General features: G+C 71.1%; 52 protein-coding genes (1 of these 52 cut by a window edge). 24 read left to right on the top strand and 28 right to left on the bottom strand.

Going from position 1 to position 57,181, the window contains the following annotated elements; genetic code table 11:
- Positions 1–49 precede the first annotated feature (49 nt).
- Positions 50–562 carry a DUF2252 family protein gene (locus QYS60_RS21845; protein ID WP_371384261.1) on the top strand — a complete coding sequence of 171 codons (513 nt, stop codon included), beginning with the start codon at positions 50–52 and terminating at the stop codon, positions 560–562.
- A gap of 1 nt (position 563) precedes the next feature.
- Here QYS60_RS21845 and QYS60_RS21850 read toward each other — a convergent pair whose 3' ends face one another.
- Together QYS60_RS21850 and QYS60_RS21855 are read right to left on the bottom strand one after the other, a co-directional pair.
- Complete coding sequence (locus tag QYS60_RS21850; RefSeq protein ID WP_371384262.1) at positions 564–1,739, bottom strand: amino acid deaminase/aldolase; 1,176 nt, start codon at positions 1,737–1,739, stop codon at positions 564–566.
- A 70-nt stretch (positions 1,740–1,809) separates the two neighbouring features.
- A complete protein-coding gene (locus QYS60_RS21855) occupies positions 1,810–2,454 on the bottom strand; it encodes a TetR/AcrR family transcriptional regulator (protein WP_371384263.1) in 645 nt (214 codons plus the stop codon).
- 77 nt (positions 2,455–2,531) lie between these two features.
- On the opposite strand from QYS60_RS21855, the gene QYS60_RS21860 reads away from it, so the two are divergent.
- Entirely contained in the window at positions 2,532–3,857 is a 1,326-nt protein-coding gene (locus tag QYS60_RS21860; protein ID WP_371384264.1) for a D-arabinono-1,4-lactone oxidase, read from the top strand.
- 21 nt (positions 3,858–3,878) lie between these two features.
- On the opposite strand, the gene QYS60_RS21865 is transcribed toward QYS60_RS21860, so the two are convergent.
- From QYS60_RS21865 to QYS60_RS21885, 5 genes are all read right to left on the bottom strand, one after another.
- The gene (locus QYS60_RS21865; RefSeq protein ID WP_289381189.1) at positions 3,879–4,802 is read right to left on the bottom strand and encodes an adenosine deaminase; all 924 of its coding nucleotides are present in this window, start codon (positions 4,800–4,802) and stop codon (positions 3,879–3,881) included.
- A 29-nt stretch (positions 4,803–4,831) separates the two neighbouring features.
- Positions 4,832–5,593 (bottom strand): crotonase/enoyl-CoA hydratase family protein, encoded by a 762-nt coding sequence (locus tag QYS60_RS21870; RefSeq protein WP_248957492.1) that lies wholly within the window; start codon positions 5,591–5,593, stop codon positions 4,832–4,834.
- A 97-nt stretch (positions 5,594–5,690) separates the two neighbouring features.
- Entirely contained in the window at positions 5,691–6,746 is a 1,056-nt protein-coding gene (locus QYS60_RS21875) for a class I adenylate-forming enzyme family protein (RefSeq protein WP_040782040.1), read from the bottom strand.
- Between the two features lie 66 nt (positions 6,747–6,812).
- Positions 6,813–7,610, bottom strand: coding sequence for an enoyl-CoA hydratase/isomerase family protein (locus QYS60_RS21880; protein WP_289381183.1), 798 nt, complete (start codon positions 7,608–7,610; stop codon positions 6,813–6,815).
- Positions 7,611–7,620: 10 nt separating this feature from the next.
- Complete coding sequence (locus QYS60_RS21885; RefSeq protein WP_371384303.1) at positions 7,621–9,042, bottom strand: DHA2 family efflux MFS transporter permease subunit; 1,422 nt, start codon at positions 9,040–9,042, stop codon at positions 7,621–7,623.
- A 95-nt stretch (positions 9,043–9,137) separates the two neighbouring features.
- On the opposite strand from QYS60_RS21885, the gene QYS60_RS21890 reads away from it, so the two are divergent.
- Both QYS60_RS21890 and QYS60_RS21895 read left to right on the top strand, forming a co-directional pair.
- A complete protein-coding gene (locus tag QYS60_RS21890; protein WP_371384265.1) occupies positions 9,138–9,863 on the top strand; it encodes a GNAT family N-acetyltransferase in 726 nt (241 codons plus the stop codon).
- Between the two features lie 17 nt (positions 9,864–9,880).
- Positions 9,881–10,903: a glutathione S-transferase family protein gene (locus QYS60_RS21895; RefSeq protein WP_371384266.1), complete on the top strand. Its 1,023-nt coding sequence runs from the start codon at positions 9,881–9,883 to the stop codon at positions 10,901–10,903.
- A gap of 1 nt (position 10,904) precedes the next feature.
- Here the strand turns inward: QYS60_RS21895 and QYS60_RS21900 are convergent, their stop codons facing one another.
- Together QYS60_RS21900 and QYS60_RS21905 are read right to left on the bottom strand one after the other, a co-directional pair.
- A complete protein-coding gene (locus QYS60_RS21900; protein WP_054372255.1) occupies positions 10,905–11,306 on the bottom strand; it encodes a VOC family protein in 402 nt (133 codons plus the stop codon).
- Positions 11,303–12,160: a helix-turn-helix domain-containing protein gene (locus QYS60_RS21905; protein ID WP_371384267.1), complete on the bottom strand. Its 858-nt coding sequence runs from the start codon at positions 12,158–12,160 to the stop codon at positions 11,303–11,305. Before QYS60_RS21905 ends, QYS60_RS21900 begins: the two co-directional genes overlap by 4 nt.
- Before the next feature lie 139 nt (positions 12,161–12,299).
- On the opposite strand from QYS60_RS21905, the gene QYS60_RS21910 reads away from it, so the two are divergent.
- From QYS60_RS21910 to QYS60_RS21935, 6 genes are all read left to right on the top strand, one after another.
- Complete coding sequence (locus QYS60_RS21910; RefSeq protein WP_371384268.1) at positions 12,300–13,049, top strand: hypothetical protein; 750 nt, start codon at positions 12,300–12,302, stop codon at positions 13,047–13,049.
- A 1-nt stretch (position 13,050) separates the two neighbouring features.
- The gene (locus QYS60_RS21915) at positions 13,051–13,890 is read left to right on the top strand and encodes an alpha/beta fold hydrolase (protein ID WP_371384269.1); all 840 of its coding nucleotides are present in this window, start codon (positions 13,051–13,053) and stop codon (positions 13,888–13,890) included.
- A gap of 40 nt (positions 13,891–13,930) precedes the next feature.
- Positions 13,931–14,998, top strand: coding sequence for an ABC transporter ATP-binding protein (locus QYS60_RS21920; RefSeq protein WP_371384270.1), 1,068 nt, complete (start codon positions 13,931–13,933; stop codon positions 14,996–14,998).
- Positions 14,995–15,780, top strand: coding sequence for an ABC transporter permease (locus QYS60_RS21925; protein WP_054372259.1), 786 nt, complete (start codon positions 14,995–14,997; stop codon positions 15,778–15,780). The genes QYS60_RS21920 and QYS60_RS21925 overlap by 4 nt, the downstream gene beginning before the upstream one ends.
- 161 nt (positions 15,781–15,941) lie before the next feature.
- Positions 15,942–19,754, top strand: a complete 3,813-nt coding sequence (locus QYS60_RS21930; RefSeq protein ID WP_371384271.1) for an ABC transporter ATP-binding protein — start codon at positions 15,942–15,944, stop codon at positions 19,752–19,754.
- Positions 19,755–19,861: 107 nt separating this feature from the next.
- Positions 19,862–23,659 (top strand): multifunctional oxoglutarate decarboxylase/oxoglutarate dehydrogenase thiamine pyrophosphate-binding subunit/dihydrolipoyllysine-residue succinyltransferase subunit, encoded by a 3,798-nt coding sequence (locus tag QYS60_RS21935; RefSeq protein WP_371384272.1) that lies wholly within the window; start codon positions 19,862–19,864, stop codon positions 23,657–23,659.
- Positions 23,660–23,740: 81 nt separating this feature from the next.
- Here QYS60_RS21935 and QYS60_RS21940 read toward each other — a convergent pair whose 3' ends face one another.
- Positions 23,741–24,409 (bottom strand): TetR/AcrR family transcriptional regulator, encoded by a 669-nt coding sequence (locus QYS60_RS21940; RefSeq protein ID WP_371384273.1) that lies wholly within the window; start codon positions 24,407–24,409, stop codon positions 23,741–23,743.
- Positions 24,410–24,479: 70 nt separating this feature from the next.
- Between QYS60_RS21940 and QYS60_RS21945 the strand changes: the two genes are divergently transcribed.
- From QYS60_RS21945 to QYS60_RS21955, 3 genes are read left to right on the top strand one after another with little or no spacing between them, the layout of a single operon-like run.
- Positions 24,480–26,063 (top strand): flavin-containing monooxygenase, encoded by a 1,584-nt coding sequence (locus QYS60_RS21945; RefSeq protein WP_371384274.1) that lies wholly within the window; start codon positions 24,480–24,482, stop codon positions 26,061–26,063.
- Positions 26,060–26,887, top strand: coding sequence for an SDR family oxidoreductase (locus QYS60_RS21950; protein WP_289379971.1), 828 nt, complete (start codon positions 26,060–26,062; stop codon positions 26,885–26,887). The genes QYS60_RS21945 and QYS60_RS21950 overlap by 4 nt, the downstream gene beginning before the upstream one ends.
- 10 nt (positions 26,888–26,897) lie before the next feature.
- Positions 26,898–27,815, top strand: coding sequence for an alpha/beta hydrolase (locus QYS60_RS21955; protein ID WP_371384275.1), 918 nt, complete (start codon positions 26,898–26,900; stop codon positions 27,813–27,815).
- Here QYS60_RS21955 and QYS60_RS21960 read toward each other — a convergent pair.
- From QYS60_RS21960 to QYS60_RS21975, 4 genes are all read right to left on the bottom strand, one after another.
- On the bottom strand, positions 27,774–28,733 hold the full coding sequence (locus tag QYS60_RS21960; RefSeq protein ID WP_371384276.1) for a glycine betaine ABC transporter substrate-binding protein: 960 nt from the start codon (positions 28,731–28,733) through the stop codon (positions 27,774–27,776). The two genes, QYS60_RS21955 and QYS60_RS21960, sit on opposite strands and share 42 nt — an antisense overlap.
- Positions 28,734–28,812: 79 nt before the next feature.
- On the bottom strand, positions 28,813–30,006 hold the full coding sequence (locus QYS60_RS21965; RefSeq protein WP_289379965.1) for an NADP-dependent malic enzyme: 1,194 nt from the start codon (positions 30,004–30,006) through the stop codon (positions 28,813–28,815).
- 444 nt (positions 30,007–30,450) lie between these two features.
- Positions 30,451–30,873: a hypothetical protein gene (locus QYS60_RS21970; RefSeq protein WP_003936114.1), complete on the bottom strand. Its 423-nt coding sequence runs from the start codon at positions 30,871–30,873 to the stop codon at positions 30,451–30,453.
- The gene (locus QYS60_RS21975) at positions 30,870–31,724 is read right to left on the bottom strand and encodes a PHP domain-containing protein (protein WP_371384277.1); all 855 of its coding nucleotides are present in this window, start codon (positions 31,722–31,724) and stop codon (positions 30,870–30,872) included. Before QYS60_RS21975 ends, QYS60_RS21970 begins: the two co-directional genes overlap by 4 nt.
- A 112-nt stretch (positions 31,725–31,836) precedes the next feature.
- Here QYS60_RS21975 and QYS60_RS21980 point away from each other — a divergent pair, with 112 nt between their 5' ends.
- Positions 31,837–32,904 (top strand): magnesium and cobalt transport protein CorA, encoded by a 1,068-nt coding sequence (locus QYS60_RS21980; protein WP_371384278.1) that lies wholly within the window; start codon positions 31,837–31,839, stop codon positions 32,902–32,904.
- Positions 32,895–34,706, top strand: a complete 1,812-nt coding sequence (locus QYS60_RS21985) for a hypothetical protein (protein WP_371384279.1) — start codon at positions 32,895–32,897, stop codon at positions 34,704–34,706. The genes QYS60_RS21980 and QYS60_RS21985 overlap by 10 nt, the downstream gene beginning before the upstream one ends.
- Positions 34,707–34,715: 9 nt before the next feature.
- On the opposite strand, the gene QYS60_RS21990 is transcribed toward QYS60_RS21985, so the two are convergent.
- On the bottom strand, positions 34,716–35,303 hold the full coding sequence (locus QYS60_RS21990) for a suppressor of fused domain protein (RefSeq protein ID WP_289379954.1): 588 nt from the start codon (positions 35,301–35,303) through the stop codon (positions 34,716–34,718).
- Positions 35,304–35,397: 94 nt separating this feature from the next.
- Here QYS60_RS21990 and QYS60_RS21995 point away from each other — a divergent pair, with 94 nt between their 5' ends.
- Together QYS60_RS21995 and QYS60_RS22000 are read left to right on the top strand one after the other, a co-directional pair.
- A complete protein-coding gene (locus tag QYS60_RS21995; RefSeq protein WP_003936109.1) occupies positions 35,398–36,243 on the top strand; it encodes a ParB N-terminal domain-containing protein in 846 nt (281 codons plus the stop codon).
- A 177-nt stretch (positions 36,244–36,420) separates the two neighbouring features.
- Positions 36,421–38,124, top strand: a complete 1,704-nt coding sequence (locus QYS60_RS22000; RefSeq protein WP_371384280.1) for an ATP-dependent DNA helicase RecQ — start codon at positions 36,421–36,423, stop codon at positions 38,122–38,124.
- A 120-nt stretch (positions 38,125–38,244) separates the two neighbouring features.
- Here the strand turns inward: QYS60_RS22000 and QYS60_RS22005 are convergent, their stop codons facing one another.
- Both QYS60_RS22005 and QYS60_RS22010 read right to left on the bottom strand, forming a co-directional pair.
- The gene (locus tag QYS60_RS22005; RefSeq protein WP_371384281.1) at positions 38,245–38,781 is read right to left on the bottom strand and encodes a DUF1360 domain-containing protein; all 537 of its coding nucleotides are present in this window, start codon (positions 38,779–38,781) and stop codon (positions 38,245–38,247) included.
- Positions 38,782–38,865: 84 nt separating this feature from the next.
- Positions 38,866–39,972 (bottom strand): winged helix DNA-binding domain-containing protein, encoded by a 1,107-nt coding sequence (locus QYS60_RS22010; RefSeq protein ID WP_371384282.1) that lies wholly within the window; start codon positions 39,970–39,972, stop codon positions 38,866–38,868.
- Positions 39,973–40,095: 123 nt separating this feature from the next.
- On the opposite strand from QYS60_RS22010, the gene QYS60_RS22015 reads away from it, so the two are divergent.
- The gene (locus tag QYS60_RS22015) at positions 40,096–41,604 is read left to right on the top strand and encodes an MFS transporter (protein WP_371384283.1); all 1,509 of its coding nucleotides are present in this window, start codon (positions 40,096–40,098) and stop codon (positions 41,602–41,604) included.
- A 58-nt stretch (positions 41,605–41,662) separates the two neighbouring features.
- On the opposite strand, the gene QYS60_RS22020 is transcribed toward QYS60_RS22015, so the two are convergent.
- From QYS60_RS22020 to QYS60_RS22050, 7 genes are all read right to left on the bottom strand, one after another.
- The gene (locus tag QYS60_RS22020) at positions 41,663–42,484 is read right to left on the bottom strand and encodes a hypothetical protein (protein ID WP_371384284.1); all 822 of its coding nucleotides are present in this window, start codon (positions 42,482–42,484) and stop codon (positions 41,663–41,665) included.
- A gap of 22 nt (positions 42,485–42,506) precedes the next feature.
- Positions 42,507–43,676: an ABC transporter ATP-binding protein gene (locus tag QYS60_RS22025; RefSeq protein ID WP_003936103.1), complete on the bottom strand. Its 1,170-nt coding sequence runs from the start codon at positions 43,674–43,676 to the stop codon at positions 42,507–42,509.
- 5 nt (positions 43,677–43,681) lie between these two features.
- Positions 43,682–44,518, bottom strand: a complete 837-nt coding sequence (locus tag QYS60_RS22030; protein ID WP_003936102.1) for a carbohydrate ABC transporter permease — start codon at positions 44,516–44,518, stop codon at positions 43,682–43,684.
- Positions 44,518–45,402: a carbohydrate ABC transporter permease gene (locus QYS60_RS22035; RefSeq protein ID WP_193788739.1), complete on the bottom strand. Its 885-nt coding sequence runs from the start codon at positions 45,400–45,402 to the stop codon at positions 44,518–44,520. Before QYS60_RS22035 ends, QYS60_RS22030 begins: the two co-directional genes overlap by 1 nt.
- A 77-nt stretch (positions 45,403–45,479) precedes the next feature.
- Positions 45,480–46,814 carry an ABC transporter substrate-binding protein gene (locus QYS60_RS22040; protein ID WP_328517616.1) on the bottom strand — a complete coding sequence of 445 codons (1,335 nt, stop codon included), beginning with the start codon at positions 46,812–46,814 and terminating at the stop codon, positions 45,480–45,482.
- 136 nt (positions 46,815–46,950) lie between these two features.
- Positions 46,951–47,439: a general stress protein gene (locus QYS60_RS22045; protein WP_003936099.1), complete on the bottom strand. Its 489-nt coding sequence runs from the start codon at positions 47,437–47,439 to the stop codon at positions 46,951–46,953.
- Positions 47,440–47,562: 123 nt separating this feature from the next.
- Entirely contained in the window at positions 47,563–48,519 is a 957-nt protein-coding gene (locus QYS60_RS22050) for a CoA ester lyase (RefSeq protein ID WP_289379939.1), read from the bottom strand.
- A gap of 58 nt (positions 48,520–48,577) precedes the next feature.
- Between QYS60_RS22050 and QYS60_RS22055 the strand changes: the two genes are divergently transcribed.
- From QYS60_RS22055 to QYS60_RS22075, 5 genes are all read left to right on the top strand, one after another.
- Positions 48,578–49,852: a magnesium transporter MgtE N-terminal domain-containing protein gene (locus QYS60_RS22055; protein ID WP_040781955.1), complete on the top strand. Its 1,275-nt coding sequence runs from the start codon at positions 48,578–48,580 to the stop codon at positions 49,850–49,852.
- The gene (locus QYS60_RS22060; RefSeq protein ID WP_003936096.1) at positions 49,845–50,372 is read left to right on the top strand and encodes a DUF1003 domain-containing protein; all 528 of its coding nucleotides are present in this window, start codon (positions 49,845–49,847) and stop codon (positions 50,370–50,372) included. Before QYS60_RS22055 ends, QYS60_RS22060 begins: the two co-directional genes overlap by 8 nt.
- 88 nt (positions 50,373–50,460) lie before the next feature.
- Complete coding sequence (locus tag QYS60_RS22065) at positions 50,461–51,459, top strand: hypothetical protein (RefSeq protein WP_371384285.1); 999 nt, start codon at positions 50,461–50,463, stop codon at positions 51,457–51,459.
- A gap of 158 nt (positions 51,460–51,617) precedes the next feature.
- The gene (locus QYS60_RS22070) at positions 51,618–52,496 is read left to right on the top strand and encodes a lytic transglycosylase domain-containing protein (protein ID WP_371384286.1); all 879 of its coding nucleotides are present in this window, start codon (positions 51,618–51,620) and stop codon (positions 52,494–52,496) included.
- A gap of 25 nt (positions 52,497–52,521) precedes the next feature.
- On the top strand, positions 52,522–53,655 hold the full coding sequence (locus tag QYS60_RS22075; protein WP_003936093.1) for an Mrp/NBP35 family ATP-binding protein: 1,134 nt from the start codon (positions 52,522–52,524) through the stop codon (positions 53,653–53,655).
- A gap of 76 nt (positions 53,656–53,731) precedes the next feature.
- Here QYS60_RS22075 and tatB read toward each other — a convergent pair whose 3' ends face one another.
- The 4 genes from tatB to sigE form a co-directional block, all read right to left on the bottom strand.
- A complete protein-coding gene (gene tatB / locus QYS60_RS22080) occupies positions 53,732–54,112 on the bottom strand; it encodes a Sec-independent protein translocase protein TatB (protein ID WP_003936092.1) in 381 nt (126 codons plus the stop codon).
- 84 nt (positions 54,113–54,196) lie between these two features.
- A complete protein-coding gene (locus tag QYS60_RS22085; protein WP_371384287.1) occupies positions 54,197–55,720 on the bottom strand; it encodes a trypsin-like peptidase domain-containing protein in 1,524 nt (507 codons plus the stop codon).
- A 163-nt stretch (positions 55,721–55,883) separates the two neighbouring features.
- Positions 55,884–56,237 carry a zf-HC2 domain-containing protein gene (locus QYS60_RS22090; RefSeq protein WP_054372280.1) on the bottom strand — a complete coding sequence of 118 codons (354 nt, stop codon included), beginning with the start codon at positions 56,235–56,237 and terminating at the stop codon, positions 55,884–55,886.
- A 16-nt stretch (positions 56,238–56,253) separates the two neighbouring features.
- Positions 56,254–56,880: an RNA polymerase sigma factor SigE gene (sigE, locus tag QYS60_RS22095; RefSeq protein ID WP_003936089.1), complete on the bottom strand. Its 627-nt coding sequence runs from the start codon at positions 56,878–56,880 to the stop codon at positions 56,254–56,256.
- 245 nt (positions 56,881–57,125) lie between these two features.
- On the opposite strand from sigE, the gene QYS60_RS22100 reads away from it, so the two are divergent.
- Positions 57,126–57,181, top strand: the 5' portion of a protein-coding gene (locus QYS60_RS22100) for an O-methyltransferase (protein ID WP_003936088.1). The gene runs 574 nt beyond the window's last position; the window shows 56 of its 630 coding nt (coding positions 1–56); its start codon is at positions 57,126–57,128; its stop codon lies beyond the right edge, outside the window.

Genomic DNA, 57,181 nt, shown 5'->3' on the forward strand with positions numbered 1-57,181 from the left:
GCGACCGTGGCCCCGCGGTGCGGGACTACGAAGAAGGTAACGGGGCAGTGTGGGCACCCGGTGCTTCGTCGTCCTGCTGCTCGGACCGGCCGACGAGCCGTTGTTCCTGCAGGTGAAGGAGGCCGGGCAGTCGGTGCTGGAGACGCACGGCGGGATCCGGGAGACCCCCCACCCGGTCGCGGCGGAACTCATCGCGCACGGCCAGGGCGCCCGGGTCGTGGGTGCGCAGCGAATCCTGCAGGCCCACTCGGATCCGCTCCTCGGCTGGATCACCGGCGTACCCGGTGCCGACGGCGTGCGACGGGACTTCTACGTCCGCCAGTTTCGCGACATGAAGGGGTCGGTGCAGTGGGAAGGGTTGAGTTCCGCACAGTCGGAGCAGTACGGCCGGTTGTGCGGAGCGCTGCTCGCCCGTGCCCACAGCCAGAGCCCGGGCGGCGCGTTCGTCGCCGGGTACCTCGGCCGCGGGACAGTGTTCGACGAGGCGATCGCGCGGTGGTCGGTCGCCTACGCCGATCGCACGGAGCAGGACTGGCAGACACTGTGCGACAGCACGCCGTAGGTCACCAGCAGTGACCCTCGCCGCGGTAGGTGGGGACGGTGGTGCGCGTGCCGTCGGCATCGACGAGGTGCAGTTGCGCGAACCGCTCGCACAGCTCCCCTGCCTTGGCGTGCCGCAGCCATACGCGCCCGCCGACGGGCAAGTCCGCCGCGGCACGGCCGGTGACGGGGGTCTGCACCTCACCGGCTCCCTCGGCGCGCAGCAGCCGCAGTCCGGCGGGGCGGACCGGACGCGGCACCCGGGAGGGACCCGCCGGCCCGGAGGCGATGTAGCCGCCCCCGAAGAGGGTGGCGACGGTGGGGCCGGGCCTGCGCACCGCGGGCAGCGCGAAATACAGCGCAGGACGCGGGGTGAAGGCGCGGTATCGATCGAACAGCGTGGGCACGTACAGGCCGGAGCCGGCAGTGACCTCGGTGACGACCGGGTCGGCGGAGCTGATCTCGAGCGAGCCCGTGCCCCCGCTGTTGACGATCTCGAGGTCGCCGACGACGGCACGGACCGCCCCGGCGACGGCGCCGCGACGGGTGGACAGCTCGGCCGCCGAACGGCGCTTGAGCAGGCGGACCGCCGGCGAGGTGTCGGGCAGACCGGCGATCTGCGCCTCGTAGAACATCACACCGACGACGGTGAAGCCGGCGGTCGTCGCGCAGCGCGCAAGCTGCGCCACCTCGTCGGGGGTGCGCAGCGGCGAGCGCCGCACACCGAGATGCACCGGGCCGAGCCGCAGTGACGCGTCGACGTCGAGGCACACCCGGGGGCGCACGCGGGCGGTGCCGAGGGCGTCGCGGGCGATACCGAGCTGAGCGGCGCAGTCGACCATGAGGGTGACGGCGTCGAGCGCCTGCGGCCGGTCGGCCAGTTCGGCGAGCGCGGCTCGGTCGACGGTCGGATAGCCGAGGAGCACGTCGCGGGCACCGCGCTCGACCAGCCACAGCGCTTCGCGCAGCGAGTACGCCATGATGCCGCGGAAGCCGGCCCTGGCGGTGAGGCCGGGGCCGAGCGCCTCTTCGAGGACCGCGCGGCACCGGACGGACTTGCTCGCCACCCGCACGGGGGTCCCTCCGGCCCGACGGACGAGGTCGGCGGCGTTGCTCCGGAGCGTGGGGAGATCGGCGGCCGCGAGCGGAGGGTCCAGGTCGGCCGTCGCGTCGTGGAGCCGGTCGAGGGGGTGGGTCACGGCGGGGTCCAATCCACGGCAGGTCGAGGGTCGCGGCCAGTCAAGCACCGAGTTGGACCTGTGTCCAGGTTCAGGTCGTTTCCACGGCCCGCCCGGCGACGATCGCGGCGATGTCGTCGAGTTCGGTGACGATGGAGTCGCTGTCCCGATCGACCAGCCAGCGCAGGACCAGGCCGTCGAGCATGGCCAGCGCGAGCCGGGCGACGGTCGAGACGGGCTCGATCCACTCGGTGCCGGTGCGGGCGGCGCACTCCTCGAGGAACGTCCGCGCCTCGACATCCATGATGCGGTACTGATCGGTGGCGATGTTGCCGCCGAGGGGTTCGCCGGCGGCGCGGTGACGCAGCGAATACGCCGTGATCTCGTAGGTGAGCAGCTGCCGGTCGGGCGTCTTCTCGATCGTCGGCCACATCGCGTTGATCCCCACGTAGAGCAGCTGCCGCAAACCGCGCAGGCCCTGCGGGTCGGGTCCGTCCTGCGGAAGGGTGAAGGCGGTGCGCAGCGCCTGGCTGAGCTGGAGCACCAGCGTCTCCCCCATCGCAGCGACGAGGGCCTCCTTGCTCTCGAAGCAGTAGTGCACGACCCCGAGCGAGACGCCGGCGTGCTCGGCGACGGCCCGCACGGTGACGGCCCCGAGACCCCCGCCCTCTGCCAGCGCGAGAGCGGATTCGACGAGTTGGGCTCGACGTTGGTCCGCCGGCAACCGGTTCAGCATGCCTCCGATCGTAGAACCCGGTCCGGATCCGTCGGCGCCTATTGACCTGGACGGTCGTCCAAGTCGATGATTGGCCCATGTCCACCGACCGTCCCGTCGCCACCTGGCGCAACTGGGCCCGCACCGAATCCGCGACGCCGCACGCGTACGAGACCCCGGAAACCCTAGAGGGGCTCGTCGCCGTCGTCGCACGGGCATCCGGACGCGGGCTGCGCGTCAAGGCGGTCGGGGCGGGTCACTCCTTCACCGGGGTCGCCGTCACCGACGGCGTGCTCGTCTCCCTCGACCGGTTCACCGGCATCGAGCAGATCCGTCCCACCCCGGCGGGTGCGCTCGTCACGGTGCGGGCCGGCACCCGGCTGCGGGACCTCAACCGGCTCCTGTGGGACCACGGCCTGGCGGTGCCGAACCTCGGGGACATCGACGTGCAGTCGCTCGCCGGCGCGATGTCCACCGGCACCCACGGCACCGGCGCGCGGTTCGGGGGCCTGGCCACCGTCGCCCGCGCGGCCACCCTCGTCCTCGCGGACGGCTCCGTCGTGCGCTGCTCCCCCGACGACGAACCGGAACTCTTCGAGGCCGCCCGGCTCGGCCTCGGCGCCGTCGGCATCCTCGCCACGATCACCCTCGAGTGTGTCCCTGCGTTCGCATTGCATGCGGCGGAAGCGCCCGGCACCCTGGACGACACCCTGGCCGTGCTCGAGCGCGACCGGCTCGGAGTCGACCACTTCGAGTTCTACTGGTTCCCGCACACCGACCGGGTGCTCACCAAGCGCAACACCCGGCTGCCCGCCGACGCACCCGGCGCCCCGGTGGGACGGCTGCGCGGTTTCCTCGACGACGAGGTACTCGCCAACGGCATGTTCGAGGTCGTCCAGCGCCTGGCAACCCGCGCGCCGGCCCTCGTCCCCAGGCTCAACGGGTTCGCCGCCCGGACCCTGTCCCCCCGGGAGTTCGTCGATCGCAGCTACCGCGTCTTCGCCTCCCCGCGCCGGGTCCGGTTCCGGGAGATGGAGTACGCCGTCCCCGTCGAATCCGCGACCGAGGTGCTCACCGAAATCGATGCGTGGCTCTCCCGCAACGACTTCCACGTCGCTTTTCCGGTGGAGGTACGGTTCGCCGCCGCCGACGACGTGTGGCTGTCGACGGCCCACGGCCGCGACAGCGCCTATGTCGCCGTGCACCAGTACCACCGTCGCGAACACCGGCCGTACTTCGATGCGGTCGAGGCGATCGCTCGCGCCGTGGACGGCCGACCGCACTGGGGCAAGATGCACGGCCGCACCGCGGACGACCTGCGCACGACGTATCCGCGATTCGACGACTTCCTCGCCGTCCGCGACCGTGTCGACCCGCAGCGCACGTTCGCCAATCCGTATCTGGACCGCGTGCTCGGCCCGTGACACGCGCCCCGACCGCCTGCCCTAATCGAACGATGCTGCGATCGAATTGCGCGCCAACGTTTCCCGCTGCTCGTCGGTGAGCCCGAGCCGGTCTCGCAGCGCCGCGAAGGTGTCGTCGACGTACCCGCCGAAGTACGCCGGATCGTCGGAGTTCACGGTCACCAGCAGGCCCGCCTCGAGCATGCGCGGCAGCGGATGTCGCTCGAGCGAATCCACCACGCGCAGGCGGACGTTCGACAACGGGCAGACGGTGAGCGGAATCTGCTCGTCGACGAGACGTGCGACGAGGAGCGGGTCCTCGAGGGAGCGGATTCCGTGGTCGATGCGTTCGACTCCGAGCAGATCCAGTGCCTGCCAGACGTATTCGGGCGGCCCCTCCTCCCCCGCATGAGCGACCGCGTGCAGGCCCTCGGCACGGGCGCGGGCGAACACGTCCTCGAACAGCGACGGCGGATAACCGACCTCCGCGGAGTCCAGGCCCAGCCCGATGATCGGGGCCGACAGGCGCAGCAGTTCCCCGAACACCTCCTCGGCCTCGTGCACGGGCCGGTCCCGCACGACGGAGGCGATCATCGCCGCGTCGACGCCGAACTCTCGCCGGCCGGCCGCGACGGCCTCGGCGAGGCCCTCGACCACCTCGGCCAGCGGCACGCCGCGGCTCGTGTGCGCCTGCGGGTCGAAGAAGAACTCGGCCCGCGTCACCCCGGCCTGCGCCGCCCGGCGCAGGTACGCCTTCGCGAGATCGGCGAAGTCCTCGGCGGTCCTCAGCACCTGCATGTTCGCGTAGTAGAGGTCGAGGAACGACTGCAGGTCGGTGAACTCGTACCGGCTGCGCAGCTCGTCGAGGTCGGCATACGACAACGAGACGCGGTTGCGCTCGGCGAGAGCGAAGATCAGTTCCGGCTCGAGGGTGCCCTCGATGTGGACGTGCAGTTCGGCGAGCACGAGCGATCCTCCTTCGTCGGCGCGGGTCGTCAGCGGCCCTTCCAGACCGGGGGACGCTTCTGCGCGAACGCCGTCGCACCCTCGCGGGCGTCCTCGGACACGAACACCGGGCCGACGATCTCGCGCTGCCGGTCGAAGGCCTCGTCCGCCGGCCAGTCGGCGGCCTTGGCGATGACCTCCTTGGTGGCCGCGACGGCAAGCGGGCCGTTGGCCGTGATCCGTTCGGCGAGAGCCAGGGCGCCCGCCAGCGCACCGCCCGGCTCGGTGAGAACGTTGACGAAGCCGTAACCGTGGGCCTCCTCGGCGGTGAACGCGTCGCCGGTGAGCGCCAGTTCCATCGCCTTCTGGTACGGAATCCGGGTGGGCAGGCGCAGCAGGCCACCGCCCGCGGCGACGAGTCCGCGCTTGACCTCCGGGATGCCGAACTTCGCGTCCGTGGCGGCGACCACGAGGTCGGTGGCGAGGACGAGTTCGGTGCCGCCGGCCAGCGCGAAGCCCTCAACGGCGGCGATGATCGGTTTGCGCGGCGGCGCCTCGGTGAAGCCGAGACCCTTGCCTGGCACCGCGACCTTCTCCCCGGCGACGAAGGCCTTGAGGTCCATACCGGCGCAGAAGGTGCCGCCGGCACCGGTGAGCACACCCACGGACAGGTCGGGATCGGCGTCGAGTTCGTCGACGGCGGCCGCGAGGCCGTGACTGACGGCCGCATTCACGGCGTTGCGGGCCTCGGGACGGTTGATGGTGATCACCAGAATTCGACCGCGACGCTCGAGCAGGACCTCGTCGGACATGCGCGCACACCTTTCACCGGGGTTCGGTTGCCGACCGCGCGTACCGCGGTCCGTTCGCTTATACCGCAACCGAACCCGACGACAGCGGACCGCCGTGTCACGACACGCGGACGGCGACGGGCGTGACGAAACCGTCCGCGTCGATGTGCACCTGGTCGCCGGTGTGGAACCAGCCGTCGTCGAAGGTCTCGGCGGTCGCCTCCGGGTCGTTCCAGTAGCGGCGAGCGACACTGGGGCCGCGGCACAGCAGTTCGCCCTCGCCTCGATCGGCCGCCGGGCCGAGGAGGGCGACCTCCATCCCGCCGAACGGAACCCCCACGCTGCGCGGGTGCGCGGCCCGCTGATCGGTGGGCAGCAGCAACCCGATGCCGCCGGTCTCGGCCACCCCCCAGCCGCGCACGCATCTCGCCGCGGGGAACGACGCACGCAGGTGCCGCCACGGCACGCGCACCCCCCGCGCCCCGGCGGCGACGACGGTGCCGCCGGCCGCCAGGGTCGGCAGCAGTTGCACGGCGCTGCCCGCCGCCGTGGACAGCGGTGCGGTGAGCACCGTGCGCGCCCCCTCCGCGGTCAGGTCCATCGCGTGCACCACGGCCTCGATCGTGGAGAGGATGTTCTCGTTGGTGAGTTCCACCCCGTGCAGTCCCCCGCCGCGTTTGCGCACGTAGTACAACACCGCGAGCTCGTCCGGCGCGGCGCCCTCGTCGAGGAACGCCACCCCGTCGGGCAGCTGTCCGTCGAGGGTGAGGACGGCGCCGCTGTCCTCGGCGATCCACTCGAGCTCCGGGTCGCTGCAGGTCGGATCCGGCAGCACCGGCACGCCACCGGCGAGGACCACCCCGAGGAACGCGTACAGCCAGCGGAATCCGTTCGGACAGTGGACGACGACGCGGTCGGCCGGGCCTACGCCCTGATCGAGCAGGCCGCCGGCCACCCGGGCCGCCGCCGACCACATCTGCCCGTAGGTGAGGGCGTTTCCGGCCCGGTCCACGGCGGCGACGCGGGCGGAATGCCGCAGAGCGCTGCGGTCGAGCAGCTCGGCCAGGCACGGCTCGAGGTCCTCGTACCGCAGGACACCGTCCAAGCGGCGGCTGACGCGTTCGTCACGGAACCACCCGGCTGCACACGAAACCCGGACCAGCGCCACCGACATCGTCACCTCCGCCTCGTCGTGTGCCTGCACTATATGGCGCGGGTCACAGTTGGGGGCTGGATCGGCTCACCTTCCGGTGTACGACGCCTTCCCCGGCCCGTCGACGAGGAAGCTGCGCACCGCGCCTTGCAGGTCGTCGGTGCCGAACAGCGCACCGGAGACCTCCGGGGTCTCCGAATCGGCGTGGGCGACGCCGCCGGACCGCCACGCGCCGATGATGCGCTTGGTGGCGTCGTGGGCGCGGGTGGGACCGTCGGCGAGCCGGTCCGTCAGGGCGCGTGCCGCGGCGTCGACGTCGTCGTGGACCGCGTTGACCACCCCCCACGACCGCAGCGTCTCGGCGTCGTAGAGGTCGCCGGTCATCACCAGCTCCCGCGCACGGCCGGAGCCGGCCCGCTCCGCCAGCCGCTGCGGCCCGCCCATCGACGGCGTCAGGCCGACGACGGTCTCCACCAGCCCGAACTTCGCGCCCGGTGCCGCGAGGACGATGTCGCAGGCGAGCGAGATCTCGAACGCCGCGGTGAGGGTGAGCCCGTGCGCGGCGAACACCACGGGGCACGGCAGGGCCTCGAGCGGATGGATGATCTGCGCGAACAGGTCCTGCCAGAGCTGCGCACCCTGGCCGGCGTCGAGCCCGTCGAACAGGTGGACGTCCACACCGCCGGAGACGACCTTGCCCTCCGCGCGGATCAATACCGCGCGTGGCGGCGCCGCCGCGAGCGCGGCGACGTCGGCGATCACGGCGTCGAACAGGGCCCGGTCGAACAGGTTCAGCTTGCCGTGCGCGACGGTCAGCACGGCGACCTCGGCGCCGGCCGCGGTGGTGTGGCGCTCGAGGCGGGTGGGATGGGTGATCTGCGTCATGCGCGCCACACTAGGCGAGTGTGCTGCGTTCCTCGAGGGACGGGCGCGGCGCCGGCTCGACCCGGTCGGGCCGCGCGAAGAACAGCGCGGCGGCGAAGCCGACGAGCAGGACTGCGGCAGGCAGCAGCGTCGACTCGGCCATGGCGGCGGCGAACGGCTCGCGCACCGGCTCCGGCAGGACCGTCGCCCCGCCCCCGGCCGACTCGGCGGCCCCGCCCCCGGTCAACCCGTGCACGGCGAGGCGCGAGGTGATGAGCGCGCCCACCGCGGCGCTGCCCAGGACGGCACCGACCTGACGGGTGGTGTTGTAGACACCCGACCCGGCCCCCGCCTGGTGTGGCGGCAGGCCGTGTGTCGCGGTGGCGGCCAGCGGCGACCAGATGCCGGCCATCGCGGCACCCATGAGGGCGATCGGCAGCAGCAGCTGCCACACCGGCGAGTCGGGTGTCATCACTGCCGCCAGCCACGTCAGCGACACTGCGAGCAGCGCGAATCCGGTGCCGGCGATGTAGCGCGGATGGGTCCGGTCCACGAGCCGGCCGACCATCGGGGCGAGCACGCCGGTCAGGACCGCCATCGGGGCCATCAGCAGCGCCGACTCCGTGGGTGTCCAGCCGCGCACGCCCTGGGCGTAGAACATCAGCGGCAGGACCATCGCGGTGACCGAGAAACCCATCGCGGCGATGCCGAGGTTGGCCAGGGAGAAGTTGCGGTCACGGAACAAGCCGAGCGGGACGAGCGGCTCTCCGCGCCCACGGGACTGGTACCACACGAACACCACGAGCAGCGCCACCCCGGCGGCGACGAGCACCCACACGGGCGTGGACCAGTCGTAGGAGTTGCCCTCCTGGATACCGAACACGAGGCAGAACATGCCCGCGCCGCTGAGCAGCACGCCGAGGAGGTCGAACCGGTGCGGATGGGTGGGCAGCGCCGGGACCAGGCGCGCCGCCAGGACGAACCCGACGATCCCGACCGGCACGTTGACGAAGAAGATCCACTCCCAGCCGAGGTGCTCGACGAGGACACCGCCGGCCAGCGGACCCACGAGGGTGGCCACGCCGGCCACCGCGCCCCACAGGCCCATGGCGGTGCCCCGCCGGTCCGGCGGGAAGGTGCGGGTGATGATCGCCATGGTCTGGGGAGTCATCAGCGCCGCACCGAGGCCCTGGAAGACCCGGGCGACGACGAGAACGGCGACGGTGCCGGACAACCCGCACCACAACGACGCCGCGGTGAACACCACCAGCCCCGCCAGGTAGACGTGCTTCGGGCCGAACCGGTCCCCGAGGCGGCCGGTGACCAGCAGCGGCACCGCGTAGGCCAGCAGGTAGGCACTGGTGACCCACACGACGTTGTTGATGTCGGTGTCCAGCGCCCGCATGATCGCCGGGTTGGCGACCGCCACGATGGTGCTGTCCACCAGGATCATGAAGAACCCGAGGCACAGCGCCCACAGTGCCGGCCACGGACTTGTCTCGGTCTCCACCCGCACGTCCTCCGCTCGTAGGCGTCTACGGTAGCGCCGTGGACGGACATCTCCTGGACATCGTGCGGCTGGCCTGGTGCCGCGAACTCGGGCTCGACGACGCAGCGCTCGCCGCCCCGGGCCGGGTGACGCGGGTGGACGACGCATCCGCCCTGGTCCGGGTACTGCGGCTCGGTGAGGTCAGCGCGGTGGTGGGCCCGGGCTGGGTGGTGGACGCGGTCGCGGCGGTGCCCGATGCGGAGCTGGACGCGTCGGTGCTGCTCGACCTGACGCGCGGGCACGCGGTGCGCAGCCACGCGCTGAGCTACTGCGCCGACTGGGTCGACGCGACACGGGTCCGCGATCCGTTGATCTCCCACGAGCTCGACGACCTGGCGGAGCTGCTGCGGCGCTGCCCACCCGACGACGCGACCGAGGCGGGCCTCGAAAACGTGACCGAGGCGGGCCTCGAGACCGTGACCGAGGAGGCCTCGTCGTTCGTGCTGCTCGACGACGACCACCGGCCGCTGTCGGGTGCGGTGTACACGGAGGTGCAGTCGATCCTGGCGGACGTGACGGCGCTGACCGTGCCGGAGCACCGGCGGATCGGCCTGGCGGCGACCGTCGCGACCCTGGCGACGCACGACGCGCTCGACGCCGGGCTCGTCCCGCAGTGGCGGGCCCGGCGCGACAACACCGCCGGCCGTGGCCTGGCCGCGGTGTTGGGGTACACCGAACTGGGAACCCACGTCTCGGTGGCACTACCGGCCGCCGCAGGAACGTGACGAACGAAGGGAGACCGGTGAACGAGCACTCCGGAGGCGACGGGGACGGGTACGTCACGCCCGGCGCCGAGTACAACCGCGACACGCACTACATCACCACGCGCATCACGGCCGACGGGCGCGACGGGTACCCGGTGGAGGCCGGCCGGTACCGGCTGGTCGCCGCCCGCGCCTGCCCCTGGGCGAACCGCGCGCTCATCGTGCGCCGGCTGCTGGGGCTCGAGGACGCGCTGTCGCTGGGGTTGTGCGGGCCCACGCACGACGAGCGCAGCTGGACCTTCGATCTGGACCCGGACGGACTGGATCCGGTGCTGCAGATCCCGCGGTTGCAGGACGCGTACTTCGCCCGTGACCCGGAGTACTCCCGGGGGATCACGGTGCCCGCCGTCGTGGACGTGCCCACCGGCCGCGTGGTCACCAACGACTACCCGCAGATCACCCTGGACTTCGCCACGGAGTGGACGGCGCTGCACCGCGACGGCGCCCCCGACCTCTATCCGGAACCGCTGCGCGACGAGATCGACGAGGTCGCCGAGCTCGTCTACCAGGACGTCAACAACGGCGTGTACCGGTGCGGGTTCGCGGGGTCCCAGCGCGCGTACGACCGCGCCTTCGACCGGCTGTTCGCGCGGCTGGACTGGCTCGAGGAACGGCTGACCTCCCGTCGGTACCTGGTGGGCGAGACGATCACCGAGGCTGACGTGCGGCTGTTCACCACCCTGGCCCGCTTCGACGCCGTCTACCACGGGCACTTCAAGTGCAACCGGAATCTGCTGGCGTCGATGCCGGCGCTGTGGGGGTACGCCCGGGACCTGTTCCAGACTCCCGGTTTCGGCGACACCATCGACTTCGGGCAGATCAAGCAGCACTACTACATCGTGCACACCGACATCAATCCGACGCAGATCGTGCCGAAGGGCCCCGACCCGAGCGGGTGGCTGACCCCGCACGGCCGGGAAGAGCTGGGCGGCACGCCGTTCGGCGACGGCACGCCTCCGCCCCCGCCGCGGGCGCAGGAGGCGGTGCCGGCCTGGGCCTGACTCACGCGCCCGCGTACGTTCCGAAACTCCAGTACACCCCCTGCGGGTCCCGGCACGTGAAGTCGTGCGATCCGTAGTCGGTGTCGTGCAGACCGAGGACGACCGTGGCGCCGGCGGCCACGGCGCGGGCGTGCAGCGCGTCGACCGCGGCGGCGTCGGGGACGACGAGGTAGATGCAGCCGGTGCCGGCGGGTATCTCGATCGGGCCGCCCCGGCCGGCCGAGCCGAGCATGACGCCGCCGCCGTGCGGCCAGCGCAGCTCGGCGTGGTCGACGCGCTCGCCGTCGCCGTAGACGGCGTTCTCGGTGAAACCGAACGCGTCGACGAGGAAGCGGATCGCCGCCCGGGCATCGGTGTAGGAGAGGCAGGGCCATACGGGTGTGGTGAGTGCTGTCGTGGTCATGGTTGCCAGTGTTCGTCGGCGTCCGGGTCGCCGTCTTGGACGATTGGGAACTGCTCGTCGCGCAGCCAGCGCGACGGCGGAACTCCGGCGATCGCGCGCCATTCCCGGGCGAGGTGGGCCTGATCGTAGAACCCGGACCGGGCGGCCACGTCGGCGAGCACGTGCGGCCCGGGCCGGCGCAGCAGCCGGCAGGACCGGTCGAACCGGACCACCCGCGCCGCCTCCTTGGGCCCGACCCCGAACTCGGCGGTGAATCGAGCGTTCAGATGCCTACGGCTCCAACCGATCTCGTCGGCGAGGTCGGCGATCCGCACGCCGGGCGTGCGGGGGTCCTGCAGTCTGCTCCACACGTGCCGCAGGTGCGGATCGATCTCGCCGCGCTCGGCGGCGAGCCGCCGGGCGAGCACCTCGTCGAGGATCCGGAATCGGCTCTCCCACTCCGCAGTGGCGGCGATCCGCTCGGCGAGTTCGCGGGCGGCGGCACCGAGCACGTCCTCGAGATCGACGACCCACGCGCCGAGCGCACCGGCGGGCACCCCCAGCAGTACCCGGGCTCCCGCCGGGGTGAGCGCGAGCTGGATTCCGTGCTGGTTGCCGTCGTGGGCGATGGTGACGGCAGTGGTGGCCAGGCCGCTCGCGAGCGCACCGAACCGGCCCGGGCCCTGCCCCGGCGCCGCGGCCCGCGCGAGTTCGACAGGGGCGCCGATCGTGAGCACGACGGTCAGGTCCGGGGACGGCAGACCGAGGTGGGTACCGGGGGCGAAGCCCGTCAGCCGGTACCCGTCGTAACTGCGCACGTAGGGGCGCAGCGGCGGGGCGGGCCGCCGCCGGGCACCGTCCGAGATGCCGGTCACGGTCCCAGAGTAGACAGGGATAGACCCGTAGCTCACGGGGTACACAGGGTGGACGGCCGTGGGACGCACGGCCGCTGCACACAGGCCCGGCAGGGCCGGGAGGCACACAGGCCCGACGGGGCCGGGAGGATCGAGGACGATGAGCGACAGGGTGGGACGCGTGGAGAAGTATCTCGTCACGCTCCTGGACAACGGCAGCAGGCTGCAGGCGCCTGCGGTGGCACGCTACGTCGACCTGACGCGGCGCGCCCATCCCGACGAGACCCCCGAGCAGATCGTCAGGCGGTTGGAGAAGACCTTCCTCAACGGAGTCACCGGGAGCGGTACGGCGGCCGGCGCCGCGGCGACCGTGCCCGGTCTCGGCACGCTCGCGTCGATCGCCGCGGTCGGCGCCGAGACCGCGTTCTTCCTCGAGGCCGCCGCGCTGCTGACCCTGGCGGTGGCGTCGGTGCACGGGATCGAACCGCACCAGCACGAGCAGCGCCGCGCCCTCGTGCTCGCCGTGGCACTGGGCGAAGCCGGCATGGAGATCGTCGAGCGGGCCACCGGTACGACCGCGAAGACGTGGACGTCGGCGCTCACCGGCAAGATCCCCGGGGCCCAGCTGAAGTCCGTGAACAAGTCGCTCGTGCGGACCTTCGTCCGCAAGTACCTCGCCAAGCGCAGCGCCCTGGTGTTCGGCAAGCTCGTGCCGGCCGGCATCGGTGCCGCGATCGGTGGTGCGGGCAACCGCGCGCTGGGCAAGCGGGTCATCGCGAACGCGCGGGACGCGTTCGGGCCGCCGCCGGCGCAGTGGCCGTCGCAGCGTCCGCGGCTCACCGACGCGGCTTCCGGACCGGACGGGGATCCGAACTGGCAGGCGCTGTCCTCTCCCCTGACCGGCTGGTGACATGTCCGCCGGCAAGGTGTTCGTGCGCGAGAGTGGGTCCGGATCCCGCACCGTGGTCCTCCTGCACGGATACTCCGATCACGGGGGCACCTGGTGCAAGGTGGCCCCGGCTCTGGCCGAACGCCACCGGGTCCTGACCGTCGACCTGCCCGGATTCGGCCGCAGCGCCGGACACTGGCGGGCGCCGGTGCTGGACCACTACGTCGACACCGTCGCCGAGGTGATCGCCGACTGTGCGGATCCGGTGGCGCTGATCGGCAATTCGCTGGGGGCGGTGACCTCGCTGGCATTCGCATCGACGTATCCGGGCCGGGTGGACGGCGTCGTGCTCGCCGACATGCCGGGGATGGCCGGCATCCCGCGTAGCTGGTCCAGCGGCGCGCGATTGCCGCTGGACATGGTCTCGCGCGCGCTGTCCCGGCCCGTGCCGCCCGCCCTGGTGCAGTTCGCCGTCGCCACCCTCTACGCCCGCGCGGCCCTCCATCGTCCGGACCGGCTGGGCGTCGACACCCGCTCCGCGTTCGCGGCGAACTACGCGACCCGGCGCAGCATCGAGACCCTGCTGGCCGTCGGCCGGGCCGTGATCCCCGAACTGGCCCGGCTGCCGATCCCCGAGATGGTGAACTCCCTGTCCGTGCCGGCACTGCTGGTGTGGGGCGAGCGGGACCTGATCACCCCGGCGCGCGCCGCGGGCCGGGTGCACACCGGCGCCCGGCGGCGGGTCGCGATCATTCCGGACGCCGGCCACTGCCCGCAGCTCGACGCCCCCAGCGAATTTCTCGAACTGGTGCTGCCGTTCCTCGAACGGTCCTTCTCCCGGCCTGCCGCGCCGGGCACGTAGGCTCGCGGGGTCCGAGCAGGACCCACCAGAGAGGGAATCGATGACAGCGCCGTTCCCGACGGAGCCGGCCGCCGGCTCCGGGTACGCGACCGCGCCGCCGGGCATCGCCGTGCAGGGCCTGTGGAAGAACTTCCGCGACGTGCCCGCGGTGTCGGACCTGTCGTTCTCCGTGCCGCCGGGCTCGATCACCGGATTTCTCGGTCCGAACGGGTCCGGGAAGACCACGACCCTGCGGATGCTGCTCGGTCTGGTGCGCCCGACGGCCGGTGTCGCGCTCGTCGACGGGGTGCCCTTCACGTCGCTGCCGCACCCGGCACGGGTGGTCGGTGCGGTGCTGGACGCGCAGAGCTTCCATCCCAAGCACACCGCCGGCACCCATCTCGAGGCGTACGCCGCGGCGATCGGCGTGCCCTCGGCGCAGGTGCGGCACGTCCTCGACCTGACCGGGCTCGCCGCGGCCGCCCGCCGGCGGATCGGCGAGTTCTCCCTCGGCATGCGGCAGCGGCTGGCGCTGGCCACCGCGCTGCTCGGTGAACCGCGTTACCTCGTGCTCGACGAACCGGCGAACGGCCTCGATCCCGAAGGTATGGCCTGGTTGCGCGACTTCCTGCTCGGCTACGCCCGCTCCGGGGGCACCGTGCTGATCTCGAGTCACATCCTGCGGGAGGTCGAGCAGACCGCCGACCGTCTGGTGATCATCAGCCGCGGCAGGCTCGTGCACCAGGGCACGACGGCGGATCTGCGGCATGCGCACCGCGCCCGGGTCCTCGTCGCCGTCTCCGATCCCGCCCGCCTGGCGACGGCTCTCGCCGCGTCGGGCCACACGGACGCGCAGGTGCAGCCCGACGGGCGGCTCGCGATCGTCGGGGTGGAACCCGAGCGCGTCACCGAGCTCGCCGCCGCGCACGGCGTGACCGTCTTCGGGACGAGCGTCGAGCACGCCGACCTGGAACAGGTGTTCCTGGCGATGACGGCGGGTCAGTACGTGGGCGCCGCCCCGGCATGGGGCATGCAGGGACTGCCGTCTCCGCAGCCCCCGCCCTACCCGGGGCAGTTCCCGCCTGCCGGGCAACCTCATCCGCCGACCGGTTGGGAAGGACCCCGTTGACTGCGTTGCTGACGGCCGAGTTCCGAAAGGTCCTGGGCCTGCGCTACTGGTGGACCCTCGGCATCGCCCCCGTGGTGGTGGGCCTGTTCTCGGGGGCTCTGACCCTGCCGATCCTCACCACGCTCGAGGGCCTCGTCGGCGAGAACTTCGCCGAAGCCGCCGCCGCCGCGATCGGTGTCGCGGTCGCACTCGCGCTGGTGTTCCTGTTCGCGGCCCTGTTCGGAGTGGTCAACACGGGCAGCGAGTTCCAGCACCGCACCATCGTCACCAGCTTCCTGACCACCCGCGGCCGCGACGGGGTGATCGCCGCCAAGCTGACGACGGCGGTCGCGTTCGGCCTGTTGTACTGCGTGGTGGCCGAAACCGTGTCGATGCTGACCATCCTGATGTTCGGCGGCGGACTGTCCGGCGACGGCTCGGGGGCGGGCAGTGTCGTCGCGGTCCTCGGCGCCGGCCTGTTCGCCGCGATGCTGTGGGCCCTCATGGGCGCGGGACTCGGCCTGCTCACCGGTTCGACGGTCGGCAGTGTCCTGGCGATCACCGCTTGGATCCCGTTCGGGGAACTGATCGTCTCGCTGATCCTCGACGGTCTCGGGGCGGGCGCGCTCGCCCGGCTGCTGCCCGGACAGCTCACCTGGTACACCGTCTTCACGGTCATCGACCTGCCCGAGGAGGTGGACCCGGCCGTGACGTGGCCGGCGGCGCCGCTGGGGTTGCTCGGCTGGACGGTGCTGCTGTGCGGCCTCGGCTGGTGGCGTGCCCGTACCCGCGACATCGTCTGAGGCCCTCTGCGCGGATTCGTCCGCTCGTTGCGAATTCGCGCCGGTCGCGCACGGTGCGGATTCCGAAGGGCCGAGCGGATCCGCTTCGACGGGAGCGGATCGCCGAGAGCCGTGACCGCGGCCCTCGTCCTGTCGGCCGCCGGCGCTAATGTCGGAGGACGATGGCACACGACGCGCGTTCCCCCGGTTGGATCCGTCGGCTGGGCGCGGAGGCCTGGCGGCACCGCCGCGTCGCGCTCGGCGCGCTGACCGTCACCGTCGTCGCCGCACTGATCGACATCACCTTCCCGCTGCTGACCAAGCTGGCACTCGACAGCGCCACCCACCCGGAGGGTCACGACCTCCAGCTGATCGGCCTGGCGGCGGCGGCGATCGCGGGGGGCGCGGTGGTGCGGTTCGGGTGCCAGTACGGCCGGCGGATGCTCGCCGGCCGGCTCTCCCTCGACGTGCAGCACGACCTGCGGCTCGGTCTGCTCGCCTCCTTGCAGCGGCTCGACGGACGCGGCCAGGACCAGATCCGCACCGGGCAGGTGGTGTCGCGCTCCATCACCGACCTGCAACTCGTCCAGGGTCTGCTCGCGATGGTCCCCATGTCGGCGGGGGCGCTGCTGCAGTTCGTGCTGGCACTTGTGATCATGGCGGTGCTGTCACCGCTGCTGACCCTGGTCGCTCTCGTCACCGTGCCGGTGATCGCCGGGGTGGTGGCCCTCGTCCGGCCCAAGCTGTTCGCGGCGACGTGGTCGGCGCAGCAACGCGCCGCAGACCTGGCCCAGCACGTGGAGGAGACCGTCACCGGGGTTCGGGTGGTCAAGGGATTCGGGCAGGAGGCCCGCGCCGTCGACCAGCTCGAACAGCACGGTCGCGCCCTCTACGCCGAGCGCATGCGCGCCGCCCGGGTCAACGCCGCGTTCGCCGCCCCGATGGGGGCCATCCCGCAGCTCGGGCTCGTCGCCGTGATCGCGCTCGGCGGCTGGCTGGCCCTGCAGGGCACCGTCACCGTCGGCACGTTCCTCGCGTTCGCCGCCTACCTGGCGACGATGACGGCGACCACCCGCACGCTGTCGTCGGTGGTGATCATGGCGCAGCTCTCCCGGGCGGCGGTCGAGCGGGTGTACGAGGTGATCGACACCGAACCCGACGTCGCCGACCCGCCGCACCCGGTGCCGTTGCCGGAGGGACCGCTCGGGCTGGTCCTCGATTCGGTGACCTTCGGCTTCGAGCCCGGCCGGCCCGTCCTCGACGGTCTCGATCTCGAACTGGCGCCGGGCGAGACCGTCGCCGTGGTCGGCGCCGCCGGCTCCGGCAAGACCGCGCTGTCGCTGTTGCTGCCCCGGTTCTATGCCCCCGAGTCCGGGACGGTGTACGTCACCGCCGCGGACGGCGAACGAATCGACGTCGCCGCCCTGCGTGCCGAGCAGTTGCGCGAGGCGGTGAGCCTGGTGTTCGACGAGCCGTTCCTGTTCTCGGACACGATCGCCGCGAACATCGCGCTCGGCCGGCCCGAGGCGAGCGCCGAGGAGATCCGCGCCGCCGCGCGGGCGGCGTGCGCGGACGAGTTCGTCGAGGCGCTCCCCGACGGGTACGACACCGTGGTCGGCGAGCGGGGGCTGACGCTCTCCGGCGGGCAGCGGCAGCGTGTCGCGCTGGCCCGTGCGTTGCTGCTCGATCCTCGGGTGCTGATTCTCGACGACGCGACCTCGGCCGTGGACGCGGAGACGGAGGCCGCGATCTTCGCGGCGCTGCGGGCACGCCCGAAGCGCACCACGCTGATCCTCGCGCACCGGCGGTCCACGCTTTCCCTCGCCGACCGGGTCGCGGTGCTCGACGGCGGCCGCGTGGCCGACTCCGGAACGGTCCACGAACTCGAGACGCGCAATGCGCTGTTCCGGGCCCTGCTCAGCGGCGACGAGGACGAGACTCCGGCGCCGGACCGCACCACGCACGCCGCCGGGGCGTTGTGGCCGCAGACAGCGCCGGACTCCGATCCGGCCGTGGCCCGGGTGGCGGTGCCACAGGCGGGTCCGGCTGCGGGCGGCCGGACGAGCGGCGGCCGCGGTGGCGGCCCGATGAGCGGTGCCCTCGGGTCGATCGCCCCGACGCCGGCGCTGCGCCGGGCGGTCGAGGCGTTGCCCCCGGCCACCGAGCAACCGGGACTGGACACGGCACAGCTGCGCCGATTCGACCCCGAGTTCCGTCTGTCCCGGACGCTGCGGCCGGTGCGGTGGATTCTCGCGGCGGTGGTGCTGTGCCTGGCGGTCGAGTCGCTGACGTCCATCGCGTTCCCGTCGATCGTGCGCTACGCCGTCGACCGGGGCGTCACGCCGGGCGACCCCGGCCGATTGTGGGCGGCCACCGCGGTGGGTGCCGCGCTGGCGCTGCTGGCGTGGCTGGTGGTCGCGCTGCTCACCGTCCTCACCGCGCGTGCCGGTGAGCGGGTGCTGTTCGGATTGCGGGTGCGCAGCTATGCGCACCTGCAACGACTCGGTCTGGACTACTACGAGCGGGAACTGTCCGGCCGCATCATGACCCGGATGACCACAGACGTCGACGCGCTCTCGTCGTTCATCCAGACCGGGTTGTCCACTGCGGTGGTGAGCGTGCTGACGCTGGCCGGGATCTCCGTCGCCCTGCTCGCCACCGACCTCACCCTGGGGCTGGTGGCGCTGGCGGTGGTGCCGCCGCTGCTCGCCGCGACACTGTGGTTCCGGCGGGTCTCGTCCACGGCCTACTCAGTCTCCCGGGAACGCATCTCGCTGGTCAATGCGGACTTCCAGGAGAACATCACCGGGTTGCGGGCGGCCCAGGCATACCGTCGCGAGGAATTCGCGGCCCGCCGGTTCGCCGAACGCGCCGACGCGTACCGGCGCAGCCGGATGCGCTCCCAGCGGGCCATCTCCCTGTACTTCCCGTTCATCGCGCTGCTGTCCGACCTCGCGCTGGCGGCGGTGGTGTTCGTCGGGGCCCGGGAGGTGGCGTCGGGCGCGACGACCGCGGGCGTGCTCGTCGCATTCGTGCTCTACCTCGGTCTGCTGTTCGGCCCCATCCAGCAGTTGTCGCAGGTGTTCGACGGCTATCAGCAGGCCCGGGTGGGACTGCGCCGGATCGGTGACCTGCTGCGGACCGAGAGTTCCCTCGAGACAGGCGGCACCGGCACGGTGCCGATCCCGGGACATCTGCGCGGCGACGTACGGCTCGAACAGGTCGGGTTCCGCTACGCGGGTGCCGACGCGGACGCGCTCACCGGCGTGGACCTGCACTTCCCGGCCGGTTCGACGGTGGCACTGGTCGGACGCACGGGGGCCGGCAAGTCCACGATCGTCAAACTGCTGGCCCGGTTCTACGATCCGACGTCCGGTTCGGTGCGCGTGGACGACGTCGACCTGCGCGGCTACCGACTGCCCGAATACCGGGCCCGGCTCGGCGTCGTCCCGCAGGAAGCGCATCTGTTCACCGGCACCGTCGCGAGCAACATCGCCTACGGGCGGCCCGGCGCGGACCGCACGGACATCGAGGCGGCAGCCCGCGCAGTGGGGGCGCTCGACATGATCGCCGGTCTGCCCGGCGGCATGCTGCACCCCGTCGGCGAGCGGGGGCAGGGCCTGTCCGCCGGGCAGCGTCAGCTCGTCGCGCTGGCCCGGGCCGAACTCGTCGATCCGGACCTGCTGCTGCTCGACGAGGCCACGGCGACTCTCGACCCGGGCACCGAACGCGCGGTACTCGCGGCGGGCGAGTCGGTGACCCGCAGCCGCACCGCCGTGGTGGTGGCCCACCGATTGGCGACCGCGGCCCACTCCGACCTGATCGTGGTGGTCGACGGTGGGCGCATCGTGGAGACCGGATCGCACGACGCGCTGCGTCATGCCGGGGGCGTGTACACGACCCTCTGTGATGCGGCCCAAATGCGGGCAGGGAATAATCGGCTGGCGAGAACCGTCGTCGATGGGGACCCCGTCGACTCAGAGATTGTGAGGTAGGTCTCGACCGTGGCAGAGCTTTTTCGTTCGTCACAGTCGCGGGCTAGCCTCATATACATAGGCACTCCGATCGGGTACCGAAGAAAGAAACGAGGCGAACAACTGCCGTGAGCAGCAGCTCTACTTCCCAGTTCGGACAGAACCAGTGGTTGGTTGACGAGATGTACCAGCGGTTCCAGGACGATCCGTCGTCCGTGGACGCCAGCTGGCACGAATTCTTGACGGACTACTCCCCGGAGGCGGCGGTCGCAGGTGGCGCGAACGGTGCCACGCAGACCCAGCGTCCGGCGCAGAGTTCCGCTCCGACCTCCACCGAATCCGCTCCCGCCTCGAAGGCCGCCCCGGCCGCGGCTCCGCCGAAGGCCACCCCCACCCCGCCGAAGGCCGACACCGCCCCGGCCAAGCCCGGCACCGCCCCGGCCAAGCCCGCTCCGAAGCCGGCCGAGCCCGCCGCCAAGCCGGCAGCCGCCAAGGCGGCCCCCGCGAAGCCCGCCGCCAAGCCGGCTCCCGCGAAGCCCGCCGCTTCGGCCCCCCAGGAAGAGTCCAAGGTTCTCCGTGGCGCTGCCGCTGCCGTCGCGAAGAACATGAACGCCTCGCTTTCGATCCCGACCGCCACCAGTGTGCGCGCCATCCCTGCGAAGCTGATGGTCGACAACCGGATCGTCATCAACAACCACCTCGCCCGTACCCGCGGCGGCAAGGTGTCGTTCACCCACCTGCTCGGCTACGCCATCGTGCAGGCGGTCAAGGCGTTCCCGAACATGAACCGCCACTTCGCCGAGATCGACGGCAAGCCGAACGCGGTCACCCCCGCGCACACCAATCTCGGTCTGGCCATCGACCTGGCAGGTAAGGACGGCAACCGGTCGCTGGTCGTCGCCGCGATCAAGAACTGCGAGTCGATGAACTTCGCGCAGTTCTACTCCGCGTACGAGGACATCGTCCGTCGCGCGCGCGACGGCAAGCTCACCGCCGAGGACTTCTCCGGGGTCACCATCTCGCTGACCAACCCGGGCGGCATCGGCACCGTGCACTCGGTGCCGCGGCTGATGCCGGGCCAGGGCGCCATCATCGGCGCCGGCGCGATGGAGTACCCGGCCGAGTTCCAGGGCGCCTCCGACGAGCGCATCGCCGAGCTCGGTGTCGGCAAGCTCATGACGCTGACCTCCACCTACGATCACCGCATCATCCAGGGCGCGGAGTCCGGCGACTTCCTGCGGACCGTCCACAACCTGCTCATAAGCGACGATTTCTACGACGAGATCTTCCACACGCTGCACATCCCCTACGAGCCGGTCCGCTGGCGCAAGGACGTGCCGGAAGGCGCCGTCGACAAGAGCACCCGCGTCCTCGAGCTGATCGCCGCCTACCGCAGCCGCGGCCACCTGATGGCCGACACGGACCCGCTGCAGTTCGTCAAGGACAAGTTCCGGTCCCACCCGGACCTCGACGTCACCACGCACGACCTGACCCTGTGGGACCTCGACCGCGAGTTCAACGTCGGTGGGTTCCACGGGCAGCAGCGCATGAAGCTGCGCGACGTGCTGTCGGTGCTGCGCGACGCCTACTGCCGCCACGTCGGCGTGGAGTACACCCACATCCTCGACCCCGAGCAGCAGCAGTGGCTGCAGGAGCGCGTCGAGGCGCACCACGTCAAGCCGACCGTGGCGCAGCAGAAGTACATCCTCAGCCGCCTCAACGCCGCCGAGGCGTTCGAGACGTTCCTGCAGACCAAGTACGTCGGCCAGAAGCGGTTCTCGCTCGAGGGCGCCGAGTCGGTCATCCCGATGATGGACGCGATCATCGACCAGGCCGCCGAGCACCAGCTCGACGAGGTCGCCATCGCGATGCCGCACCGCGGCCGCCTGAACGTGCTGGCCAACATCGTCGGCAAGCCGTACTCGAAGATCTTCACCGAGTTCGAGGGCAACCTGAACCCGGCCGCTGCCCACGGATCCGGCGACGTGAAGTACCACCTCGGCGCCGAGGGCAACTACATCCAGATGTTCGGCGACAACGACATCAACGTCTCGCTCACGGCGAACCCGTCGCATCTCGAGGCCGTCAACCCGGTCCTCGAGGGCCTCGTGCGCGCCAAGCAGGACATCCTGGACAAGGGTGAGGGCGGCTTCACCGTCATGCCGCTGCTGCTGCACGGTGACGCGGCGTTCGCCGGTCAGGGTGTCGTGGCCGAGACCCTCAACCTCGCGCTGCTGCGCGGCTACCGCACCGGCGGCACCGTGCACATCGTCGTCAACAACCAGGTCGGCTTCACCACGGCCCCCGAGCACTCGCGGTCGTCGGAGTACTGCACCGATGTCGCGAAGATGATCGGCGCGCCGATCTTCCACGTCAACGGCGACGACCCGGAGGCGTGCGTGTGGGTGGCCCGCCTCGCCGTGGACTTCCGCGAGAAGTTCAACAAGGACGTCGTCATCGACATGATCTGCTACCGCCGTCGCGGGCACAACGAGGGCGACGACCCGTCGATGACGCAGCCGGCGATGTACGACGTGATCGACACCAAGCGCAGCGTCCGCAAGAGCTACACCGAGTCCCTCATCGGTCGTGGCGACATCTCGCTCAAAGAGGCCGAGGACGCGCTGCGCGACTACCAGGGCCAGCTCGAACGGGTCTTCAACGAGGTCCGCGAGCTCGAGAAGTTCAAGCCGGAGCCGTCCGAGTCGGTCGAGCTCGACCAGACGCCGCCGGCGAAGCTGACCACCGCCGTCGACAAGTCGGTGCTCGAGCGGATCGGCGACGCGTTCGTGAACGTCCCCGAGGGCTTCTCCGTGCACCCGCGCGTCAAGCCTGTCGTCGAGAAGCGTCGCGAGATGTCCCGCCAGGGCCACATCGACTGGGCGTACGCCGAGCTGCTCGCGTTCGGTTCGCTGGTCGAGCAGGGCGCGCTGGTGCGTCTGGCCGGCCAGGACTCGCGCCGCGGCACGTTCACCCAGCGTCACGCGGTGCTCATCGACCGCAAGACCGGCGCCGAGTACACCCCCCTGCAGCAGGTCGCTGCCGAGGGCGGCAAGGGCGGCAAGTTCATGGTGTACGACTCGGCACTCACCGAGTTCGCGGGCCTGGGCTTCGAGTACGGCTACTCCGTGGGCAACCCGGAGGCGCTGGTGCTGTGGGAGGCGCAGTTCGGTGACTTCGTCAACGGCGCGCAGTCCATCATCGACGAGTTCATCTCCTCCGGCGAAGCCAAGTGGGGCCAGCTCTCCGACGTGGTGCTGCTGCTGCCGCACGGCCACGAGGGCCAGGGCCCGGACCACACCTCGGGCCGCATCGAGCGGTTCCTGCAGCTGTGTGCGGAGGGTTCGATGACGGTGGCCATGCCGTCCACCCCGGCGAGCTACTTCCACCTGCTGCGCCGGCATCACCTCGACGGGATCCGCCGTCCGCTGGTGGTGTTCACGCCGAAGTCGATGCTGCGCAACAAGGCCGCGCTCAGCAACCTCGAGGACTTCACCAGCGGCAAGTTCCGCTCGGTGTTCGAGGAGCCGCTGTACGAGAGCGACGGCGGCGACCGCGAGAAGGTCACCCGCGTCCTGCTGACCTCCGGCAAGCTCTACTGGGAGCTGAAGGCCAAGAAGGACAAGGAGAAGCGGGACGACGTCGCGATCCTGCGGATCGAGCAGCTGTACCCGGTGCCGCGCCGCCGTATCGCCGAGGCACTCGACCGGTACCCGAACGCGCACGAGTTCTTCTGGGTGCAGGAGGAGCCGGCCAACCAGGGCGCGTGGCCGTTCCTTGGCCTGGCGCTGCCGGAGATGCTGCCCGAGAAGCTGTCGGGCATCAAGCGGGTGTCGCGCCGCGCGATGTCGGCGCCGTCGTCCGGGTCGAGCAAGGTGCACGCTGTCGAGCAGCAGGAGATCCTGGAGAAGGCGTTCGGTCAGTAGTCACCGGCGGTACCCCGCGGTTCTCACACGAGCCGGGTCGCGCTTGCCCTTCGGGGCGGCCGGCCCGGCTCGCGCCGTTTCCTACGTCCCAGCGTCATGACCGAATGTGACATCCGGTCGATTCGATCGACCGAATGTCACATTCGGCCCGCCGGCAGCCAGGGCGAGCGCCGGCAGGGCCGCGACGGCGAGGTCCACGAACTCGTCGCGGGTGAGCTGCGGATCTCGCAGCCAGGCGATCGTGGTGTCCTCGACGAACGCGATCCAGCCGCGCACGGCCAGGGCGACGGCGGGGCCGGCGTCGATGCCGATGCGGGGCAGGTGCGCGACGGTGCGTTCGACCATTGCGGTGCGGGTGTCCTCGAACACCTGCCGCATGTCCGGATCCCCGCTCGCGGTGCCGCGCAGCATCGACAGGTAGGTGTCGCGGTGGTCGGTGACGTAGTCGACGTACGCGACGATCGTGCCGCGCAGCATGTCCATCGGTTCGAGGCTGTCGTCGGGTGCGGTGCGCTCGAGCATGTCGCGGCTGGTGTGCCGGACGAGTTCGACGTGGAAGTCGTGCTTGGACGCGAAGTAGTGGAACAGCAGCCCGCGCGACACCCCCGCCTGATCGGCGATCTCCTCCACAGAGATCTGCTCGAGCGGCCGTTCGGCGAGCAGTTGCACGCCGAGGTCGACGAGCTGGGCCCGGCGCTCGGCGGGACTGAGCCTGGTGCGCTTGACGATGTTGCCCTTCACAGGTGCCATGCAAACATTCTTGTTGAATCGCAGTCAACAGCTATTGACCGCCACTCAATATGGCCCTACGCTCATTTACATGAGTCTTCCGGTTACAGACACCATCGCCACCGCTGCGCACCCGCGTCAGGTCGACACGCTGATCATCGGCAGCGGTTTCGCCGGACTCGGCGCCGCCGTCCGGCTGACGCAGGCCGGCAAGAACTTCGTGGTCCTCGAACGCGGCTCGGAGGTCGGCGGCACCTGGCGCGACAACACGTACCCGGGCGCGGCGTGCGACGTTCCGTCCAATCTGTACTCCTACTCCTTCGCCCTGAACCCGGGCTGGACGCGGTCCTTCTCCCCCCAGCCCGAAATCCAGGCCTACATCGCTTCGATCGCCGACAAGTACGACGTGCGCCGCCGCACCGTCTTCGGCTGCGACGTGCAGACCGTCCGCTGGAACGACGCCACCCACCGCTGGGACGTGCGGACCACCAAGGGTGCGTTCGATGCTCGGATCGTCGTCTCCGCCGTCGGCGCGCTGTGCGAACCGGCGCTGCCCGACATCGAGGGCATCGACCGGTTCCGGGGCGAGATCTTCCACTCCGCCCGGTGGAACCACGACGCGGACCTGAGCGGCAAGCGCGTCGCCGTGATCGGCACCGGCGCGTCCTCGATCCAGATCGTGCCCGCGATTGCCGGCAAGGTCGCCCACCTCGACGTCTACCAGCGCACCGCACCGTGGGTGCTGCCGCGCGCCGACCGCAAGTACACGCCCGTCGAGCGGCTCGCGTTCCGCCACGTGCCCGGATTCCAGCGCCTGTCCCGCGCCCTGCAGTACCTCACCCGCGAGACACAGGTCGTCGGTCTCGCCAAGGCACCGGCGTTCATGAAGCCGCTCGAGCTCGCCGCCCGCACGCACATCCGCCGCCAGATCGCCGATCCGGAGCTGCGCCGCAAGGTCACCCCGGACTTCCAGATCGGCTGCAAGCGCATGCTCATCTCGAACAACTACTACCCCGCGCTGGCCCGGCCGAACGTCGACCTGGTCACCGACGGCATCGCGGAGGTCACGGCGGACGGCATCGTCACCCGCGACGGCACCACCCGGCAGGTCGACGCCATCGTCGTCGCGACCGGCTTCCACGTCACCGACTCGCCCACCTTCGCCGGCGTCTTCGGCAAGGACGGCCGCAGCCTCGCCGACGTCTTCGACGCCACCGGGATGCAGGGATACAAGGGTGCCGCCGTCGCCGGCTTCCCCAACCTGTTCTTCCTCGTGGGACCGAACACCGGCCTGGGCCACACCTCGATGGTGTACATGATCGAATCCCAGCTCAACTACGTCGTGGACGCGATCGAGACCATCGACCGCCATCGGATCGGCACCGTCGAGGTGCGTCCCGAGGTGCAGGACGACTACAACCGCAACCTGCAGGCCGCCCTGAAGCGCAGCGTGTGGAACAACGGCGGCTGCGCGAGCTGGTACCTCGACAAGCACGGTAACAACACCACCCTGTGGCCGAGCTTCACATTCGAGTTCCGCCGCATCACCAAGCATTTCGATCTGGATGCCTACCGCAGCGTCGCTGCGGCAGACCTCCCCCCGGTCCCGGCGCCGACGCCGTCGGCCGTTCGCGACACCGACGAGACCGACGCCCGGAAGGTGGCAGCACAGTGAGCGAGTTCGCAGGAAAGGTAGCCGTCATCACCGGTGCCGGATCGGGCATCGGCCGCGCTCTGGCGCTCGAGCTCGCCCGGCGCGGCGCCCGGCTGGCCCTGTCCGACGTCGACACCGTCGGGCTGGAGGAAACCGCGCGCCGGGCCCGCGACCTCGGCGCCGAGGTCAAGGCCGACCACCTCGACGTCACGCAGCGCGAGGCGGTGCTCGACTACGCCGAGGCCGTCGCCGCCCACTTCGGCCAGGTCAACCAGATCTACAACAACGCCGGCATCGCCTACCACGGGGAGTTCGAGCGCTCGGAGTTCAAGGACATCGAGCGGATCATGGACGTCGACTTCTGGGGCGTGGTCAACGGCACCAAGGCGTTCCTGCCCCACGTCGTCGCGTCCGGCGACGGCCACGTCGTCAACGTCTCGAGCCTGTTCGGGTTGCTGTCCATCCCCGGTCAGAGCGCCTACAACTCCGCGAAGTTCGCCGTCCGCGGCTTCACCGAGTCCCTGCGCCAGGAGATGCTGATCGCCGGGCACCCCGTCAAGGTCAGCTGCGTCCACCCCGGCGGCATCAAGACCGCGATCGCCCGCAATGCAGCCGTCCCGGACGGCGACGACCAGGAGTCCTTCGCCCAGTTCTTCGACCGCAAGCTGGCACGCACCAGCCCGGAGGACGCGGCCCGCACCATCGTCGAGGGGGTGCGCAAGGGCCGGCCCCGGATACTCGTGGGCGCCGACGCGAAGTTCCTGGACGCCTGGGTGCGCGCGGTGGGTCCGTCCTACCAGCGTGTCGTCGCATTCGTCAGTGGCCGCTTCGTGCCCAGGGGCTAGGGTCGCGGTCATGCCACAGCTCCCCCTGCCCGTCGTGCGGGCCGCGTTGCGTCCGGCGTACCGGCTCGCCCTCAACGCCCGGCTGCCGTACTCCGTCCAGCGCCGGCTGCTCGAGCTGGTCGCGCCGATCCAGAGCCTGCCCGAGGGCACGGTGGTCCGGCAGGTCACACTCGCGGGGAGGCCGGCCGAGCGCGTCACCGTCGGCGCCACCGAACGTCCCACCGCGGTGCTGTACCTGCACGGCGGCGCGTACACGGTGGGTTCACCCGCCACGCACCGGTCCCTGGCCGCGTACCTGGCCGCGGCCTCGGGTTCGGTGGTCTACGTGCTCGACTACCGGCTGGCTCCCGAGCACCCCTACCCCGCCGCCCTGGACGACGCGGTCGGGGCGTACCTCGAGCTGGTGACCGAGCACGGCGTGACCCCGGGAACCGCCCCCATCGCCGGGGATTCGGCCGGGGGCGGGCTGGCGGTCGCGACGGCGCGACGGCTGATCGACCGGCACGGGGTCCGGCCCGCCGCCCTGGGCCTCGTCGCCCCCTGGGCCGACCCCGGCTCGCGCGACTTCCCGTTCGACCGGGACACGGTCCTCAACGCCGCCTGGATCTCGGCCTCGGCCCGCGCGTATCTCGGCGGCCACGACGCCGCCGACCCCGGCTACGCGCCCCTGCGGGGGGACCTGAACGGGCTGCCGCCGACGCTGATCCACGTCGGCACCGGCGAGATGCTGTACCCACAGGTCAGCGAGTTCGCCCGCGAGTTCCGCGACGCGGGGGTGGAGGTGACGGTCACCGAGCAGCGCGACCTGTGGCACGTGGCCCATCTGCAGGCCGCGCTGGTGGGCGAGGCCGCCGACGCAGTGGCGCAGCTCGGCGGCTTCCTGCGTTCACACGTGCTCGGTGAGCCACGCCTGCGCGACGGCCGCTGAGTCCTCGCCGCCGTCGATCCGGCCGAGCATCTCGGCCAGGTCGGCGGTGGTGAGCTCCCCCGCGACGAGGCTCAGGGCTTCGAGCTGACGTTCCCCCAGCGCGTGTTTGCGGAATACGGGGACGACGTTCTGGGCAGTGAACACCGGTGGCTCCGTGACGGTTCCGTCCTCCGGCCCGGTTCCGGGCGCGCGGTCCGGTGCGTCCTCGAGCGCGACTCCTGGTGCGTCGCGCGCGACGACCGAGGTGGTGGTCAGCGCGGCCGCGCTCCCCTCCTGCGTGACCGCGCGCAGCGCCACATCGCCGTCGCCTTCTTCGACGCGACCTGGGACGCAACCTCTTTCGGCCATGTCCCCCAGGCCGTCGTTCGTCTCGAACCCGGCGGTCACCGTCACGGTCAGCTCGCCGCACCGGCCGAGGATTCCGGTCAGCTCGGTGGTGCCGAGCCGTTCCGCCGTGGCGTCGGACACGACCAGCATCGAACGATCCTGGGCGGCAGCATAATCCGTGATCGCCAGGTCCTCGGGCAGGGAACGGGCCAGGGCCTCGAACACGTCCTCGGCGTCCGTGTCCGGGGCAGCCGGAGCGAAGTACCTCAGCAACCGGCCGGTGTAGTCCGGCACGAGGGTCACCTCGGCCGCGTCCAGCGCCGCCAGGTACCCGGCACGGTCACCGAGCCCGGTTCGCAGTTCGGTACGGGTTCCGCTCCCGGCCAGGGCACCGGCGTAGATGCGGGCCAGCAGCTCGCTCGCCACGCCGTCCCCGGCTCCGACGACCACCGTGGCGGTGTCCGCCGACTCGTCGAGAACCGACGGGCCGCACCCGGTCAGCACCGCGACGGCGACCGTCAGCCCGGCCACCGTCCGTCCGAATCCCCCGCCGCGCCGTCCCCGGCTCCTCACGTTCCACACGTTGCCCATCCTCGCGCATCCCCGGAACGCCGAACGCCCCGGCCGGAACCTGGGTGCGGGCTCCGGACGGGGCGTGCGGTCGATCGCGTCAGTCGGTGACGCCCTCGGCCCGTGCCGCGGCCGCGACGGCCTCGGCGACGGCGGGCGCCACCCGCGGATCGAGAGGGCTCGGGACGATCTTGTCCACGGCCAACTCGTCACCGACGACCGAGAGGATGGCCTCGGCGGCGGCGAGCTTCATGCCCTCGGTGATGCGCCGGGCACCGGCATCGAGCGCGCCCTTGAACACACCGGGGAAGGCCAGCACGTTGTTGATCTGGTTCGGGAAGTCGCTGCGCCCGGTCGCCACGATCGCGGCGTGCTTGGCGGCGATCGTCGGGTGGATCTCCGGGTCCGGGTTCGACAGCGCGAACACGATCGCGCCCTCGGCCATCTCCGCCACGATCTCCTCGGGCACCGTGCCGGCCGAGACGCCGATGAACACGTCCGCGCCGCTCAGGGCCTCGATCAGCCCACCGTGCCGGCCGGCGGGGTTGGTCCGCGCGGCCAGATCGATCTTGACCTCGTTCAGGTCGGTGCGATCGGCCGAGACGATGCCCTTCGAGTCCAGCACGGTCACATCCGCCGCACCGGCGGCGAGCAGGATGTTGGCCACCGCGACGCCGGCGGCACCGGCACCGGAGATGACGATGCGCAGGCCGCTCAGCTCCCGGCCCTGCACCTTGGCCGCGCCCTTGAGCGCGGCGAGCGCGACGATCGCGGTGCCGTGCTGGTCGTCGTGCATGACCGGGCAGTCCAGCGCCTCGATCACGCGCTTCTCGATCTCGAAGCAGCGCGGGGCGGAGATGTCCTCGAGGTTGACCGCACCGAAGCTCGGCCGCAGCCGGATCAGCGTCTCGACGATCTCGTCGGGGTCCTTGGTGTCGAGGACCAGCGGGATCGAGTTCAGGCCGGCGAACTTCTTGAACAGCGCGGACTTGCCCTCCATCACCGGCAGCGACGCGCGCGGGCCGATGTCACCGAGGCCGAGGACGGCCGAGCCGTCGGAGACGACCACGACCAGGCGGTTGGTCCAGGTGTAGCGGTCGGCGAGCGTCTCGTCGGCCGCGATCGCGCGGGAGACCTGCGCGACGCCGGGGGTGTAGGCGATCGACAGGTCCCGCTGCGTCTCCAGCGGTGCCGTGAGCTCGACGGACAGCTTGCCGTCGACGTGGCTGCCGAAGATCTCCTCGTCGGTCAACTCGACCTTCTGGGGGGTAGGTGCATCAGACACGATTGACACGATGACACTCCTGCTCGAGCCGGAACCACTCGGGTTCCGGTTACTGCGAAGTAGCTGCGCGACAGACTTCAGGCGCAGTGCTTCGCCAAGGACATTTCGGTGAAGCTTCCGGGCGCGATCACGGTTACCGCTGTACAACGCTGTACGACTTCCGGAGCGTGATGGCGCCGAGGCGGGTGAGCCCTGGCGACGAGCCCTCTACAGGGTCTGCCATCTTCGTCCGGCTTCGGGGCGGTGGCACCGACGCCGGATTGGGGAAAAGTTTGCCACCTTCACAAGCCAACAATCAAATCGGTATTTCTTGCGAATGTCTCACGATTTTCGCCGCTCACCTGTGAGTTTGGACAGCCGAGCCGCAATGTCGACCCGAGGATCGGGGTCGTTCCGAGGCAAAAGCCCGAGATCTCGACCGGTTACCAACCGGTAACGGACGGGGTCCGAACGTCAGCCCCACCACTGGGTGAACATCAGGACCGCACCCGTGAGATAGACCACACCCGCGGCCGCGGCGGCGGCGAGACCGTGCCGACGGTCCGCGAACAGCTGCGCGGCCGTCACGACGATCGCCGCGACGACGTGCGCGGACAGCGACGCCGAGCCCGGTCCCGGGAAGTCCCGCTTGTCCCCGAGGTACTGCGCCACCCAGACCACCACCGTCAGGACGATCACCGCGCCGCACACCACCCCCGACAGCGCCCGCAATCCCCGCACGACGAACCCGTCCCGTCTCGGCGTCCCACCGCGGGACGCTGTCGCCGGGGGTGTCTCGTAGGGGTCGCGGCCGGAGCGGTAGGCGGGATCGTCGTAGTAGTCGTCGTGTCCGGCGGCGCGGTCGTCGCGGCGCGCCGGGCGGCCCCAGGTGCTCATCCCTCGAGCACCTCGATCCCGGTGGCCCGCGCCGTCAGCGCCTCGAACGCCTCGGGGTCCGTCGTGTACCGGCCGAGCGGGACGGCCTTGTTGCCGCCGTGGTAGTCGGACGACCCCGTGACGAACAGATCGAGCTTCGCCGCCAGGTCTCGCATGAGCTGCGCGTCGGCAGGATCGTGGTCCGGATGGTCCGCCTCGAGGCCACCGAGACCCAGTTCCGCGAGTTCCTCGATGTGGTCGAGTGCGAGCAACCGGCCGCGGGATCGAGCACGGGCATGCGCGACGACGGTGACACCGCCGGCGTCGGCGACCATGCGCACGGCTTCCGAGAGCGGAGTGTCCGCCTTGGTGACGTAGTAGCGGCCCCGCGACGACAGCAGGTCCGCGAACGCGGCCTCGATGCTCGGCACGACCCCCGCCTCCACCAGGGCGCGCGCCAGGTGCGGCCGCCCCGCTACCGGGCCGGCGGCGGTGACGATCCGTTCGGGATCGACGGGCAGACCGTCGTCGGCCATCCGCTCCGCCATCGTCCGGATACGGGCCACCCGCTCCCCTCGCAGGCGCTCCCGCTCGACCGCGAACGCCTCGTTCCGCGGGTCGAACAGGTAGGCGAGCAGATGCACCGCGACGGGCCGTCCGTCCTCACCGCGCCCGGTGCACGACATCTCCATGCCGCGGATCAGCCGCAGCCCCGCAGGCAGCGCGTCGGCCGCCGCGTCCCAGCCGGCGGTCGTGTCGTGGTCGGTCAGGGCGACCGCGTCGAGCCCGGCGTCGGCCGCGGCACGGACGAGTCCCGCCGGGGAGTCGGTCCCGTCGGAAGCCAGCGAGTGGGCATGCAGGTCGATACGCACCCCACCAGTGTGTCAGGTCCCGTCGTGCGGCCCCGGCGGGCGGCCCGGGGCGGGTTAGCATGACGCTGCGACCGCCCGGACGGGCCGGAGCGTGCTGCGCGGAAGGGAACCGATGTCGAACCTGCCCTCGCACCCGTCGCGCCGGACCGGTGCCCCGGCGTCCACCCTGCGCGTCCCCGCGGAGCGGGCCGTGGTGGACTGCGCCGTCTACGTCGACGGGGTCCGGCTGCCCGGCCGCTACGCCCACGACGCGGCGCTCGAGGAGGTGCGCCGACGAGGCGCCGGCTTCGTGTGGCTCGGCCTGCACGAGCCCGACGAACAGCAGATGACGAGCGTGGGCCGCACGTTCGGGCTGCACGAACTGACGGTCGAGGACGCCGTGCACGCCCATCAGCGACCCAAGCTCGAACGCTACGACGACGTGACGTTCCTCGTGCTGCGCACCGTGAACTACGTCGAACACGAATCGGTGACCACGACCAAGGAGATCGTCGAGACCGGCGAGATCATGCTCTTCTGTGGCCGGGACTTCGTCGTCAGCGTCCGCCACGGCGAGCACTCGGGGCTGGCGGACGTGCGGCATCGGCTCGAAGGCGCCCCGGAACGCCTCGCGCTCGGTCCGTCGTCGGTGCTGCACGCCGTTGCCGACCATGTCGTGGACTCGTACCTCGCCGTGGTCGACGCCGTGCAGCCGGACATCGACGACCTCGAAGAACTGGTGTTCACGCCCGACACCCGCATTGCGGTGGAGCAGATCTATCTGCTCAAGCGGGAGATCGTCGAGCTGCGGAGGGCGGTACTCCCCCTTGCGTCGCCGCTGCGCCAGCTGACCCGCGGCCCCGGCAACCCGGTACCCAAGGAGGTGCGGCGCTACTTCCGCGACGTCGCCGATCATCACACCAAGGTGGCCGAGCGCATCGCGGACTACGACGAGACGTTGAGCACTCTCGTCGATGCCGCGATCGCCAAGGTGACGGTGCAGCAGAACACCGACATGCGCCGGATCTCGGCGTGGGTGGCGATCGCGGCCGTGCCCACCATGATCGCCGGGATCTACGGGATGAACTTCGACAACATGCCCGAACTGCACTGGGAGCACGGCTACTTCGTGGTCGTCGGGGCGATCGTGGTGATCACCGTCGGCCTGTTCGTCACCTTCCGCCGCAACAAATGGCTCTGATCACCGCGGCGCGGGAGCGCCTGGCGCCGGCCGCTTCCGCAGGGCACCCCCGCGGGACGTGGGTGCTCGCGGCGGCCCTCGTCCTGATCGTCCTGCAGCTGACGGTGCGCTCAGTGCTCGCGTTCGGTGGGCAGTTCTACTGGGACGACCTGATTCTGGTCGGACGGGCGGGCCTGCACCCGCTGCTGTCGTTCGAGTTGCTCGGCTACGACCACGACGGTCATCTCATGCCGGGTGCGTTCCTGGTGGCCGACGTGGTCACGAGTTTCGCGCCGCTGCAGTGGTGGCCGGCGGCCGCGACGCTGGTGACCGGCCAGGCGTTGGCGTCGCTGGCCGCGCTGCGCGTGCTGTGGTTGCTGCTCGGGCCGCGGCCGGCACTGCTCGGCCCGCTGCTGTTCTACCTGTTCACCCCCCTGACGCTGCCGGCGTTCGCGTGGTGGGCGGCGGGCCTGAACTCGCTGCCGTTGCAGGCGGGTATGGCGTGGGTGGCCGGCGACGCGATCCGTGCGGCGCGCACCGGCCGGCTCCGCTACGCGCTGAGCGGGACGGCGGTCACCGGCGTCGCTCTGCTGTTCTTCGAGAAGTCGGTGCTGGTTCCGGCGGTGGCCTTCGCGACCGTCGCGCTGATGTACGGGCTGGACGGCCACCCACGGGCGGTGCGCACCGCGGCGAGACGCGCGGCGCCGCTGTGGCTCGGCTCGTCGCTGGTCCTCGCGGCGTGGGCGGCGGCGTACCTGTCCCTCGTCGAGTCCCGGTTCGGGGCGCCGACGGCCGACATGGTCCGGGGGTTGACGCACCACGGTGTCTCGTTCGGGGTGCTGCCGGCGCTGCTGGGCGGACCCTGGCGATGGGACCGCTGGAATCCGGGCCCGCCGTGGGCGGATCCGCCGACCGGGCTGGTCGTGGTGGCCTGGGCCGCGGTGCTCGCCGTCCTGGTGTGGTCGCTGCGGCGCAGCCGGCGCACGGGCTGGGTGTGGGCGGCAACGGCCGCCTACGTGGCGGCCTCGACGGCCGCGATGATCAGCACCCGCTTCGGCCCGGACACGACGTACGAACTGGCCCAGACCCTGCGCTACCACACCGACACCGCCGTGGTCGTCGCGATCGGAGCGGCCCTGATCCTGCGCACCCGCCCACGCGACGACCCCCGGCCCTCACCCACGGGACGGATCGTCGCCGCCGGGTGCGCGGTGGCCTTCACGGTGAGCTGCCTGTGGTCCACGGCGACCTTCGCCCGCACCTGGTCCGACAACCCCACCGGCGCCTATCTGGCCGCCGCGAAGTCCGCGCTCACCACACGCCCCGACGTGCCGATCCTCGACCATCCCGTGTCGGTGTGGGTGCTCCTGCCGGTCACCCACCCCCACAATCTCCTGAGCCGGGTGTTCTCGTCGCTGCCGGGACGCGCCGGGATCGGCGACGTCACCACCGAACTGCAGGTGCTCGACGACCGGGGCCGGCTGGTGCCGGCGGAACTCGTCCCGGTGCGGCACGTGCTGCCCGGCCCGGCGCCCGACTGCGGGCATCTGCTCACCGACTCGACGACGACCGTGCTGCCCGCCGACACGGCGCTCGTGGGCGGGGAGTGGACGGTGCAGCTGAACTACCGCGCCTCCGCGGACGGCGAGATCGAGGTGGGGTTTCCCGCCGGCCCGCGGGTGCGGGTGCCGGTCACCGAGGGACTGGGCACGGCCTATGCACGGGTGCCGGGTGCAGGCACCGGGCTGCAGGCCCGCTCGGCGTCGCCGGACCTCGATGTCTGCCTGGCCGGCGGCCCGATCGGGGTCGTCGTCCCGCGCTGACCGGGCCCGTCACATGCGGGCTGGGGCGCGGTTCGGGTCCCGCACGTCGATGCCGGCCTCCGACCACGCCTCGCGCAGCGCGTCGCCGCCGCGCAGCCGCTTCCACGCGGCCTCGGTGCCCGTCAACGGGATCACCTCGAAGAACCGCACCGGGTCGGCGGGCTCGGGCAGGACCAGTTCGGGGACGTCGCTCGGCTCGAGCATCACCGCGGTGAACGGTGCCCCCTCCCACAACGGCTCGCCCAGGTCGAGCAGGGCGTCGTCGGTGAGGACGACACCCTCCACCGCGGGCAGTGCCGCGAGCGTCGCGAGCGTGCGGACCAGCCCCGGCAGAGCGCCGGTGAGGCCGCGCACGCTCAGGATCAGTTCGGCGCGCGGCCCCCGGTTCGGGTCGGCGACCGTCGCGGTGGGGTCGCCCATCGGATGCCGCGAACATCCCAGGGTCGCGAACCGCACCAGGTCCGGCTGCTCCACGCGGAACCGCAGCACCTCGATGGGTTCGAGTCCGAGGAACGTCACGGACGCCGTCTCCGGCTCGGCGCCCCCGAAGCGGGCGCTGAGATGGGCACGGACGGCGGGCAGCACGGCGTCGATCACCCCTGCAATGTAGACCCGGTGCGGGGCCGATGCCGCCGGTGCGTCCCGCACCGATCCGGGCAACCGGGAGCCCGTCCGCCGGTACCGTCGTGTCATGGTGCGAGACACCGGCTTCCCCGGCGCCGATGCCGGCGACGACTTCTCCCGGCAGCGCCGGCGCGCCGAGTACGCGCGGCTGATCGCCTGGTTGCGCCGCGAACCCGGGGACGTCAACACCGTGCTGCCGTTCGACGCCGTGGTGCGGGCGCTGGGCCGGGTCGGGGAACGGCGTCTGGGGCTGCAGAGCATCGACGTGGCCTCGATCGTCGGCAGCGTGGACCGCACCGAGGATTTCGACCGGCGGTTCCGGCCCACGTCGGCCCGGCTGCGTCAACGGTGGGAGAAGCTGGCCACGGCTCGTCGGCGGGGCGAGGCGGTGCCGCCGATCACGGTGTACCGGGTCGGGTCGATGCACTTCGTGGTGGACGGACACCACCGCGTCTCCATCGCCTACGCCCGCGGGGACGCGACCATCGACGCCTACGTGACCGAGATCGTCACCCGGATCTCGCCCGAGGGGGTCACCCAGCACTCGGACCTGATGCGGAAGGACCACTACCGGATGTTCCTGAGCCGGGTGCCGCTCACGGGCGACCGGCGTGACGCGGTGACCGTCCGGGACCCGTGGGACTACGCCGAGCTGGCCGAGTGCATCGAGGCGTGGGGTTTCCGGCTCATGCAGGAGCAGGGCGAGTTCCTCACCCGCGACGTGGTGGCGCAGCGCTGGTTCGACGAGGAGTTCGTGCCCGTGGTCGACATGGTGCGGGCGGCAGGGATGCTGCGCACCCGGACCGACGCCGAGGCCTACCTGTGGCTGGCCGGCGAACGTTACCGGCTCGTGCGCCGGCACGTGTGGAACGAGGAGATCGTCGAGCGGCTGAAGCGGCGGGCCCCCCGGTGAGCGCAGCCCGGCCGGTTTGACCCCGCGGCGCCGGAGGTATGCCCCCGGCAGTCACCGAGGACGTCCGCCGCACACGCGGGCGCCCGGGCCGGTCGAGCAACGTGCCGGCGCCGGTCCGCGCGGGAAAACCCCCGCGCTCCGTACCCTGGTCGGCAGGACCGGGCCCACGACAGGAGAATGCGCTTGACGGCGACCGTGCAGGAGGCAGCGGACACCACCCGGGACGTCCGGACCGAGCTGAGCGCGGCCGCGCGCCGCGTGTTCGGCTGGGAGGAGCTGCGTCCCGGCCAGCTCGACGCGATGGAACCGCTGGTGCAGGGCCGGGACGTGCTCGCGGTGATGGCCACCGGATCGGGCAAGTCGGCGATCTACCAGGTTCCGGCGCTCCTGATCGAGGGCACCACCCTGGTGATCTCCCCGCTCATCGCGCTGCAGAACGATCAGATCGCGGGGCTCGACGCCACCTCGGCGCCGGACGCGGTCGCGATCAATTCCCGGCAGCGGGTTTCGGAGACCGCAGCCGCCTGGGAGACGATCCGTGAGCGCACCGTGGAGTACATCTTCCTGGCGCCGGAACAGCTCGCCAACGACGAGGTGGTCGCCCGCCTCGCCGCCGCGCGCGTCTCCCTCGTGGTGGTCGACGAGGCGCACTGCGTGTCCGCGTGGGGTCACGACTTCCGGCCCGACTACCTGCGCCTGGCCGATGCGCTCGACCGCCTCGGCCGGCCCCCGGTGGTGGCGCTCACGGCCACCGCGTCGCCGCCGGTGCGACAGGAGATCGTCGAGGAGCTGCGCCTGCGGGACCCGGTGGTCATCGCCAGCGGCTTCGACCGGCCCAACATCGACCTGGCCGTCGAGCGGTACACCACCGACGCCGACAAGCGCCGGGCGGTGATCGAGACCGTCGCCGGACTCGACACACCCGGACTGGTGTACACCGCAACCCGCAAGGACGCCGAGTTCTATGCGGCCGAACTGACCGAACGGGGGCTGCGGGCGGCCGCGTACCACGCCGGCCTGCCGGCGGCCACGCGCGAGCGGGTGCACCACGGATTCCTCGACGACGAGCTCGACGTGGTGGTGGCGACCTCCGCGTTCGGCATGGGGATCGACAAGCCCGACGTGCGGTTCGTCGCACACGCCTCCGCGCCGGATTCCGTGGACAGCTACTACCAGCAGATCGGCCGCGCCGGCCGCGACGGGCTCGCGGCGAAGGCGCTGCTGTTCTACCGGCCCGAGGACCTGTCGCTCGCGAAGTTCTTCACCACCCACCGCCCCGACGAGGAACTGCTCGGCCGGGCGTTCACTGCACTGGCGCGCGCGAAGTCCCCGAAGCGACTGAAAGACCTTCGCGCCGAACTGGATACCAAGGGCCGAACGCTCACCAATGCGATCAACCTGCTCGAACGCGCGGGTGTGGTCTCCTCGGGACGCAAAGGACTCACCGCACGCACCGTCGAGGTGGAGATCGCCGTCCGCCGCGCGGCCGAGGTGGCCGCAGTCGGTGAACGGATGGACCGCTCGCGCGTGGAGATGATGCGTGGGTACGCCGAAACCCGTGGCTGCCGCAGGCAGTTCCTGCTCGGGTACTTCGGTGAGTCGCTGCCCGATCCGTGCGGCCACTGTGACTGCTGCCGCGAAGGAATCCCCGAGCACCGGGCGGAGCCGCCGAAACACAGTCTTCACGAGCCGATTCCGCTGCACACCCGCGTGGTGCATGCGCAGTGGGGCCCCGGCGAGGTGATGAGCGCCGAGCCGGACCGGATCACCGTGCTGTTCGACGAGTACGGCTACCGCACGCTGTCGCTCGAGGCGGTGGAGGAGCACGATCTGCTGCGCCCCGAGGACTCGGAGCCCGAACCGGAGCCGGACATCGCCTGACGGATCCCGGGTGAGGATGCGCCCGGTCGATCCGCCCGCGACTTCGGAATCCGCCCACGCCGTGACATGGGCGGATTCCGAACCGGTGCGTCGATCCTGCCCGGCCTCGGACGGCGGCACTCACTGAACGCTCTGCTGCGCCTTCGCGTAGGCGAACTGGAGGAAGTCTGCGCCGGCCAGGGCGGCGAACAGCCCGGCGACGAGCCGGGTCGGACGCGGCGCGAAGACCATTCCGATGGTGAAGAACGTCGCGACCCACATGTCGAAGCAGAAGGGGCAGCTCAGCAACTCGCCCAGGCTGTGCCGGAGACTGTTGCTCGGCCCGCGGACTTCCTCCGCCACCTCGGCCGGGCCGCCCTGCCCCTTGTAGCGCGTGAAGGGTGCGCGAATCGGGCTGGTCACCGCGTCCTTCGTCACCGTGCGCGACAGCTTGTGCGTGCCGAGGGCGAGCACGACGAGGTCCTGCCCGCTCAGCCGCTCCGGCAGTCGGCGCCCGGTGACCACCGCGGCGATCACCGCGACGGTGACAAGCGTGCTGTAGCCGGCGAGGACCTTCGTGTAGCCCCGGAGAGGGATGTCCTCCCCGCCGGTGTACTCGCGGCTCTGTTCGCGGACGGCGTCGACGAGGTCGACGGACGTCCCGGTCTGATTGCTCATCTGTTTCTCCTGCACGTAGCTCGGTCCGCGCAGTAGTACCCATGCACGGCCGCCCCCACGCACGGCTGCCGCCACGCCTCTCCGCTACCCCGCGGGGAATCGCACCTCGTGCGTGGGGGCGGTCGCGGCGCCGAACCGCGCCAGCCGCAGTCCCTCCGCCTCGACCGCCGAGCGCTGCGGGGGCGTCAGACGCCGCCACGGGGTCACCTCGAGTACGGCCGAGTCCTTCGCGACGGCCAGTTTCGCGGTTCCGGCGACCGTCCCGTCGACGAGGACGGCCGAGCGCACGATGCCGTTCTGCGTCACGATCCGGCGACGGTGCTCGTCGGAGACGATCCGGGTCCGGTCGGCGTGTGAGAGCAGGACGTTGTCGTACGGCGCGAGGATCCGCACCGGCGCCGGTGCCGCCGGATCCGGGCGCGGGGCGTCGGGCAGGTCGAACAGCTCGACGCCGTTCTCGTCCCGGAACACCTCGAGCGACGGGCGCAGCCGGTCGAACACCTCCCCGAGCCGCGTCAGCCCCGACCAGGCCTGGGCGTCGCGCACGCTCGCGGGCCCGAACGCGCCGAGGTATCGCCGGAGGACGACGGCCGGGTCCGGCCGGGCCGGTCCGCGACCGGTCCACTCCTCGAGCGGTGTGAGTCGCGGCTGCCCGGAACGCCCCCACAACCCCCGCGGCGGCACCTGCACCAGCGGGAGCAGGTTCCGCAGCCCGTAGGCGAGCGCGGCCGGCTCGCGGCCGGGGAATCGCTCCGCGAGCAACGGGCGCAGCTCCTGCAGGCTGCGGGGGCCGTCGCCGAGCAGGTCGCGACCCGTCGCGGCGAGCTCACGCAGGTCCACCCCGGCCAGATCGGCTGCGTACTGGGTGTTGGTGGTCAGGTCCCGGTCCAGCAGCGGCTGGACCCAGTCCCGCAGCGCCGCAGCGTCGGCGGCCGAGACTGCGAAGACCGTGCCGCGCATGAGTACGGTGCGCACCACGTGCCGTCCCTCTATGAGGTCGGCAAGAGCCGCGGGCCGGAACCGCCGCAACCGCGCCCACAGCGCGAAGTAGGGCGGTGTCGGGGCCTGCGCCTGCAGGCCCAGCAGGTGCTCGACCGCGTCGAGCACCGGGAGGTCGGCACGATGCAACAGATGTTGACGGGCGAGGGTGGCGCGGCCGAGAGCACGGGCGGTGAGGGTGCGCGGCGTCACGTGGACACCCTGTCACGGCGGACCGACACGGCCTCGTCGGCGCCTGCGCCTGGACGGGGCAACCGAGCGTCCGGTAGATGTTTAGTTGAATTTAGTTTCATGTTGCAGCGTCGAGGAGAGCCGATGTCCGATCCGAGAGGTGCGCGGCTGCTGGTTCCGGTGCTGTGCTTCATCGTCACCACCATCGCCGTGATGCAGACGTCCGTCGTACCGATCGTCGGCACCATTCGCGAACAGCTGGGGGTGAGCACGACCGCCGCGGGCTGGGTCCTGACGGCGAACCTGCTCGCGGCCGCCGTCACCACTCCCCTGCTGGGCCGGCTGGCCGATCTGCGCGGCAAACGCCCGGTTCTGCTCACGGTCCTCGTCGTGGTGTTCGTCGGTTCGCTGTTGTGCGCCGCCGCGGACTCGTTCGCGCTCCTGTTGATCGGCCGGGTCCTGCAGGGCGTGTCGTTCGCGCTGTTCCCCGTCGGCATCGCCGTGCTGCGGGCCGAACTGCCGCCGGAGCGGTTGATCGGGGCGATGGGCCTGTTCTCCGGGACGCTCGGCGTCGGTGGAGCGATCGGCATGGTGCTCACCGGCCTGATGGTCTCGGGCGGCGACTATCGTCGCGTGTTCTGGCTGGTGGCGGCGTTCAACGCCGTCGCGTTGCTGAGCGCGTTCCTGGTCGTGCCGCGACGTCCGCGGTCCGCGGACGGACGGATCGACTGGCTCGGTGCGGCCCTGCTGGCCGTCGGGCTGGCGCTGGTGCTGCTGGCCCTGTCCGAGGGCGGGACGTGGGGATGGGCGTCGGCGCCCACCCTCGGGAGCGCCGCACTCGGACTGGCCGTGCTCGCGGCGTGGCTGCTCTTCGAACGGCACGTCGACGAGCCGCTCGTGCCGCCGCGGATGCTCACCGATCGGCCGGTGTTCGTGGTGCACGGCGCCGCGTTCCTCGTCGGCATGGCCATGTTCGTCAGCTTCCTCGCGACGGCGTACTTCGTGCAGACGCCGCCCGCCGTCGCCGGATACGGGTTCGGAGCCACCGTGCTCGAGGCGACGGCGGTGTACATGCTGCCCGGCGCGCTCGTCGGGGTGGTTGCCGCGGCACTCGCGGGCCGGCTCATCCACCGGTTCGACGCCCGATGGGTGCTGATCGGGGCGTGCGGTCTCGGGATCGCCGGCTTCGCCCTGGTGGCGGTCGTGCACGACCGGAGCTGGCAGCTGATCGTCTCCGGAATCCTCGTGACCACCTTCGTCAGCCTCGCCTATGCCGCGTTGCCGGCGCTGCTCGTCGCCGAGGTCCGTCCCGATCAGACCGGCGTCGCGAACAGCATCAACTCCATCGCTCGCACGGTGGGCAGTTCACTGAGCAGTGCGGTGGTGACGACGCTGCTGGCCACGCTGACCGTTCCCGGCACGGGCGTCGTCCGCGAGAGCGCATTCGTCGCCGCATTCGGGCTGGGCGTCGGGGCCGCGGCCGCGGCCGCACTGCTCGTCCTCGTCGGCGGGCGGCCGGCCACGCGCGCTCTGAGCGATCGCGAGGAGGACGAGGTCGAGGCGACGGCTCTGGCCGCCGAATGGAGCACGGTGTCCGGTCTCGCGGCGGAGCACACCGTGAACGAGCAGGCCGACACGGTCCGCCGGGGCTGAGTTCCCGGTCCGGAACGGGACGGGAAACCGGATGTCCTCCGCCCCGGTCACCGTCCGCTCAACTCTGTTCCTGCAGTGCGCGCACCGCCTCCTCCGCCTGCTGCGCCGTCTCCTCGGCCTTCGCGGCGTCCTCGTCGGCCGTCCGGGCGGTGCGTCGCGCGAACTCGCGCTGGTGCTCGACCCGGCCCAGCTCCTCGCGCAACCGCGCGACGTGCTCGTCGAGCTCCTCGACCGCGGCGTGTGCACGGTCCGCAACCGACCGGGCCTCGTCGGCGGTGTTCCGCGCCGCTTCCGCCTCGGCGACGGCTGCTTCCAGGGCGCGCCGCGTGCGCTCGGCCTCCTGCGCCCCGGTGTCGTCCGCGCCGGCGGCCTTCCGTTCCGGCGCGGACGGAACGACCGACAGTCCCACCGGTCCGAAGCCGCTGTAGTCCAGGGGTGTCTCGAGCCGGCCGCCGCGCACCTGCTCGGCGAGCTCGGCCTCGGCGAGTGCGGCGTGCAGGGTCTGGCCCACCTCGCGCAGGGCGGCCTCCGATGCGCGCCGGCCGTGCTCGGCCGCGAGACGGGAGGCCGTCTTCTCGAGCGCGCCGATCACCCGCCGTCGCTGGGTGGACAGCCGCCGCAACTCGGCCCCGGAGAGCTGACGCTGCGCGGAGCGCAGGGCGTCGCCGAGCCCGAGCAGGGCCGTGATCTCCTCGGGCTTCTCGCGGACGAGGAGGTTCACCAGCCAGGCCGACACGGTCGGTTTGCGCAGCCGGCCGACCGCCGCCGCGAGCTCTCGGTCGCCGGCGCCGCGGGCACGGGCGACGTACTCGTTGCGGGCCGCGGTGAACTCACCCGGATCGAGCCCGTACAGCTCGTCGGCGATGTCGTCGAGGTCCACCGGCCTACTATGCACTCCTCGCTCAGAGGGTGACGTTCTCCCCCGTCGCCTGGTCGAACAGGGCAACCTTCGCCGGATCGAACCACAGCTGCACCGGCCGGCCCTTCGCGACGTCGGACTCGGCGGGCAGCCGCGCGACCATCGACCCGCCGGCGAGATCGGCGACGCCCACATCGGCTGCCAGATCGTCGAGGTCGCTCGAATGCAGGTGCGGGGACTCGACGGTGAAGTACGCGTACTTGTCCGATCCCATGGATTCGAGCACGTCGATGTCGACCGTGAAGGTGGTGCCCTGCTCGCGCTGCGCCGGGTCCAGGAGCGCGGCGTCCTCGAAGTGCTCGGGCCGGACGCCGACGACGACGTCACGCCCGGGATCGTGCTTCTGCACGGCCGCCCACCGCTCGGCCGGGAGCGTGAAGTCCCCGATCGCAGTGCGCACGCTGTCGCCGTCGAGCCGGCCGGCGAAGAAGTTCATCGACGGCGAGCCGATGAACCCGGCCACGAACAGGTTCTTCGGCCGGTCGTAGAGCTCCTGCGGGGCACCGATCTGCTGCACCAGCCCGCCGCGGAGGACGACCACCCGGTCCCCGAGCGTCATGGCCTCGGTCTGGTCGTGGGTGACGTACACCGTGGTGGTGCCCAGGCGCTTCTGCAGCCGGGCGATCTCCGTGCGCATCTGCACCCGCAGCTTGGCGTCGAGGTTGGACAGCGGCTCGTCCATGAGGAACGCCTTGGGATTGCGCACGATCGCCCGTCCCATCGCCACCCGCTGCCGCTGCCCGCCCGACAGATTCGACGGCTTGCGGTCGAGGTGGCCGGTCAGGTCGAGAATCTTCGCGGCCTCCTCCACCTTTCGTGCGATCTCGTCCTTGGGCACCTTGGCCAGAGTGAGCGGGAAGGCGATGTTCTCCCGGACGGTCATGTGCGGGTACAGCGCATACGACTGGAACACCATCGCGATGTCGCGGTCCTTCGGCGCCTTCTCGTTGACCCGCTCACCGCCGATCCGCAACTCGCCGGAGGAGATGTCCTCGAGGCCGGCGATCATGTTCAGCGTCGTCGACTTTCCGCAGCCCGAGGGGCCGACCAGGATGATGAACTCGCCGTCGGCGATCGTCATGTCCACGTCGCTGACCGCCCGCGCCCCGTCGGGGTAGAGCTTGGTCACCTTGTCCAGCACGATTTCTGCCATCTGGGTCATCCCTTCACTGCGCCGGACGTCAGGCCGGCCACGATGCGACGTTGGAAGATCAGCACGAACACGATGATCGGAATGGTGATGACCACCGCGGCCGCCGCGATCGAGCCGGTGGGCTCCTCGAACTGGGAGGCGCCGGTGAAGTTCGCGATGGCCGCGGGCGCGGTGATGGACCGCTCGGTGGACGTCAGCGAGATCGCGAACAACAGGTCGTTCCAGCAGAAGATGAACACCAGGATCGCGGCGGTGACGATGCCCGGCGCCGCCAGCGGCGCCACCACCTTCCGGAAGGCCTGCCCGGGCGTGGCGCCGTCCATCTTGGCGGCCTTCTCGAGCTCCCACGGGATCTCCTTGAAGAACGCCGAGAGCGTGTAGATCGCCAGGGGCAGGGAGAAGGTGATGTACGGGATGATCAGACCCGCCCAGGTGTCGAACAGTCCGAGCCTGCGGATGATGTCGAACAGCGGGCTCACGAGCGAGATCTGCGGGAACATGGCGATCAGCAGTGCGACACCGACGAGGATCTTCTTGCCCGGGAAGTCGAGACGGGCGATCGCGTAGGCCGACATGGTGCCGATGACCACCGCGATCACCGTGGCGATCAGTCCGATGCCGATCGAGTTGATCAGTGCGCTGGTGAAGGCGTCGGTGCGGAAGATGCCACGGTAGTTGTCCAGAGTCCATTCCTGGGGAATGAAGCGCCCGTCCTTGATCGTGCCGGCCGGCTTGAACGACAGGCTGGCGATCCACAGCACCGGCACGAGCGCGTACAGCAGCACCAGCAGGTTCACCGCCGACCAGCTCAGTTTGCGCCGCGGGGTTTCGGTCGTCGTCATCACCGCTTCCCTTCCGCATCGGAGCCGGGCGCCGAGGCCCCGAACAGTTTGATGAACACGAACGCGATGATCGCCACGCACAGGAAGATCAGGACACTGATCGCCGAGCCGATGCCCAGGTTGAACGCCTTGAACAGGTTGTCGTATCCGAGGATCGACACCGAGCCCGTGCCGTTCGACCCGCGCGTGAGGACGTAGATGTTGTCGAAGATGCGGAACGCGTCGAGCGTGCGGAACAGCAGCGCCACCAGGATCGCCGGTTTCATCAGCGGCACGATGATCTTGGTCAGCCGCGTCCACGCTCCGGCGCCGTCGACCTGGGACGCGCGCAACAGGTCGTCCGGGACGAGCGCCAGGCCGGCGAGGAGCAGCAACGCCATGAACGGAGTGGTCTTCCACACCTCGGCGAGCACGATGATCGCCAGTGACGGAAGTTGTTCGGTCAGCGGAGCGCTGCCCTCGGGTAGCAGATTCGCGAGGTAGCCGGTGCCCGGTGTCCAGGCGTAGTACCAGCTGTAGGCGGCGGCGACGGTGACGATCCCGTACGGGATGAGCACCACGGTGCGGACGGTGCCCTTGCCGACGATGGTGCGGTGCATGATCAGCGCGAGCGCCAGACCCAGGACGAATTCGATCGCCACCGACACGACGGTGATGCCGGCGGTCACGAAGAAGGCCTGCCACCAGAACGTGTCGGTGAGGACCGAGACGTAGTTGGCGAATCCGACGAATTCACGCTCGTCGGGGAAGCGCAGGTCGTACCGCTGCAGGCTCAGCCACACCGCGTACCCCACCGGATAGGCGGTGACGGCGAGCATCATCAGCGCCGCGGGCGCGACGAGCCACAGGCCGAGCCGGCGTTCGGCCTTCTTACCTTCGGACAGAACGGTTTTCCCACGCTCGGACGGTGCGGGCCGGTCGCCCTCGGCCGGGGGGACGGGTCGGGTTGCGGGCGTGGTGGTCACGGGATCAGCCCTTCCGAATTGACCGCCTTGCGGACCTGCTCGGCGAGTTCGTCGACCGTGCGCGGCGGGTCGATCCGGTCGACCGGATTGAGAGTCGCGGTGATCAGCGTCGAAATGCTCTGATACGCAGGTGAAACCGGGCGCACCGCCGCATTCTCCAGACTCTCGCGCACCTCCCGCCACATCGGGTACGCCTGCTGGAACTCCGGGTCGTCGTACAGCGATGCCAGCGTCGGCGGGACACCGCCGTCGACGGCGTTGTTGCGCTGATTCTCCTCGTTGCGCAGGCACTGCACGGCTTCGAACGCGAGGTCGGGATACCTGGTGGTGCGGGCGACCCCGATGTTGAACCCGCCGATCGTGACCTCGGCCGGTCGGCCGGGGATCACCGACGGATACGGGGCGGGCAGAAAATTCTGTTCGCCGTTCACCGTCAGGACCGTGTTGCCGGTGTTCTCGGCGGTCACGTTGCCGTTCTCGTCGACGAAGGGCAGGAAGCCCTTCTCGGCGTTCTCGATGATGCCGGGGTAGACGAACGGCCAGTTGACCTGGAACGCGGCCTTGCCGCTCTCCATACCGAGACGCGCAGCGGCCTCGTCGGACTGGTTCAGCGACGGGTCCGCACCGGGCGCGGTCGCCACCCGCTTCATGATGTCCAGAGCCGTCACCGCGGCGTCACCGTCGGCCACGGTGACGGTGGTGCCGTCCTCGGCCACGACCGATCCGCCGGCGCTGGCGAGCAGGGTGTTGAACCACACCATCAGGCCCTCGTACTGGCGGGCCTGCACCCCGATCCAGCTGGGACGGCCCTCGGCCGCGAGCCCGCTCGCGATGTCGATCATCTCGTCCCACGTCTGCGGTGGCCGACCGCCGGGCATCAGGTCCTTGCGGTACCACAGCAACTGGGTGTTGGTGTTCAGCGGCGCCGCGTAGAGGGTGCCCTGCCACGTGGCGGATTCCAGCGGTCCGGCGAGGGTGCCCTCGGACACCGCGGCCGCGACGTCCGGCGGCAGCGGCAGCGCCCAGCCCGCCTCGGCGAACTCGGCCGTCCACACGACGTCGAGGGTCATCAGGTCGAGGGTGTCGTCACCACCGGTGAGGCGCCGCGCGAGCTGCAGCCGCTGGTCGTCGGCGCCCTTGGGCAGGGTGCGCTGCTCGATGGTGTACCGGCCGCCGGCGGCGGCGGTGCAGTTCGCCGCCGCGGCCGCGTACTGCTCCGCGCCGTCGGCGGCGGTGTAGAAGCTCAGTACCGTCCCGCCGGACTCGCTGCCGCACGCCGCGACCGACGACAGGGCGAGCACCGCTGCGGCGCCCACCAGTCCGACCCGCACCGACCGTCTCCGCACCGCAGCCTCCGACCGTCGCCCTGCGTGACGGTGACTTCCGTCACACTTGGTGCGAACGTAACGCACCGGACGCCGCCGCGCGACTCAACTGCCGCCCGGAACGGAACTGTGATCGAACGGTCTACAACGCGAGCTTGGCGAGCAGGTCCCGTGCCCGTTCCGCGTTGCGCGGCGCGCACAGCACGTCGTAGCGGCCGGCCACCAGCTGCATCGTCGACGAGAAGTCACGCTGGCCGCGCGTCGCGGCGTACGGGATCGTCGTGGAGATCAGACCGAAGACGATGCCGCCGACCATGCCGACGAGCAGGGGGCCGAGGAAATCGGTCGAGAAGATCCCGAGCAGCAGACCGAAGAACAGACCGAGCCAGGCGCCGGAGGCGATGCCACCGCCGATCACCTTCGCCCACGTCAACCGGCCGGTGACCCGCTCGACCTGCATGAGGTCGACACCCACGATGGTGACGTCCTCGACCGGGAAGGACTGGTCCGAGAGATGGTCGACAGCGCGCTGCGCCTCCGCGTAGGTCGTGTACGAACCGACCGGCCAGCCGCTCGGCGGAGTCGGCAGGCCCGGCGTGGCGCGTCCCGGCTGTCCGAGGGGGTTGGTCATCTTCGGCTCCTTCTCGTGACTGCGCGCCCCGATCCGGCGCACCCTGTCTATTCTGCCCGCCTTCTCCGGTGTGTCCTTTGGGCTGCTCCCACGGCCCAAAGGACACACCGGCGGCGCAGCCACCTAGCGGGGCGGCTCGAAGCTCGTGGTGCGGGTCATTCCGGCCGCCCGGCCCTTCGCCGAGATCACCAGCGCCATCTTGCGGCTGGCCTCGTCGATCATCTCGTCCCCGAGCATCGCGGCACCGCGCGCGCCGCCGGCCGCGGAGGTGTGCCACTCGTAGGCGTCGAGGATCATCTCGGCCTTGTCGTAGTCCTCCTGGCGCGGACTGAAGACCTCGTTCGCGGCGTCGATCTGGCTCGGGTGCAGGACCCATTTGCCGTCGAAACCGAGGGCCGCGGTGCGCTGCGCGGAGCGCCGGAACGCCTCGACGTCGCGGATCTGCAGGTACGGACCGTCGATCGCCTGCAACCCGTGGGCCCGGGCCGCCATGAGGATGGTCATGAGGATGTGGTGGTAGGCGTCGCCGCGGTCGTAGCCGTCGGGCTGCTCCCCCACGACGAGAGTGCGCATGTTGATGCTCGCCATGAAGTCGGCCGGGCCGAACACCAGCGTCTGCACCCGTGCGCTGGCGGTGGCGATCGCGTCGATGTTGGTCAGCCCGAGCGCGTCCTCGATCTGCGGTTCGATACCGATGCGTCCGACCTCGAGCCCGTGGGCCTTCTCCACCTGGGTCAGCAGCAGGTCGAGCGCCTGCACATGGCTCGCGTCGGGAACCTTCGGCAGCAGGATCGCATCGAGGTGCGCGCCGGCGCCGCCCACCACGGTGGCGACGTCGAGGTAGGTGGCGTCGGTCGTCCAGTCGTTGACCCGCACCACCTTCAGCTGCTCGCCCCATCCGCCCTCGTTCAGGGCCTCGACGATCGTCGTGCGGGCCTGCTCCTTGGCCAGCGGGGAGACGGCGTCCTCGAGATCGAGGAACACCTCGTCGGCGGGCAGGCCCTTGGCCTTGTCGATCATCTTGCGGCTGCTGCCGGGAACGGCGAGCACGGACCTCCGGGGCCTGAAGTCGAACGACATGGGCTGGGCAGACCTCCGTGTTCCGAAATCGACGACCGCACGTTCTAGCCTGACCATCATGGCAGCAGTGAGCAAGGTATTCGCGGCGAGGCTCGCAGGTCTGGTGGTCCTGGGACCCGACGGCGAGTCGATCGGCCGGGTGCGCGACGTCGTGCTCACCATCCGGATCGGGCGGCAGCAACCCCGGGTGCTCGGTCTGGTCGTCGAACTGCCGACGCGCAAGCGAATATTCGTGCCGATGCTGCGAGTGACGGCGATCGAGCCGGGGGCCGTCACCCTGAACACCGGCAACGTCAGCCTGCGCCGGTTCACGCAGCGACCGACCGAGGTGCTGGCACTTGCGCAGGTGCTCGATTCGAAGGTCCGCGTCGACGATCCCGAGCTGGGTGAACTCGCCGGCGTGGACGTGGTCGTCGTCGACCTCGGCATCGAACTGACCCGCACCCGGGACTGGGTGGTCTCGCGCGTGGCCGTGCGGGCCCAGCGCGGCCGGTTGGGCCGGCGGTCCGCGATCCATGTCGTGGACTGGCAGCACGTGCACGGGCTGACCTACACCAACCTCGGCATGCCCGGCCAGGGTGTTTCGCAGCTGCTGCTGCAGTTCGAGGACATGCGTGCCGCCGACGTCGCGAACGCGCTGCGCGAACTGCCGGAGAAGCGCCGGCACGAGGTGGCGGTCGCCCTGGACGACGAGCGGCTCGCCGACGTCGTGCAGGAGCTGCCGACCGACGACCAGACCGATCTGCTGATGCACCTCGAGGTGGAACGCGCCGCGGACCTGCTCGAGGCGATGGACCCCGACGACGCCGCCGATCTGCTCGGCGAGCTGCCCGACTCGGACGCCGAGTCGCTGCTGCGCCTGATGGATCCGGAGGATTCCGAGCCGGTGCGGCGGTTGCTCGAGCACTCCCCCGACACCGCCGGCGGTCTCATGACCCCCGAGCCGGTGGTACTCACCCCGGCGACGACGGTGGCCGAGGCGCTGGCCCGGGTGCGCAACCCGGACCTCACGCCGGCGCTGGCGTCCATGGTGTTCGTCGTGCGGCCGCCCACCGCGACCCCGACGGGCAAGTATCTCGGCTGCGTGCACCTGCAACAACTGCTCCGGGAGCCACCTGCCGGCCTGGTGGGCGGGATCGTGGACAACGACCTGCCACGACTGGACCCCGACGATTCACTCACCGCGGTCACCCGGTACTTCGCGACGTACAACCTGGTGTGCGGGCCCGTCCTGGACGACGAAGGGCACCTCCTGGGTGCCGTGACGGTGGACGACGTGCTCGACCACCTGCTGCCCGAGGACTGGCGCGAAGAGGAGGCCGACGATGAGTGACCGTTCCGCCGTGGCCCGGCAGCGCCTCGACACTCCCCGTACCGGCCGGTTCCGGGTCAACTTCGACGTCGAGGCGGTCGGACGCGTCAGCGAATCGATCGCCCGGTTCCTCGGCACCGGCCGCTACCTCGCCATCCAGACGGTCGTGGTGATCGTGTGGATCCTGCTCAACGTCTTCGCCGTGACGTTGCAGTGGGATCCGTACCCCTTCATCCTGCTGAACCTCGCGTTCTCGACGCAGGCCGCCTACGCCGCGCCGCTGATTCTGCTCGCCCAGAACCGGCAGGAGAACCGGGACCGGGTCTCGCTCGAGGTGGACCGGGCCCGCGCCGCCCAGACCAAGGCGGACACCGAGTTCCTCGCGCGGGAGCTGGCGGCGCTGCGGCTGGCGGTCGGCGAGGTGGCGACCCGCGACTATCTTCGGCGCGAGCTCGACGATCTGCGCGCGTTGCTGATCGAACCGGAGGAGGAGGACACGGCGGCGACGGCATCCGGTAAACCGCGCCCACCCCGCCGCTGAGACGTGACGCGCTGTAACGTCCATCACAGCCTGTCGATGGTGTCGGTGGGGTGACGGTCCGCGACGAGTAGGTCTGTGGGGTGATTGTGTGCGCTGGCAGAGTCTGATCGCGGTGCCGGTGGTGCTCGGTGCCGGGTTCGCGGCGGTTGCGTCGTCCCCGGCACCGGTGGCTGCGACGGAGCACACGGAGCCGGTCGCCGTGACGGCGGCGGACGGCAGCGCCGGGGTCGGGGTGCTACCGGCGGATCCGGCGGGGCCACGACCCGTGCGCGGGACCGGGAACCCGGTCGGTAATCCCGGGGCGGATCTTCCGCCCGAGGTCACGGTTGCCCCCGGGCAGCCGTCACCGGTGCTGGCCGGTGAGGGCCCCCTGGCGATCCCGGAGCTGGTGCTCTACGCGTACCGGGCGGCCGAGATGCAGCTTGCGATCGACGAACCCGAGTGTGCGCTGCCATGGCATCTGCTCGCGGCGATCGGCCGGATCACGTCGCAGCACGCCGACTCGGGACGCACCGACGTGCTGGGCACGCTCACGACCGCGCGTGTCGCTCCCGGCACGGGCAGACTCGGGCCGATGCAGCTGCCTCCGGAGGTCTGGTCGCAGTTCTCCGCCGACGGCAACGCGGACGGCACCGCGAATCCCCAGAACGTCTTCGACGCCACTCTGGCGGCCGGCGCCTGGCTGTGCTCGGACGACGCGCGCCTCGCCGAGGCCGACGCCCGCGCGCGGGCGGCTGCCCGGTTCGATCCGTCGCCGGAGTTCGTCGCCAACGTGCAGGCCTGGTCGGCCGCCTACGAGAAGGGCGCCGCGGTCTCGCCGGGGATCGTCGTCCCACCCCCGACGCCGCCGGCCGTTCCGGCCCGGCCGAACACCGCCGACGTCGCCGAGACCGTCGCGGCTCCCGTGGCCGGGACCACGACGGCACCCGCACCGGAGCCGGCCCCGGCTCCCGCGGTCGAGCCGGTCCCCGTCCCCGCGCCGGCTCCCGAGACACCGCCGGCTGTCGAGGGACCGCCGGCCGCGCCGGTACTGCCGTCGCTGCCGTGTCTCGTCCCGGCGCTGTGCCCGCCGCCGTCCGCACCCTGATCGGTCACGCCTCGATCTCGCCGTAATCCCCGATTGTGTGCGTCTGCCCAGCTCAGCGCGTTACATCACAGTAGGGTAACGGAAATGCATCGCTTCCTGTATGGTCGGTACCGCCATGTAACGAAAGCGTCTCGGGGAAGGCGCCCAGGAGGTATCGAGTGGGTCGGCACAGGAAGCCTTCGGAGTCCAAGCTCCGCCGTAATTCGGTCATCGCCCTCACCGGACTGGTTCCGGTCGGCGTGGTCGCCGCCGCCACCAGCGCCGGGGCGAGCCCCAAGACCCTGTTCGGCGTGCAGGACACCGAAGCTGTGGCCGAGCCCGTGACTGCGGCGGCCGAGACCACCTACATCGCCGACGGGGTCTCTCGCGACGTCGCCGCCGCGGCCGCCCTCATGACCGCCCCGGAGCCTACCGCGGAGCCCGCGGCGGCCCCCGCGCCCGCCCCGGAGCCTGCCCCCGCCGCTCCGGCACCGCTGCAGCCCGGCCCCCTCGGGATTCCCGGCATCAACTTCGCCGCCTACCAGAACGCCGAGCGGATCCTCGCCGCCGAGAACCCCGGCTGCAACATGTACTGGACGCTGCTCGCCGGCATCGGCCAGGTCGAGTCCGGCCATGCCAAGGGCGGCAAGGCCGACGACAAGGGCAACCTCCTCGAACCCGTGATCGGCTTGCCCCTCGACGGCAGTCTGCGCGGCCAGGCCGTCATCCGGGACACCGACGGCGGCACCCTGGACGGCGACACCGTCTACGACCGGGCGGTCGGCCCCATGCAGTTCATCCCCTCCACGTGGAGGCTCTACGCCGGCGACGGCAACGGCGACGGCGTCGCCGACCCGCAGAACCTGTACGACTCCACTCTCACCACCGCCAAGTACCTGTGCGACGGCGGAAACAACATGCACGACCTCGCGCAGGCCACCAAGGCCATCCATCGCTACAACAACTCCATGGCGTACGTCGCGAACGTGCTCGCCTGGTCGGCCGCCTATTCGACCGGTGTCACCCCCAGCGCGGCGGACCTGCCGCGCATCCACTGATCGGGCGCCACCTACGATTGATGCCATGGCAGTCAGCGAGTCCGACGTTCGCAGCGCCCTGGCGCGGGTCCAGGATCCCGAGATCCGCAAGCCGATCACCGAACTCGGCATGGTCAAGAGCATCGAGATCGGCGGCGACGGCAGCGTCGACGTCGGCATCTACCTGACCACCGCCGGCTGTCCGCTGCGCACCGAGATCACCGACCGGGTCACCAAGGCCGTCGCCGACGTCGCCGGAGTCTCCGCGGTCCGCGTCGAACTCGACGTCATGAACGACGAGCAGCGCACCGAGCTGCGCAAGTCGTTGCGCGGCGACTCCACCGAGCCGGTGATCCCGTTCGCCCAGCCCGGCTCACTCACCCGGGTCTACGCGGTGGCCTCCGGCAAGGGCGGCGTCGGCAAGTCCTCCGTCACGGTCAACCTCGCCGCCGCCATGGCCGCGCGGGGCCTGTCCGTGGGTGTGCTGGACGCCGACATCTACGGCCATTCCATCCCGCGGATGCTCGGCACCGACGCCAAGCCCACCCAGGTGGAGCGGATGATCATGCCGCCGATCGCGCACGACGTGAAGATGATCTCCATCGCCCAGTTCACCCAGGGCAACACGCCCGTGGTCTGGCGTGGACCGATGCTGCACCGCGCGCTGCAGCAGTTCCTCGCCGACGTGTTCTGGGGCGATCTGGACGTGCTGCTGCTCGACCTGCCGCCCGGCACCGGCGACGTCGCGATCTCCGTCGCGCAGTTGATCCCCGGCGCCGAGATCCTCGTGGTCACCACGCCGCAGCAGGCGGCCGCCGAGGTCGCCGAACGGGCCGGCTCCATCGCCCTGCAGACCCGCCAGCGCATCGTCGGCGTCGTGGAGAACATGTCGTGGCTCGAGCTGCCCGACGGCACCCGGATGGACGTGTTCGGCACGGGCGGCGGTCAGGCCGTCTCCGAGCGGCTCACCCGCGCCGTGGGCGCGACCGTCCCGCTGCTGGGCCAGATCCCACTCGATCCGGCGATCCGCGAGGCCGGCGACGCCGGAACGCCGATCGTCCTCAGTGCCCCCGACTCGCCTGCGGGCACGGCGCTGCGCGAGATCGCCGAGAAGCTCGCCGTGCGTCGCCGCGGCCTGGCCGGCATGTCGCTGGGGATCGACACCACCCGTCACCTGTAGGCGCCTACGGCGCCGGTGTGTCCTTCGGGCTGTCCTGACCGCCCAAAGGACACACCGGCCGCGCAGCGGCCTCGTCCTAGGTCGCGTCGGAGTCGATGGGGGGCTTCTCTCCCGCCGTCAACGGCGGCGGGACGGGCTTGCTCACCGGCTTGGTGCCGGGCTTGTCGAAGTTGCCGGTGAGCAGCGAGTCGTCGCCGTCCAGCAGGTGCTTGGTGATGACCGCCTTCGGCGTCATGCCACGCAGTTGGTTCAGTTCGGACAGGGGTTGGCGCAGGTCGTCGAACTCGGGGCCGAGCTCCTCCTTCAACTGCTCCTTGGCGCCGGACGCGTAGTCGCGGACCTGCCGCAGCGACCTGGTCATCCAGGACACCGCACCGGGCAGCCGCTCGGGGCCGAGGACCACGAGCGCCGCGACGAGCAGGACCAGGAATTCGCCCCAACCGATATTGCCGAACACCGTTCCAGGGTACGTGGTGACGCGGGGACCGCAGCCCGGAGGACCCAGGTCACAGCGGATTCCCAGGGAAGCGGCAGCGGACGGTCAGTCCGACATCGGGGTCACCTGCACGTCGACCAGGCGTCCCGCACGCACGAGCTGCACCGTGACCGGCTTGCCGATCTCCTGGGCGTGGACGGCGACGACCAGTTCGTCCGCGCTGGTCACCTCGCGGTCTCCGACCTTGACGATGACGTCGCCCTCGACGATGCCCGCCTGCTGCGCCGGGCTGCCCTGCTGCACGTTGGCGACCTCGGCTCCGCTGGCGACGTCGTTGGCGACGCTGCGGGTGTTGACGCCGATTTCCGGGTGGCGCATCTCGCCGGTGCGGATCAGTTCCTGGGCGACGGCGGTGACGTCGTCGATCGGGATGGCGAACCCGAGACCGACGGAACCACCCGTCTCGGTCTTGATGGCCGAGTTGATGCCGATGACGCGGCCCTCGGCGTCGACGAGGGGGCCGCCGGAGTTGCCGGGGTTGATGGAGGCGTCCGTCTGCACGGCGTCGATCACGGCATCGGTGTCGGTGCCCTGCCCGCCCAGACGCATCGGGCGGTTGAGCGCGCTGACGATGCCGCGGGTGACGGTCTTGCTCAGTCCGAGCGGGGAGCCGACGGCGATCACGTCCTCCCCCACCTGCACGTCCTCCGAACGGCCGAGTTCGGCGACCGTGAGATTGTCCGCGTCGACCGAGAGCACGGCCAGATCGGTCTTGATGTCCCGGCCGACGATCTCGGCGGGCACCTTCGTGCCGTCGTTGAACGTGACCTGGATCTTGGCGTCCGGTGCGGTGGCGGCCATCGAGACGACGTGGTTGTTGGTGACGATGTATCCGGCGCCGTCGATGACGACACCGGACCCGGTGCCGGCCTCCTCGCCGAGGGTCACCTGGATCGAGACCACTGCGGGCAGCACCGCGTCGGCGACGCGGGCGACCTGCCCGGACGGCAGGTCGCCGTCCTGATCCACCTGGGCCAGCGTCACGCTACGGCTGGTGAGGGATCCGGTGTCGGACGTGACGAGCGCGACCACGAGACCGCCGACCATGCCGATGGTCAGCGCGACTGCGGCGAGTGTCGCGAGGGCGCGGGTCTCGATCCGGCCGCCGAAGAGGACTTCCCGCAGCGTGAGCTTCGGTGCGGGCGGCAGCGGCCGCTCGTCGTGGGACTGTGCGGGCGCGCCCAGGCGCACGTTCGTCGCGGGGTCGCGCCACGGGTCCGGCTCGGGACCGCCCGCATCGGTCTCGCCGTCCGGGTCGGCGGGGGGCCGCTGCAGAATCTCGGAGGTCCCCGCGGGACGGCCGAATGCCTCGGCCAGCACCGGATCGGTGGGCGCACCGTAACGGACCGGCGGCTCGGCGGCGCGTTCCTCGGCGGACCGCCCGAACGGGCCGGTCGTGCCGGCCGGCCGGCCGAAGACGCGGTTCGCGGCATCGTCGACGGCCGGGCGGTAGACCGGGCGGGGTTGCAGGCGGGGGGCGTCGGCACGGCGCGACACCTCCGGCGCGGCGGCGCCGTCCGTCTCCGACGAGCCGGCCCGACGCTCGGACTCTACTGATTCCGCTGTCACGCGTGCCTGTCTCCCCCGTGTCCGTCGGTCACGGTGCCCAGTATCACCGATGGGCCCAGTATCACCGATGGACTCACCGTCGACGAAGCCACCCGTATCAGCGACGGCCCCGGGGGCGCCACTACCGGCCGTCCGAGCACGGCGCACACAGGTGCGAGCACCGTCAACGGCGCCAACGGATCGGCCAGCGTCGCGCAGCCGACCCGTACCGGTCGGCCGCCGGCATGCCCTCGAAACCGGGCGCGGACAGGTTCCGATGATGCTGCGGGATGTCGGCGAGAGCACCCAGGAGAGTGCTCGGCATCGGGGGCGGAGCCATCCGGGCGGCGTCACGCAACGCGCGACGGGCCTGCTGCTGCGCCTCGACCTCCGCGGCGCACTCCGGGCACACGGCCAGGTGCTCGGCCGCGCGGAGATACGCGTTCATCCGCAGTTCGCCGTCCACGTACGCTGCCACAGCCTCGCTCGCCAGGTGCTCCGTGGAACCGAACCGGCGGGTCGGGTGTGCCCTCGTCATGAAACCCTCCTGGCGGCTACCCCGCATCGACTCGACCGACTTCGACCTTCCCATGCTCGCGCAGGTGTTCACGCAGCGCCTGCCGTCCGCGGTGGATGCGGCTGCGTACCGTGCCGAGCTTGACTCCCAGTGTGGCACCGATTTCCTCGTAGGACAGACCTTCGATGTCACACAGGACCACAGCAGCACGATAGTCCGGCGCCAGCGAGTCCAGCGCGGACTGCAGGTCGGCGCCGAGCCTGGCGTCGTGGTAGATCTGCTCGGGATCGGGGCCCGCGGAGGGCACGCGGTCGTAGTCCTCGGGCAGCGCCTCCATGCGGATGCGGTTGCGGCGCCGGACCATGTCGAGGAACAGGTTCGTGGTGATGCGGTGCAGCCAGCCTTCGAAGGTGCCCGGCTGGTAGTTCTGCAACGAGCGGAAGACCCGGATGAAGGTGTCCTGGGTGAGGTCCTCGGCGTCCTGCGCGTTCCCGGCCAAGCGGTAGGCGAGCCGGTACACCCGGTCGCCGTGCTCGCGCACCAGCTCGTCCCACGACGGCATCACCGCACGGTCACCGGTGGCGTCGAACACTGCCGTGCCGGTGAGCTCGCCGTCGGCCGTGGGCTCGACGTCGGGGCTGGGGAGCTGTGGGGAATCGGCCATGTGGATCGCTGGATCCTCCTCTTCGGGACCGCGTGATCGCGAGTATCGGGTGTCGTGGTCCAACACGGTGGACGCCGGGTTTGTTCCCGGCCCCGCGATCGCCTGTCGGTGCGGTCTGATGTGCTACCTACACCTTCACGCACGGTGATGTGGTGCCGATATGAGCAACCTGAGCATCACCTGAGAATCCACCCGCCGTGCGCGCCTGCCTGCGACCGGACCCCGGCGACGATAACCTCACTGGGGTGCACACGAATGCCGAACGGATACTGGCTCACGTCGAGAACGTCACAGAGGACGA

Source organism: Rhodococcus sp. GXMU-t2271, from assembly GCF_041414735.1.
Lineage (GTDB): Bacteria > Actinomycetota > Actinomycetes > Mycobacteriales > Mycobacteriaceae > Rhodococcus > Rhodococcus indonesiensis.

Excerpts from the sequence above, each read along its gene's own strand:
- QYS60_RS21855 (WP_371384263.1), bottom strand. The coding sequence starts at position 2,454 with ATGCTGAACCGGTTGCCGGCGGACCAACGTCGAGCCCAACTCGTCGAA.
- QYS60_RS21860 (WP_371384264.1), top strand. The coding sequence starts at position 2,532 with ATGTCCACCGACCGTCCCGTCGCCACCTGGCGCAACTGGGCCCGCACC.
- QYS60_RS21870 (WP_248957492.1), bottom strand. The coding sequence starts at position 5,593 with ATGTCCGACGAGGTCCTGCTCGAGCGTCGCGGTCGAATTCTGGTGATC.
- QYS60_RS21875 (WP_040782040.1), bottom strand. The coding sequence starts at position 6,746 with ATGTCGGTGGCGCTGGTCCGGGTTTCGTGTGCAGCCGGGTGGTTCCGT.
- QYS60_RS21880 (WP_289381183.1), bottom strand. The coding sequence starts at position 7,610 with ATGACGCAGATCACCCATCCCACCCGCCTCGAGCGCCACACCACCGCG.
- QYS60_RS21885 (WP_371384303.1), bottom strand. The coding sequence starts at position 9,042 with ATGATCCTGGTGGACAGCACCATCGTGGCGGTCGCCAACCCGGCGATC.
- QYS60_RS21900 (WP_054372255.1), bottom strand. The coding sequence starts at position 11,306 with ATGACCACGACAGCACTCACCACACCCGTATGGCCCTGCCTCTCCTAC.
- QYS60_RS21910 (WP_371384268.1), top strand. The coding sequence starts at position 12,300 with ATGAGCGACAGGGTGGGACGCGTGGAGAAGTATCTCGTCACGCTCCTG.
- QYS60_RS21915 (WP_371384269.1), top strand. The coding sequence starts at position 13,051 with ATGTCCGCCGGCAAGGTGTTCGTGCGCGAGAGTGGGTCCGGATCCCGC.
- QYS60_RS21920 (WP_371384270.1), top strand. The coding sequence starts at position 13,931 with ATGACAGCGCCGTTCCCGACGGAGCCGGCCGCCGGCTCCGGGTACGCG.
- QYS60_RS21930 (WP_371384271.1), top strand. The coding sequence starts at position 15,942 with ATGGCACACGACGCGCGTTCCCCCGGTTGGATCCGTCGGCTGGGCGCG.
- QYS60_RS21940 (WP_371384273.1), bottom strand. The coding sequence starts at position 24,409 with ATGGCACCTGTGAAGGGCAACATCGTCAAGCGCACCAGGCTCAGTCCC.
- QYS60_RS21945 (WP_371384274.1), top strand. The coding sequence starts at position 24,480 with ATGAGTCTTCCGGTTACAGACACCATCGCCACCGCTGCGCACCCGCGT.
- QYS60_RS21955 (WP_371384275.1), top strand. The coding sequence starts at position 26,898 with ATGCCACAGCTCCCCCTGCCCGTCGTGCGGGCCGCGTTGCGTCCGGCG.
- QYS60_RS21960 (WP_371384276.1), bottom strand. The coding sequence starts at position 28,733 with ATGGGCAACGTGTGGAACGTGAGGAGCCGGGGACGGCGCGGCGGGGGA.
- QYS60_RS21970 (WP_003936114.1), bottom strand. The coding sequence starts at position 30,873 with ATGAGCACCTGGGGCCGCCCGGCGCGCCGCGACGACCGCGCCGCCGGA.
- QYS60_RS21980 (WP_371384278.1), top strand. The coding sequence starts at position 31,837 with ATGTCGAACCTGCCCTCGCACCCGTCGCGCCGGACCGGTGCCCCGGCG.
- QYS60_RS21985 (WP_371384279.1), top strand. The coding sequence starts at position 32,895 with ATGGCTCTGATCACCGCGGCGCGGGAGCGCCTGGCGCCGGCCGCTTCC.
- QYS60_RS21995 (WP_003936109.1), top strand. The coding sequence starts at position 35,398 with ATGGTGCGAGACACCGGCTTCCCCGGCGCCGATGCCGGCGACGACTTC.
- QYS60_RS22000 (WP_371384280.1), top strand. The coding sequence starts at position 36,421 with ATGCGCTTGACGGCGACCGTGCAGGAGGCAGCGGACACCACCCGGGAC.
- QYS60_RS22005 (WP_371384281.1), bottom strand. The coding sequence starts at position 38,781 with ATGAGCAATCAGACCGGGACGTCCGTCGACCTCGTCGACGCCGTCCGC.
- QYS60_RS22015 (WP_371384283.1), top strand. The coding sequence starts at position 40,096 with ATGTCCGATCCGAGAGGTGCGCGGCTGCTGGTTCCGGTGCTGTGCTTC.
- QYS60_RS22025 (WP_003936103.1), bottom strand. The coding sequence starts at position 43,676 with ATGGCAGAAATCGTGCTGGACAAGGTGACCAAGCTCTACCCCGACGGG.
- QYS60_RS22030 (WP_003936102.1), bottom strand. The coding sequence starts at position 44,518 with ATGACGACGACCGAAACCCCGCGGCGCAAACTGAGCTGGTCGGCGGTG.
- QYS60_RS22045 (WP_003936099.1), bottom strand. The coding sequence starts at position 47,439 with ATGACCAACCCCCTCGGACAGCCGGGACGCGCCACGCCGGGCCTGCCG.
- QYS60_RS22050 (WP_289379939.1), bottom strand. The coding sequence starts at position 48,519 with ATGTCGTTCGACTTCAGGCCCCGGAGGTCCGTGCTCGCCGTTCCCGGC.
- QYS60_RS22055 (WP_040781955.1), top strand. The coding sequence starts at position 48,578 with ATGGCAGCAGTGAGCAAGGTATTCGCGGCGAGGCTCGCAGGTCTGGTG.
- QYS60_RS22060 (WP_003936096.1), top strand. The coding sequence starts at position 49,845 with ATGAGTGACCGTTCCGCCGTGGCCCGGCAGCGCCTCGACACTCCCCGT.
- QYS60_RS22075 (WP_003936093.1), top strand. The coding sequence starts at position 52,522 with ATGGCAGTCAGCGAGTCCGACGTTCGCAGCGCCCTGGCGCGGGTCCAG.
- QYS60_RS22090 (WP_054372280.1), bottom strand. The coding sequence starts at position 56,237 with ATGACGAGGGCACACCCGACCCGCCGGTTCGGTTCCACGGAGCACCTG.
- sigE (WP_003936089.1), bottom strand. The coding sequence starts at position 56,880 with ATGGCCGATTCCCCACAGCTCCCCAGCCCCGACGTCGAGCCCACGGCC.